Source organism: Ilumatobacter sp. (assembly GCF_046290335.1).
Lineage (GTDB): Bacteria > Actinomycetota > Acidimicrobiia > Acidimicrobiales > Ilumatobacteraceae > Ilumatobacter_A.
In genome coordinates, this window is sequence record NZ_JBKAGH010000001.1 from 1,554,620 (window position 1) to 1,609,856 (window position 55,237).

Sequence of the window (55,237 nt, forward strand, 5' to 3'; positions counted from 1 at the left end):
ACGTCGCGGACGGGGCGCTGGTGATCGACGCGCGACCTATGGCCGATTTCGGAGCCGGTCACATTCCGGGGTCGTTCGCGAACACGCTCCGCCCTGTGTTCGCGAGCTGGATCGGTTGGCTGATCGACCCGGGCCGCCCACTGATTTTCGTCCTCAACGACGACCACGACCGCGCCGACGTGGTGCGCCAATGTCTCGATGTCGGCCACGAGAACCTGCTCGGTGAACTCGACGGCGGCATCGACGCGTGGGCAACGGCTGGCCGACCGGTCGCGGCGATCGGCGTCGTTGACGCGCACGCCATGGCAGCGACCGTGGTCGACGTTCGTCAACGAAACGAGTACGTCAACGGTCACGTCCCGGCCGCGGACAATGTCGAACTCGGTGCCGTTGCAGATATGTCGTCGCCGACTGGGCAGGTCACGGTGATGTGCGGCCACGGCGAACGGGCCATGACCGCTGCCAGCATCCTCACCGCCGCTGGCGATCGTCAGAACGAGGTGTCGGTGTTCGACGGTGGACCTGACACCTGGAGCGATGCAACAGGTCTTGATCTCGAGGTCGGCGCGTGACCAACACGGACGCGACTCCGAACGTGATCCGGTTGGGGTTGCGCGAGAACCTCGCCCAGTTCTCTCTACTCGTTGGCGTCAACGCGCTCGTCGGGGGAATGATCGGCCAGGAACGCACCGTCTTGCCGTTGCTTGCAACCGATGTCTTCGGGCTCACCGCGTTCACCGCCACGCTCACCTTCATCGCCGCGTTCGGCATCGTCAAAGCAGCGACCAACTTCTTCGCCGGCACCCTGTCGGACCGCTACGGCCGCAAACCGGTCCTCGTCGCCGGTTGGATCATCGGCATCCCCGTGCCCCTGCTGCTGATGTGGGCACCGACATGGGGCTGGGTGATCTTCGCCAACGTGCTGCTCGGCATCAACCAGGGTCTCACGTGGTCGACCACCGTCATCATGAAAATCGACCTCGCCGGCCCCGACAAGCGCGGCCTTGCGATGGGCCTCAACGAAGCCGCCGGCTACGGCGCCGTTGCCGTCACCGCGCTCGCCACCGGCTGGATCGCCAACGAATGGGGCCTACGTCCCGAACCATTCTTCCTTGGCCTCGCCTACGCCGGCCTCGGCCTCAGCCTGTCGGTTCTCTTCGTCAAAGAAACCCACCACCACGTCCACCACGAAGCCGCCACCCACACCTCAACGAACGACGACGCACACCAAGCGCTCACCGATCGCGAGATCTTCACCCTCACCAGCTTCCGCGAAAAGGCTCTCTCATCCGCGTCGCAGGCCGGGCTCGTCAACAACCTCAATGACGGACTCGCCTGGGGACTGTTCCCGATCTTCTTCGCCGCCTCCGGACTCTCCGTCGGCCGCATCGGCATCCTCGCTGCGATCTACCCCGGCATCTGGGGACTCGGCCAGCTCTACACCGGTGCACTCTCGGACCGCATCGGCCGCAAACCCCTCATCGTCGCCGGCATGCTCACCCAAGCCGCCGCCATTGCCTGGATGGCCGCGATGAACAGCTTCTGGCCGTGGGCCCTCGGCGCAGCGACCCTCGGCGCCGGCACCGCAATGGTCTACCCCACACTCCTCGCGACCATCGGCGACGTCGCCCACCCCACCTGGCGAGCACGATCCGTCGGCATCTACCGGCTCTGGCGAGACGCCGGATTCGCCGTCGGCGCCCTCCTCGCCGGACTCCTCGCCGACCTCATCTCCATCCAAGCTGCCATCTACGCCGTCGCCGCGCTCACGGCCATCTCAGGCGTCGTCGTCATCGCGCGTATGTACGAGACACACCCTGCCGCCGACCGCTAGACAACAGCGGCATTCATGACCGCTCGAGGCCAAGGTGTTGAACCTGAGCGCAAGTCCAATCCAGCTCCAGCCCGAACAGCCGTCCGTGATCACGTCGAGCGCCGAGCAAGATGTGCGGCGCATCGCCATCGAGGTCTTCCACGCCCGACCGCCCGTCGGATCGCGCATCACTCCTCTCAATAGAAGGCCCGCAGGTCGTCTGCGATCGGCACCTACGCGCTCGGAAAGGCGCTCCAGAACGTGCGAAGCGACACTGCTCGCTCCTGCCCTCCGGTGGAGCGGTCGCGTGTGTCGGTCGCATCCGGAGGGGGCGCCGTCTGAAGCTGACCCGCTTCTGCTCCATCGCACGCGGGCCATATCGAGCCTTGTTGGGTCGTCAGGCGGTGTCTTGGCTCGCTGTGAGGGTGTTGGCGAGTTGGTTTCGGGCGCGTGCGACGCGTGAGCGGATGGTGCCGATGGGGCAGTCGCAGATTTCGGCGGCTTCGTCGTAGCGGTAACCGAGGAGCTGGGTGAGTACGAAGGCTTGGCGCTGGTCGGTTGGGAGGTCGTCGAGGAGGAGTTCGAGTTCGACGCTGTTGGTGTGGTCGTGGGTGGGGCGTCGGGTGAGTTCGGTTCGTCTGGAACGTTGGTGGTGGTGGACGGCGTCGGCGCACGCGCGTCGGGCGATGGTGAGGAGCCATCGGAGTGCGTCGGTGTCGGCGCGGTAGGTGTGCAGGCTGCGAAGGGCTCGCAGGTAGGTGTCTTGTACGAGGTCGTCGAGGTGGTCGCGGTCGCCGAGGTATTGGCAGTAGGGGGTGACGTCGTTGACGGTGAGTCGTACGAACCGGTCGAAGGCGGCGGGGTCGCCGTCTTGCGCGGCAAGCAGAGCGCTGGTGGGATCGGTCATGGGCGGGGGGTGTCGACAGGTCGCGACGGCGGTTCGTCGGGTTTCTTCGATGTCGATGGAACTTTATGGGGAGATGACGGGACTGATGAGTCATGTCCAGTATTCATCCCCCCGTTTCTTCCTCGTGTCGGCCTCCGGGACGCCGACCTCGGCTGCGCGCCGGAATTCTGGCTTCGGCAATCCTGGTCTTGGCTGCATGTGGTTCTGACTCCGACGCGACTGAATCGGCGGCGACCGAGTCCCAACAAGACGATGCTGCCCAAGCCGGCGTGGCCCAAGAGACGCGTTTCACTGTCGTTGTTTCGGATCCTCCGATTGCGGACTTGGTGTCGCAAGTGGCCGGTGACGCTGTGGAGGTCGTGAGCGTGGTGCCCATGGGTGCTGATGGCCACACGTATCAGCCGGTCCCAGACGACGCGAAAGCTCTCGCGAGGGCGGACATCTACATCGAGAACGGCATGGGTCTGAACTCTGTGGTGTCGTCATTCGCAGCGGTGAATTATCCAGATGGGACGTTGCACTTTGGGCTCGCTGACGTCATTCCGTCGTCGGAGCAAATTGCAACCGATAGCGCCGAAGACGTTGAGGCACATGGACACGCCCATTCGATCAACGCTCACTTCTGGCCGGACCCGAACTACGCAATGGTGTACGTCGACCGGATCGTCGACATTTTGTCCGTCCATGACGCCGACAATGCTGGCCTTTACGCCGAGCGGGGTGCCGCGCTGAATTCCCAGCTGATGCAGATGGACGAGGCGTTCGCTGCGGCGCTGGCAACGATTCCGTCTGAAAATCGCAAAATGGTCGTGTACCACGACAGCTGGTCATACTTCGGGCGCCGGTACGACGTTCCTGTGATCGGAGCAATCCAGCCGACTGACTTCTCCGAGCCGTCAGCAGCCGAGCTCCGCGAGACGATCGAGGAAGTCCGCGATGCAGGTGTGCCGGCGTTCTTCGGCAGCGAAGTGTTCCCGTCCGATGTGCTCGAAGTCATCGAAGAAGAGTCCGGAGCGACCTATGTGGCTGACCTGTCCGACGACGTGCTCCCCGGTGAGCCGGGCACACCGGAGCACTCCTATCAGGGCATGATGCTCGCGAATACCCGCACCATCGTGGAGGCCCTCGGCGGCGACCCGTCTGCGCTTGACGCCATTGTCCTGCCTGCGTCGTGACCACAACCATTTCGCTGCAAGGCGTCGGTGTCCGATTCGGGCGGACCCGACCACTGCAAGACATCGACCTAGACATCGACGCCGGCGAACTCGTCGGAATCGTCGGCCCGTCAGGCGCAGGCAAGACCACACTGCTGCGTTTGCTGCTCGGCGAGATCAAGGCGTCCGAGGGAACAGTGTCGTTCGCCGGCACCGCTGGTCGTGGTGGCCGTGCGACGGTTGGCTACGTGCCCCAGCTCGAAGCAAGCGAGCGAACGTTCCCGTTGACGGTGCAGGGCGCTGTCGAACTCGGTGCCGCCGCAACCAGCTCGCGGGTACCGTGGTTCTCCCGCCGTGAACGCGACGCTGCGCGTCGAGCCCTGGAACGCCTCGGTATCGGCGAGTTGCACGATCGTGGCCTGCATGAGCTGTCAGGTGGCCAGTTCCAACGGGTGCTGTTCGCTCGGGCGTTGGTGTCGGACCCGCAGCTGTTGTTGCTCGACGAACCAACGAGTGGCATCGACCTGCGTACTCGCGGTGAGATGCTCGGACTCGTCGATGATCTGCGTAGCGACGGCTTGACAATTCTGATGACGACTCACGACCTGAACTGGGTTGCGTCGCACCTTCCCCGGATCGTGTGCCTGAACCAGACGGTGCGCGCCGACGGGGCACCAATCGACGTGCTCCAACCCGACGTCCTCGCGAGCACATTCGGCGCGGAGATGAAGGTCATCGAATACCACGGCCGACCAGTGATCGTCGATGGCGAAGCCCTCGTGGGAGGTGCGTCGTGAGTTTGCTGTTCGATCCGTTCGAGTTCGCGTTCTTCGGCCGAGCGCTCCTCGCAGCGGTCCTGGTCGGCGCGATTGCTGGCGCGCTCGGTCCGTTCGTGGTCGTGCGCCGTATGGCCTACATCGGCCAAGGCCTGTCCCAAAGCGTGCTCGGCGGCGTCGGTGTTGCTCTCGTCTACGGCGCCGGGCTCTACTCCGGCGCCATCGCGGCAACGATCGTCGCGACCATTGCTATCTACGCAACGCGTCGCCGAGGTGTTCCCGTCGACACCGCGATCGGCATCGTGGCCTCCACGATGTTCGCGGCCGGTGTTGCGGTTATCTCAGCGAACCGTGACCGGAGCCTGAACATCAGCAACCTGCTGTTCGGCAACATCTTGGGCGTCGACCGCAGCGACCTCATCCTCGTCGGCGTCGTAGTCGCAATTGTGGCAGTGGTGCTGTTCACCAACTACAAACAGCTCCTCGCCGCAACCCACAACCCGGCAGTTGCTGCAGCCCACGGAGTCCGCACCGGGTGGATGGAAGTGCTGTTCAACGCACTTCTCGCCCTCGCTGTCGTCACCGCACTCCAGGTGCTCGGCGTGCTCCTCGTCGCAGCAACACTGCTGCTGCCAGCAGCGACGGCATCACTGGCGTTCGGATCATTCGGGCGGCTCCTGATGGTGTCGACCGCGCTCGGTGTGGTGACTGCCGTCATCGGGCTCTACGTGTCCTACTACCACGACATCGCCAGCGGCCCAGCCATCGTGCTCACCGGCGCCGCAGCTTTCGCCATCGTCGCCTTTGGGCTCCCGAACCGCTACCGGCACAGCCGAGCAGTGATCTGATGGACCAGCGCAACGGGTTGACACACCCCACACCAGGACTGAGAGACTGAACGCAATGAGCGACTGTGCGTGGTGGGAACAGGTGTCGGCAAGCGCCGACGGCGAACTCCCCGAAACCGAACGCGCCGCCGCCGACGCCCACACATCGACCTGTCCGGATTGCGCCGCATCACTCACAGCAACCGCACTCCTGCGTCCAGCGCCTCGCACAGCAACAACGCCAGCACCGTCGCACCCTGCCGGGATCAACGCCGACCAACTCACGAGTCAAGAGCGGCGATGGCTCAGCGGCCGCTGGGCCCGCCGACTTCTCCTCGTCGCAGCGGTCATCATCGTCATCGAAGCCATCCCCGCCTACATCCGCGGTGATGGCCCCACCGCCGAAACACACGCCGCCCGCCATCTCGCAGCCTGGCAAATCGGCTTCGGCGTCGGGTTGATCGTGGCCTCGTGGGTGTCCCGCATGTCCCACGCCATGCTCGCCTTCGCAGCAACGTTCGCCGCACTCACCGTCGTCGCAACGAGCATCGACGTCATCAGCGGACACAGCGGGCCACTCGCCGAACCAGTCCACCTCGTCGAACTCATCGGCGTCTTCCTCCTCTGGCGACTCACACCACCACACCTGCTGCCCTGGCACCGCACCAACCGCTCAACCAGCAGGCACGTCACACCCCCGACACGAAACGAACTCCGACTCGTCCACACCGACAGCACAAGACCAGAGACGCCCCGGCGGTAGCCGCTGACCCACCAACAAGAGCGGCACCGCATCGTCATCAAAGCACCGCTCGTCGACGCCATGAAACCGCCCGATATTCGCGGCTACGAACTCCTTGACGACCCACCCTCTAGCGGCACGTACGCGATCGGCGGAGTGCTCGAGAACGTGCAAGCGGCGGGCGTCCTCGTCGGGCGATCGTCGTGGTGGACCTGATTGTCCAGAACACCGCGTCCTCGCAGCGATTACCGAGCACGGCATAAGGTCCGCACTCGGTTACCTGAGGAAGCCACGCTGCAGTGATTGTTCGTTCCAATACCGAGCGGCCACTCGGCCGATTTCAATGCTTGCGCTTGCTGCATATGCCGGGCATTCGGTGCCGAGCGGTGTTGACCGTATGGTGAGTTGATGCCGGAGACGCTTCGATCGATCTTGCTGTTCAGTCTGGCCGCTGTTGCCGAGATCGGTGGTGCGTGGCTGATATGGCAGGGTGTGCGCGAGCACCGTGGCGTGGCGTGGGTGGGTGCTGGGATCGTGGCGCTCGCCGCGTATGGGTTCGTTGCGACCCTGCAGCCTGATGCGAACTTCGGTCGGGTCCTAGCCGCGTACGGCGGGATCTTCGTGGCCGGTTCGTTGGCCTGGGGCCGACTGGTCGATGGTTTCAGACCTGATCGCTTTGACCTGGTGGGCGCAGGTATCTGTCTCGTGGGCGTAGCGGTCATCATGTATTCGCCACGCTGATCACACTCGGTCTTGCGTGGCGCCGGTTGCGGTGTTCCCACCCGTCTCGACGGGGCCGGCACGGGTAGATGAACGATCGCGTCCGGGAGACGTGCATCGCGAGAGGCGTCGGGCCTGGGCGCGAGGGCGAGAGGTGGTCGAAGGGGTCTGAAGCTGCGAGGCTGGTATCTATGAGTGCTGGTTGCTGCGGTAGTGACGACGAGAGTCTCGTTGCGCTGCGCGAGCGCCAGCGGACGGTGCTGTGGGTGGTCCTCGGGATCAACGCCGTGCTCTTCGTCGTTGAGTTCGGAGTGGGTTGGTGGGCACGCTCGACGGCGTTGCTCGCCGATTCGCTCGACATGCTCGGCGATGCGTTCGTCTATGCGTTCAGCTTGTGGGTGCTGCATCGCGGGACCAGGTGGCGTGCGCGGGCAGCGCTTTCCAAGGGTGTCGTGCAGCTCATGTTCGGGCTCGTCGTGTTAAGCCAGGCTGCGTGGCGAGCCGTAGAGGGCACGCCACCGGTCGCCGACGCAATGGCGCTCATGGGACTCGTCGCGCTCGCCGGCAACACGTGGGCGTTTGCGCTCCTGTGGCGGCACCGCTCCGACGACATCAACATGACCTCGACGTGGCTGTGCTCACGCAACGACTTGATCGCCAACGCTGCCGTTCTCACAGCTGCAGTGGCGGTCTGGCAACTCGACAGCGTCTGGCCCGACGTGATCGTGGGCGTCGCGATCGCTGTGCTGTTCCTGCGCACCGCCCGCGACGTGATCCGCGACGCTCGCGTCGAACTGGCGAAAGACGACCAGGACCTGACGCACGTCACGGCCTGACATCGCGCCAGGGCTCCAGATCAGCGGCCCGACGGCGAAACCTCCAGAGAGCCACCGAGGTGTTGATTCCTCCCTCTTGAGATTCTGCCCGACGCGATTTAGTCGACGCCGATCGATTCGAGGCATGCCGCAAGCGCGTCGGCGGTCGACCGGACAGAGAGGCTTGAGATCGCCCGAAGCCTCTCGACGGAAGCGACGAGGGCGATGAGCACTGTTCCGAGGTCATCGACGCCTGCGCTCGGCTCGAATGGTCTGGAGTCGTTGTAGGTGGCGGAAGTGTCGGCGAGCCAGTCGTCGATCGCTTCGACGACGGCATCATCGAAGCTCCGCTCGCCGTCGGACCAAACACGTTGGGCGAAAGCGTCGAGGGCGGTCATCAGCGGGCTGGGATCGGCCGTGCTCATGTCAGCGACGGTTCCGAGATGGTTGGGTCGGCGGCGGGTTCGATGCCGTTCCACTCGTCGAGGATCGCTTGGGTTGATGCGTACTCGTCGACCTCCGCGACTGCAGGAGCAGTGGGCAGGTACTCGTCCCACCCGCCGGGCGGGTTCGGCCAGGCGTGTTTGAGTTCGGCTATCGCTGCATTGACGTCGCCGTGATGCATAGCGACCGCGATCTCAACGGACGCGGCTGGATCGGGTCGGGAGTGAGCACACACTCGGATGACGTCGGCGCACGGCACGCCGAGTCCGTAGGCAAGTGCGGCGACACGGTCTGGCTCTGCGGATCGATAGGTCTGTGCGATGAGCGTTGCGTTCGCTCGGGCATCACCAGGAGCCGCGACGTCGATGACGGGCTCGCTTGCGTCGGGCAACGCTGCGGCGACCTCGGTCTCCGACCAGAGCGTCGGCCGCTCGGCATCGTGTGACATCGGGGCAAGCAGCGCTTGACGGATCTCATTGGTGTCGCGTCCGAAGTGGTCGAGGACTCGGGCGGTCTGACCGGCTGAGAGGCCGGCTTCTGCGAGAAGAATCGCTGCTTCGGGTGCGCTGTTGGGTTCGAAGGCGATTTCCATGAGTCGGCGACCGGGTTCGGGTTCGAGATGATTCTTCACAGCGAGGACGAACTCGGCATCGGTGAGATCGAGCGAGTCGAGTCCCTGCTTCGGCATCGGCTTCGGCTTCGGTACACCTTCGATCGTGAGCTGCTCACCGTCATGCTCGACTTTGGGTGTCGTCGTCGACTCGCTTCTCTCGTTCGCCGTGGTTGGCGGATCGAGTTCGACGATGTCGGGGTCGATGGCGTGATCGAGCGCGTCGGGTGTCAGCTCGATACCGAGGTCCATCTCGAGTGTCTCGACCAGCCGCTTGGTCGTCGTGAGCACGGCTTGCGCTGCGGACTCGACGACGTCAAGGTCACCACGCGCCCAACCCGCTACGTACGGGACGGTGTACCGCTGGGAGTCGAGGCCGATGCTCTGCGACAGCAGATAGGCCACTGACTCGGCTTCGACCTCCTTGACGTCTCGTGTGATCTCCGTGCGGTGTTCGTGGTCGAGGTGGACGTGCGCCCACTCATGCAACAGCGTCTTGATTCGCTGTGGTGGTTCGAGGTCTCCTGCGACTTGGACGGTTCGGTCGACGTAGTTGGTGAGGCCGTTCCACTTCTCGATCGGCAATCGCTCGTGGAGTTGGACGTCGAAGCCTTCCGATTCGAGTTGACCGACGACGGCGGACCAGACGTGTTGCCACCGGTTCTCGCCGGTCAGGAGTTCGGGCATGTGCGGTTCGGGGATCGCTGGGGGTGCGACGAGCTGTCCCTCGTGGAAGACCTTGACCGTGCGAAAACCCCGGAGTCGTTTGCGGCTCGATTCCTCCCCGGTCGCTTCATCGACATCGACCACCTTGGCGACCATCGGAGCGAGGATCGTCAGTCCCTTCTGGCCTTTGGCGACCTGACAGGTGCCGCCGTCGGTGGACGGGATGCAGGTCCAGTTGCGGTATGAGGCGACGTAGCCAGAGGCGCCTTGGAGCGCGAGGAGCATCTGGTTCTGGGGCGAGTAGCGGTGGAACTTGCGGGCGGTTTCGAGATAGGCGAGCCAGTCGTCGCTGGTCGCCATCTCCCCGATCCGGACAGTGAGCTGGGCGTGGAGTTCGTCGATCAGCGCCGCATGGTCGACCCGTTGGCGCTTCATGACGCCACCGCCTCGACCTCACAACGCTCCTTCCGCGCTTCAACTTCGTCGCCATGAGTTGCTACGCCTTGCCGGCGACCCGGCCGCGAGGGCGTCGGTGTCCACGGCCCGCAGCCGGCGGGAACGGTTGGCTCCAAGGATGGGGGTGGTTCCATCTCGGCGAGTCGCTTGATCCGCCACCACTCGCGACCCTGGACGTGGGCGGGTGGGATGTTGGAGTGGATGAGCAAGGCGGAGCCATAGCGCGGCAGTCGCGACAAGAAGTACGGCACGAGCGGTTCGCGATTCTGTTGACCGGAGATCGATCGGCGTCCGCCGCCGAGGTCGTTGGACCAGGATCGGCGCTCGACCTCCTCGTCACCGACGATCTTTGAGACATAGCCGAGTGTCGAGTCGTCGGACGCTCCGGGGAAGAACAGCTTGGTGGCGTGATTCGTGAGGAGAATGTCGGCGCGCTTGCCGTACGCCTCGTGGATCTGGGCGAGCGACTGCCAGATCGTCACGAGCTGAATGCCGATCCCGGCGCATGTCGATGACACTTCGGGAAGCCACGACAGCGGGATGTTGCCGGCCTCGTCGATCAGCATCAGCAACGGTGCCGGAAACGCTCGGCCCTGCATGTCCCACTCATAGGCCTGTGACTTCAAGTCCGACAGCAGCCCGGCAAGCACTGGTGCGAGGCGTTTGTAGTCGTCGAGGCTGACGAGCAAGTACAGCGTGTTGGCGTCCTTGCCCTCGTCGCCGGTGTCCATCAGCCAGTCGAGGTCGACCCACTCGCCCTCTCCGTTCTTCAGGTCGGTGGCTGCGGCGACGTTCGGGTCGAGCCACGGATCGCACACCGTCTGAGCGGTTGCGTAGACCGAGGCGATGATCCGATCATCGGGCTTGTTCCAGATCGACCGGAGATGCCGAATGGCCGAGTCAGCCGCCGGCTTCTTTCGAGGATCCTTGAACGCGCGGTCGAGCACGTCGCGCGGTGCACAGGCCTTCTTCTTGTTCGTGGGGTCCGGACGCTCCATGTCGTAGACCCACTTCGCCACTTCCTTCATCGACGGGCTGCCCGACAGCGCCGCTGCGCCGAGGAGCCCGGTGAACAGCAACTTGCCCTGTGTTGTCCAGAAGTCCATACCCCCGTCGACGCCGGCCTTGGGAGTCCACGACGACAGTGCCTCGCCCGCCTTCTTCGCACCAGTGGCGGTGTGCGCCATGCGCAGCGGTGACCACCTGGCGATCTCGTGGTCCTCGATTGCGATCGCACCCTGGTTCGCCTGCAAGAACCCACCCGGGTCGAAGACGCGTACCTCGCCGACATCGCGGCGACGCTTGATCGTCGCGTCCATCAGATCGCGTTTGACGCTCAGCACGATCGCTGGTCCGGCCCAATCGAGCAGCCCGGGGATAGCGCACTGCGACGTCTTGCCGCACCGGGTCGGCCCGGCGATGGCGATCGAAGTGACATCGCCTTGCTGGCCCGATCGCATCTCTCCGGTGGCACGAGCGAGGAGGCGACGCAGACCGGTGTGCGTCGGCGGTGCCCATCGCCGGTTCTCCGTCGCGATCAGCCACCGTCCCCAGACCCCGAGCACGAACCGGCCCGGCACCGGTTCACGGATCAGCAGCGGACGAAGCTCACGTCGCTTTGCAAAGCGTGCGTGCGCGTCGACACCGAGCCGCCGCCGACCCGTCGTCGATTCCTTCCACAGCATCCGCGCAGCGACAAACAGACCGACGACCGCGACAACAGAGAGCACGGTGACGGTCCAGTAGACGAAGGGACCAGGAATCCGTTCGGCAACCTCGGGCGGCCACGCCCGCGATGGTTCGCCCGGGTTGCGAACGAGAGCGGGAATCGCTCTGAGGGCGTCACCGAGACCGACGGCGACGAGCCCGCCACCGGAGATCGCCGCCCCGCCGATAACTCCCGCCCACAGCGCAACTGCGAGCGAGAGCGCTGCAGCAAGCAGCGACAGCAAGACGATTTCGATGGGCGTCATCGAGCCGGAAGTAGCAGACGGGGCCGAGGTGGAGGACATGGCTGCCACGTGCCTTGACATTGATCACGGCAATACGCACTCCGTCAGAAATTTCCTGCTGAGCCGGGCGTTCAACGCTCACGTCAATACGCATTCCACCTGCTCAGCCTCGGTGCTCACGCCGATGCGAGGGGTCTAGAGCCGCGCCGTCGGCTGTGAGGGTTGCGGTGAGCATTGGGGCGCACCGTGGCAGTCGAATCATCCCGCAATCACCTCTCAGGAGTTCGACCCGTGACCATCCGCCATCCCGCCCAGCACCCCATCCACCAGATCCTCGACCACCAGTACCGCCGGTGCCTCGCTCCCACCCGCCACTCACGCATCCGCACCCGATGGGCCGACGACTCCGCCCTCGCCGGCCTCTCCATCCCGACCATCATCGACACCTGTGCCGACGCCACCGTCGACCAGAACCCGATCGTTCGCGCGCTACTCCGCTTGCACCAGCACGGCGACGCCGACGCGACGACGATGCTCATGGTCGCCCTCCGCCCGTCGGTCTGCCGCGTCGCCCAGAGCTTCAGCGCACACCGACACCAAGAAGACGCCTACTCCACCCTGTGGGCTGCCGCCGGGCACCTTCTCGCAACCACCGACCCCGAACTCGACCCTCGCGACGAATCCGGCGAACCACGCGTCTTGCTGTCGTATCTGGCCACTCGACTTCGAGCGAGCTACCGGCTCCTCGACACCGACGACCGCAACCAGAACCGCCGCTACCGCCGTGGACAACTCCCGACCATGGTTGCCCTCGATCCCGGCGTCCACGACACCGCCGGCGGCAACGTCGAGAACCAAGCGGTCGCAGTGTACGAACTCCACCGAGTCGCCGATGCGGTCACCAACGGCGTCATCGGACAAGCACGTTGGAAGCAACTCGTGCACCACCGCCTCTCAACCCGGCCCAGCACACCAGCGATCCGCGTCGGCGCCCACCGAGCCGCAAGCCAGCTCGCAGTCCTCGTCGGCCACGAGGCCGCCTGACATGGCGCGCCAGACCATTGTCGTGTGGGGAGCAAGCGGCGGCGTCGGCACCTCCGTTGTCGCAACCATGCTCGCCCACCAACACCCCGGGCGAGTCACGCTCATCGACCTCGCCGGAGACCTCAACCGGATCCTCGCACTACCGGACGCGCGACACGGTGTGCGCGACCTCAGCAGTCCTGGCGTGCTCGATGCGACTGAGACTCTGCACCTGACTTCGGTGGACATCTCGCCTCGCGTATCGCTCGTTCCGTTCGGCGATCGACACTGCCCCACGACACGCTCGATCATTCTCGCCGACGGGCCGCTGGCCGATCTGGCCGAGTGGATCAGAGCACACCCGCACGTCGTCATCGTCGATGCCGGCGTCGGTCCACCACCCGAGGCACTGCGCGAGGTAGCAACCGATTCGCTGGCCGTCACGCGTCTGACCCGAGTCAACGCCGAACGCCTGCAACGCTTGCGCGACGAGCTGACGGGGCTCATCGTCGTCGAACAGCCCGACGCCTCGCTGTCACGAACCGACGTTGCCACATTCGCCGCAACGCCGATCTACGCCACGCTTCCCTACTCGAAGGACATCCCACACGCCATCGACGCCGGCATGTTCCTTCACCGCCGCGACGACCTCGCTCGACTCACTGCACTCCCGGAGCTCGAAGAACAGGTCTACATCAACTGGTTCGACGAGGCACACGTCACGAACGTCGCTCACTACTGGTCGGACGCGTACGGCATCGCCGGATTCGAAACGTACGAAGGAGGCATCATCGTCGTCGGCTCCGAAATCTGGACGATGTCAGTCCTCGACCGACCGTGGTCCACGTTCGAGATGAGAATCCACGTCGAACCAAACCTCACCAAGCCCCGCGACCAAGAGATCGCCCACCTCGTTGGGCATCCGCGCCCACCCGATCGCGGAAGCGACCCGCTCGAAGAATGGATGCTCGGCATCTCCGACCGACTGGCGACCGACGTCGACTTCGGCCACGCCTGGCAATCCTCGCTCGGCGACGATCGCTGGCGACTCAGCTGGAACAGCGGAAGCGGCGAACTCCACACCGTCAACCAAGACACCGCCGTCGTCACCGTCCTCGGCACCTTCGCAAGCGAACAGGACGTCCACGCCGCGCTCGACGGCTGGGCCCGACACCACGACGACGAGAACGGCCTCGACTGGATCGACGCCGTCGTCCGCCTCGTGCTCGCCGAGAGGCGGGCAGGCCACCCACAATGCGTCGGCCGGTGATCGCCGAACTCGCCGCTCCCGTCTCCCAGCTTCTGTCACCATGCCCGAGAGATCCACTGTCGCACGTGCGCCATATGCGATCTCCGCATCGTGTCCGTCCGACTCGGCGTCAGGCTGCGGTGTGGGATCGGATGGTTGCGATGGTTCGGTTCATGAGGTGGCGGATGAGGTGTCGGTAGAGGAGCCGCTTGATTCCGGCGAGGTTGGTGCCGGCGGACTGGTAGTAGGTGTCGGGGTCGTTGTAGACGCCGAGGTCGCGTTCGACTCCGGTCATCTGGATCTCGGTGTGGTCGCCGGTCCATTCCACGCGTGGGTTGTCGATGTCATCGGTGCCGGCGGCGTAGCCGATGAGCCCGCCGCTGGGTCGACCGAGTTGACAGCGCAATCCCTCGAGGTAGTCGTCGTCGAGGATGACGCCTTCGAGTCGTTTCCAGTCGCCGTCGATGAAGACCTCGACCCACGAGTGCAGTATCTCTTCGGGTGCGAGGCGGTAGACGAGACCGGGGACGACCCCCTTCTGGAGGCGCTTGTGGATGGTGGCGGCGTGGAATCGGCAGGGGATGTCGACGGCGCGCAGGAGTGCCATGAGCAATGTCGCTTTGGTGTTGCATTGGCCGTAGCCGTCGGCAAGGACCTCTGATGCGGCGATGTCGTCGTCGGCGTTGTAGCCGAAGGCGATCTCGTTTCGGACGTGGTCGTAAACGGCGCCGATTCGTGCGAGTGGTTCGAGTTGCCGCCAACCTCGTCGGGTGACGAGTTGTTGGATCGCTTCGGATTGATGATCGAGCAGTGCGGTCGGAGCGACGAGGGCGTCGCGTTCGTGGTCGAGCGTTCTATCGTTTCGTGACGGCGTGTTCATGGTTCCATTGGACCTCGACACCGCATGGTGCCGCTTGTACGTAGGGGCCATCCGGTCACGTCCCGGGGAAGTCCGTCTCGGCGATCGTGATGAGAGGGAGCACGTCGGAGGGCGCGAGACCGAAGGTCTGTCGGAACGTTCGGCTGAAGTGAGCGGAGTCCGTGAACCCGGCTGTGGCTGCGGCCGTCGTCAGGTCAGTGCCGTCGTCGACGGCGAGGAGTGCTGCGCGGAGTCGTCGCCACAGCACGTACCGCTGGAACGGGATGCCGACCTCGGTGGTGAAGCTGCGGCGGAGTTGGCGCGGTGACAGCGCGACGTGGTTGGCCGCAGAGGTGAGCAGTGGTGCTCGGTCGAGGTGGGCGTCGATGAATCCGATGGCGTCGAGGACCTCGGGTCGTACCGGTGGCGGGCTGTGCTGAGTGTCAGGACCGATGAGTGCGGTGAGCAGATGGCGGCTCCATCTGATGACCGAGCCGCCGTCGTCAGAGGTCGGGAGTCGGATGCCGGCGAGCCGTGCTTCTACGTCGGAGGCGGAGAGGTCGTTGGCGAGTGCCGTGAGCTGTTGTCCGAGTGCGCCGGAGGGCTCGATGAGCAGGATTGCGACGTCGTCGCCGTTGGCGTCGAAGCCGTGTGATTGACGCGGTGGGATCAATACGGCGTGAGTCGTCGTCGACGTGTGTTCGGTGTGTACATGGATCGGTTGCGACGGGCTCCAGACGAGCTGGATCGCGTCGTGTCGGTGTGTCGTGGCGGACGATCCGGGTCCGACGTAGACAACCAGTCCACTGCCCAGTGCGAGCGTTCCGGACCATGTGGTGTGAGAGTTCGTCATCGCCGTCCCGGTCTCCGCTGCGACCGATGTCAGCTGTGTGGCGATTGGTCGGTGCCGATGTGGATTCCCGACGCGGCGGCTTGAGAGATGAGTTGGTCGGCGTCGATCACGTCCCACAGGTAGCGGTACCCGGCGGCGTTGCTGGTTGCGAGTTGATGGGCGGCGATTGCGGTGATCGTGGCGGTGCCGACCGATTGGCCGTCGCCAAGCGCCCAGGCCCGTTTCCCGGTGTCGGTCTCAATGACACCGGCCCACCATGCTGTGCCGTGCGCTGCTCGACGCGTGGCGCGGCCCACGCGTCGGATCAGCTCTGGTGCTCGGGGGATGGCGGACGCGACTGCGAGGGCGCGGCCGGCAAGACGTGAGTCGAAGCAGTACCGCGTGGTCACGGCCACGCCGAGCGGTCCCGGGAGAAGTGCTCGGTCGGCGAAGTCGAAACGCCACGCCGGTCGCCGTCCGAAGCCGCCGGGGAAGTCGATCGTCTTCGGGTCGGAGAAGTTGCGGAACGACGCCTGTCCCGGCTCGCTGATCGTGCGTCCGAGTTGTCCGAGCGTCCAGTCGCGCGATGCTTCGCCGTAGTCCTCGCCGAGGCCGATCAGACACGAGATCGACACCGCAGTTGCGTCCGGGTCGGCGGCGACGAGATCTCGTGCAAGGACACTGGTCAGCCCGGGAATGAGCCCGACGCCGACGAGGAGCGGTGGCCCGTCGAGTGGTTGGGCTGCGAGCTTCAGCGCGTATGAGCTCGATGCGGTGATGTCGATCATCGACCAGCCTGCGCTCCGCCATCTGCGGACGGCATCGAGGTCTTCAATTCCGGTGCAGTTGATCGCGATACCGGATTCGTCGACATCGAGGCTCGCCGGATCGGACAGCGTGCCACTGCGCCCGGTCACGGTCGCAAACGGCTCCGCCATTGCTGCGGCCCGTTCGGCGCTGCGTGATACGGCGACGACCCGTTGACCGTTGCGAGCGAGCTGGGCTACCACCTCGGTCCCGACCGCGCCGGTGGCCCCGAACACCGCGATGGTCGGTTCAGATTGCGTCATCGCAGGCACCGCACGTTCGTCCGCTTAGCATCGGCGGCGCCCTGTCGGCGGTGGTCAGGTGAGATCACCAGGTGACCTCGTGGCAGCCGTCGTGGGTGTCGGGCTCGACCTGGAAGGTGCCGTGGGTGATCCCGTAGGTCTCGGCGAGGACATCGCGGGCACGGTCGAGCACTGCGTGAGCGTCGGTGTCGGTGGTGGTCATCAGGTCGGCAGATGCTGCGTCCATCTCGGAGGTGAGCGTCCAGACGTGGAGGTCGTGGACGTTGACGACACCGTCGATGGCTTCGAGGTCGGCGCACAGTGCGTCGAGGTCGATGTCGTCGGGTGCTGCCTGCAGCAGGATGCGGACCGCTCGGCGACCAAGGCGCCACGTGCGCGGCAGGATCCACAGCCCGATCCCGGCGCCGATGACCGGATCGATCCACGCCCAGCCGAACACTTCCAGCAGCACGGCGGCGATGATGACGCCGACCGAGCCGATCGTGTCGGCGAGTACTTCGAGGTAGGCGCCTTCGACGTTGAGTGACTTCTTCGACCCTTCTCGGAGCAGGAGGAACGCGACGATGTTCGCGATCAGTCCGAGGGTGGCGACGATCAGCATCGGCACGCTGAGCACCTCGGGCTCGCCGAACAGGCGCCGGCCAGCCTCGACGAGCACCCAGATCGCGACGCCGAACAACAACAGGGCGTTGACGAACGCGGCGAGGATCTCGAGTCGGTACAGACCGAATGTGTGGTTCGAGCGCGATTGCGACGTGTTGCGTTCGAATCGTGTCGCCAACTGGATGGCGGCGAGTGCCATGCCGAGTCCGATCACGTCGGTCAACATGTGCCCGGCGTCGGAGAGCAATGCGAGTGAGTTCGTTGCGAACCCGGCGATCGCCTCGACGACGAAGAACGTGAAGATGATCCCGAACGCGATGAGCAGGCGTCCCCGGTGGCGTTCGCCAGCGCGGGCGAGGCTCGTGCCGTGGTCGTGGTCTGCACCCATCAGTGTTCGTCTCGGCTGTGGGCGACGTGCTCGCGGGACAGGTCGAGGAGCATGCGGACGTGGGCATCGTCGAGCCGGTAGAAGATGTTGCGCCCGTCGCGACGATTCCGTACCACACCGGCGCTGCGCAGTAGACGCATTGCCTGGGACACCTTCGTGTCGGTCGTGTCGACCGTCTCGGCGATGTCGCACACGCACAACTCGCCCGCCTCCAACAGGGCGAACAGGATCCGGACCCGGGTCGGGTCGCCGAGCAGGCGGAACATCTCTGCCAGGTCGGATGCCTCGTCGACGTCGATCAACGAACGCGACACCGACTCGACCCGGCCCGCATCGACGCTCTTCACGACGCACCCATCCAACGAACTCACCTCTGACACCTGCATAGATGCGAAGATATGCGAATGGTGCGGGAAATGCAACAGCCCGACAGAATCTTGAGAGTGACAGGACCGACCCGACGGCTCAACAGGCAGAACCCGTGAGCCTTGTTGCGCACGGCGGAGCCGACCTGATCAACACCTGGGGATTCGCGTACGTCGGAGGCATCATCGGACTGTTCAGCCTCTCCCTGCTCTACGTCAAAGCGAAGGTCGACCAACGCACCGACCAACCGGGCGCAACCACACTCCCACGGGCGGTTGCCTCACTCGGCCCGGCAGTGATCGTGGTCGGAGGAGTGTGTGGCGTATCGCTCGGTCTAGGCATCGCCGGCCTGCTCGACTCGGCTTTCGAGAGTGCCGAGGTGGACGACGTCGTCGCCGAACTCTGCGATCTCCGCACCTCGGGCCCGACCGAACTTCCGCCGGAACTCCACGACGAGATCCTCCACGTCATCGACGACAACGATCTCGCAGCAGCCGAACCCCGACACAGCGCATTCGACGCAGTCGCAGCGTCACCCGAGGCGACGCCACAGGAGTGGGCCACGACCATCGACCGGCTCGCAGCCGTCCTCGCGGGCGACGATGAAGGCCCGGTTCCGGTGTGTCGTCGGGGTGGAAGCTGAGCACCGATATCGTCTCGGCTGCTCGCCGCGACTCAACCGAGACCGAGGCGTTCCCAGGCCGCCTGATACTCGACGATCTCGATGGTCTGATTCCGTGACACGGATGCTGCGAACTCGATGATGCGCTTGCGTTGGCCGTTCGCGCTCGCGAAGTCACCCATATGGATACCGCCCCGGTGGTGTTCGGCCATGATCCGGAAGAACAGCCGGTCAGCGTCGATGCCGGTCGCCGCGTCGAGTTCGGCCAGTCGCTCGGGCGACTGCATGCCGGGCATCTCGCCGACCGGCATGGACATGCCCATCCATGTCATGGCCATCCGATCGGGTTCGCCGATCTCGTAACCCTCCTCAGCGAGCCAACCCTTCATCCACTCGATCTCACGCTCCTGGAACGGGAGAACCTCTCGGGCGTACGGCGCGACGCCACTGTCGGGGCGTTCGTCGAGGTAGATGTTCGAGATCAGCAGCGCCTGTTCGTGGTGGTCGATCATGTCCTGCAAGAAGCCGACATCGACAGCGTTCATCGGCTGGTCAACCGGATCCTCGCTGAACGCCCACACCGCAACACCGGCCACTCCTGCAACGACGACCGTCCCCGCCAGCACGACCAACATGATCTTCACGATGCGGTTGAACATCGCGTCGGACACGACCTCACCGACGTCAGCACCCGATGCATCGGGTGCGCCACGGGCACGGCTGCGCTCGGCGCTGGGTTCGGTTGCGCTGTCGAGGGCATCCATCACAGCTCACGACTCTATTGCGCAACGACGGTCGTAGCTGTCGTGAGCTGAAGGCCTTACCGACCGATGCCCAAGCCCAGGCCGAACCCCATCAAGTGGCCCGAAGAATCTGGCTCGGACGGCCGAGTGCCGATGGACGGCGGATGCACATGCGTTGTGAGGCGATCGGTCCAGGTCGAGTCCTGAAGTGCCCAGTCGGTGAGGTCGTAGCCAGCGGGCGGCTCGATCCGGATCACACTGTCGACGTCTCGTTCGGCGAGGTGATGTTCGAGGCGGTCCGCTCCGCGCTTGCCGGCCTCATCACCGTCGAAGCAGATCAGCACGGCGCTCTTCGTATCGGCGAGTGCGTCGGCGACACGTTGGTCCGGATGTTGGGAACCGAGAACCGCAACGCTCACGAACCCGGCTTGGGCCGCGACCAGCCCGTCCGGCACACCTTCGGTCACCACCACCACTCCAGCACGAGCGACGGCTGAGGCGGGCGGCGTCAGCCACGCCATTCGGGGATTCGCCGCCCATCTGCGTGCAGGATTGTCGTACTTGTCGCGCCCGACAGGCGGGTCGATGAATCGGGCTTGAAAGTAAGCCACCTGGCCGGCACGGTCGAGGGCCGGGTAGACCGCTGCTGGCCAGCCGGCGGGGAACCCCCGCGGGCGTGGGAGGTAGCGCCGTCCGAGGTCGGCGCCGATGCGGTTCGCTTTGAGTACGTCGTCGCCGAGCCCCCGCTCGTGAAGGTGTTGGCGGATGTTGGCGGCGGGTGCGGTCCAGAGCAGTCGTTGTGCTCGTTCGACGTAGCGGCGGACTTCGATGTGTGGTTTCCCCAATGGTCGCGGCGGGGGTGGCGGGGTTCGCTCGACCGGTTGAAGGTGGGCGTGGTTGTCGTTGAGCCAGCGGATGGCGTCGCCGACGGTCAATGATTTGGCGAGGATCACGGCGTCGATGGCGGTGCCACCGTGACCGCCGGACCAGCATCGCCAGCGTTGCACTCCGCGAGAGTCGGTGGAGATCTTGACCGAGGGGTGCTCGTCGGGGTGGTCGGGATCGACGCATCGCCAGGCGCGCCGGCCCGACTGTCCAACGCATTGTGAGAGGGCGTCGAGGACGTCGGCGAGCTCGACTCTTGCGAGCAGTTCGTCCCGGTCGATCCGGTACGCCACGGTGACGGCGTCCGTCTACGCGACCATCGCTGAATCGATCGTGATAACTGCGCCGAGCAGCGAAGGGCCCGGGGCTCGATCTTCCATGTCCTCAAAGACGCCAAGCTCACCTTCTTCAACCCGACCACGCATCTCCGCGACGCGCCGGTCAAGTACTCGATCCCCAACACAGTCCACATTGACGCGCTCTGCGGCACGTTCAACTCGCCGAATCAAGCGTGTGCGCTCACCGCAGCACTGCTCGGCTTCCACGCCGTCAGCGAACTCTTCGTCGCCCAAACCAGTATCTACGCCAACCCCGCCGCTCGCAGCGACGACGCCCGACACCCCAACCGTCCAACAACGCATCGGCCGATACCGATACATCGGCACAAGCCGATACGATCTGACGCCATGAGCGCCACGATCCAAAGCGCAGCACCCAGCGCCACCGCCGCGAAACTGTTCTGCGGATTCAGCGACCCGACACGCCTCACGATCATCACCACACTCGCCGACGGCGAACAACGCGTGAGCGACATCGTGACAGCGCTGAACGGCTCCCAAGGCAACATCTCCGGTCACCTCAAATGCCTTAGAGAATGCGGACTCGTGACGGATCGGCGCGCCGGACGCGAGGTCTACTACCGCATTGCCCACGACGAAGTCATCGACGTTGTCCGCTCGGCCGAGCGGCTCCTCGCACTCACCGGTGAAAACATCGATCTCTGTCCGAACTACACCACCAACGCCAACGCGTGAGCAGCCAATGACCGTCAGCCGTTTCCACGTCGCCGGCATGGACTGTGCCGCCGAAGAACAACTCGTGCGCATGGCACTGTCCGACATCGACCAGATCGACCGCATCGAAGTCGACCTCGAGCAACGTGACGTGCTGATCGACCACACGACCGACACCGCCACCATCGACACGGCACTACAAACCCTCAACCTTGGCGCCGACTTCGTCGACGACACCAGCGAGATCGGCCCCGCCCCCGACACCCGACGAGAACGCAACGCGCTGATCGTCGCGTTCGTGATCAACGCCGGCTTCTTCGTCGGCGAACTCACCGTCGGCTTGATCAGCCGCTCCATGGGACTCATCGCCGACGCACTCGACATGGGTGCTGACGCCAGCGTGTACGCCCTCAGCCTCGCCGCAGTCGGGACCGCCGCCGCGCGCAAGAAGCGACTCGCACGCACCAGCGGATACCTCCAGATCGGCCTCGCCGCGCTCGGCCTCGCCGAGGTCCTACGAAGATTCTTCGCCGACAACGAACTCCCGGACCCGACCTCGATGATCGTGATGTCCGTTCTCGCGCTCGCCGGTAACATCATCACACTGCTCGTACTGCAACGAGTCCGGTCCGGCGAAGCACACCTACAAGCCAGCTGGATCTTCACCGCCAACGACATCAAGGTCAACGGACTCGTCATCGCCGCAGCAATCGGCGTCGCACTCACCGACTCCGGCATCCCCGACCTCATCGCGGGCGCCGTGATCTTCGCCGTCGTCGCCAACGGCGCCCGACGCATCCTCAAGATCAGCCGATGAACTCCGCCCGACGTCGCACAATGGTCGCCTGGATCGCAGCGCTCACCACAATCGATCTCGCCACCAAAATCTGGGCCACCGCCACACTCGACGACAAACCAATCACGCTCCCCGGACCCATCGACCTTCAACTCGGCTACAACAACGGCACCGCATTCGGACTGTTCACGAACATCCCACCCCTGCTGATCACCGCCGCAACCCTCACCATCGCGCTCGCACTCCTCACAGCCGCCTGGAACGGCCGGACACCCACCGGGCCCGCCGCGCTCATCATCGCCGGAGCGCTCGCGAACACCATCGATCGGCTCGAAGCCGGCTCCGTCGTCGACATGCTGCACACCGGCTGGTGGCCCACCTTCAACGTCGCCGACATCTTCATCACGACCGGCGTCGCCTGGTGGGCAATCACCGCCACGAACACCGACCACTCGACCTCGCCGACCATCGAACCATCCAGCACCACACACCAACACCAGACCTGACACGACGCATCCATCCGCTCCGGTGACCGCCAGTTCACCAACCCCGGACCGTCCAGCCCGACGAGCACCCCGGAGTTCGACCCCTTCGACCCCGGTCATGGCTTCATCCCCTGGTCTGTGTCGACGATCGCTGCTTCGTGGGCGCCGATCACGTGGTGCACAACGGCTGCTCGCCCGGCAACTGTCCACACCGATCTGCCACGCGTCAGACGCGGCAGCAGATCGACCATGCGTTGATTCATCCGCAACAGCTCACCGGTGGCTGCGAGTTGGTCGGTCGCCTGACGGAAAACGACGCGCGTCTGGACGTCGGCGAGAAGCCCCTCGGCGACTTTAAATGCTGCGGTGCCCGAATCGGCTTGGGCTTGCAGGTCCGAGAGCCGGTGGGTGATGAGGATGTTCCAGAAGCCCCAGAGCCGGCACAGCTTCAAGCGTTCCTGCAGCGTCTTGGCGGCGCGTTCGGACGCCATCGTCGCCCACACCTCGTCGTCGACGAGGATCCCCCGCCGACCCTGATCTTTGAGAGTGGCCATCTGGCCGGCGAGCGATGCAGCAGTCGCCATCTGCACCAGCGGCAGTGCATCGATGTTCGAGAACACTGCGGAGAGATCGACCACCACGCCCTGCCCGGACAACTGGTCCACCGACACCGTCGACTGTCCGTCGAACATGCCGCGCAGCGACTTCTGGAGCAGCTTCGACAGTGCGAGGCGCACGGCGGTGACGGCATGGGCGATGTCGGACTCGTCGAGCAACTTGAGCTCATCCATCCGCCTGATCGGTTCAGGAAGCTCACCGAGAAGCGTTGCGAGATCGACGAGGGTCGCCGGCATCAGCGACGCCTCGTGGGTGTCGTCGAGTACATCGATGGCGGTCGTGAGGATCGCTTCCTCGACCGGGTCGAGGTCGCGTTTCATCACGGTCGACAGCAATCCGGTGACGAGGATCTGACGGTTCATCAGCGATCGCTGCCGATCGCCGGGGCCAGGGTCGAGCGGGTTCAACCGGTCCGTGCCACCGGGGAACAACTTGACGACCGGCATCCCCAACGCCGCAGCGAGTGGCCCGTACTCGCCCTTCGGATCCGAGATCGACAAGAACCGCCTGTGCCCGTAGAAGGCGGCTTGGCGGTAGAGCATGGTCTTGACGGCGGATGACTTGCCGTTGCCGGGTTCGCCGAGCACCAACATGTTCGAGTTCGTCAGCACGGTGCCACCGCCGAGGTCTCGCCCGTACAGCTCGAAGGGGTCGTACGACCAGGCGCTGTTGCCGTCGGTGACATTGATTCCGACGTAGGGCGAACGGACCTCTCGCAGTGCCCGTCCTCCGTGGAACGGATAGATCGAGGCGACATGCGCGGTGGTTGCCCGATGTCGCGGCAGGCGGATTCCTCCGCCCGCACCTCCCATCGGTGAGCAGCCGGCGACAACCGGCATCGCTCCCCCGTCGATGGGCACCTCTCCTCCGTTGCGCTGCCGGATCATGATCGGTCTCCGATGCGCCGGGCGAGCGTTCGGCCCAGCGGCAGCGACGACACCCATCCGTCGCCTTGGCGACCCCACAGTGGTTGCAGTTCGATCCCGACGTTCGCGGCGGCTTGCTCCAGGTCGGCGGCTTGCACATCGAGGTCCGACGCCGAGCGCGCCGACAACGTCAGCAGCCCGGTGTAGAGACACTCGACGTAGCCGGCAGCGAGTTCGGCTTCACGCGACTCGACTTCGACGACCGCTTTCTGATCGGCGCGTCGCACGATGAATCCCTTGCGACGTCGAGTCTCGATGTTCGCCTCGCGTTGCGTGCGCTCGCGGTCGACATCGGAATCGGACCGCGACGGTGCGAGCGGCTCGAACACCGTCGTCAACGAGCGGGTGCAGCCGGACTCGAACATCAGCGAGTCGAGCCACGAAGCCGCGACCTCACGACGCGGCCACCGGGCGAACCACCACGACCGATGAAACGCGCCGTCGACCACGACCGCGCCCAGCTGGTCGTCGACGTGCATCGGACCGAATCTCGGCGCCGCCACACCGGTCGCCGATGCCAACGATCGACGCAGGGTCGCCAACTGCTCAACGACCGATGGGTCTGACCGGACCCGCATCGCCGTCACCAGATCCGCCGCAGACAACACGCTCTCGACACGCAACGAGGCAGCGTTGAGCCGCCCAGCGAACAGACGCGTCTGCTCGCCCACGGTACGAAGCGCAGCCGACAACGCGTCCTCACCACGCGCCTTTGGGACACGCTCGATATCGACAGAGACCTCGACGAGCACCTCGTGATCGACGACGGTGGCCGAGGTATCGCGCAGCAGTTGCAGGTAGCCGGCGCGGGCCGGGTGTTCGGCCTCGTCAGCCCAGGCGGATTCGAGTTGGGCCACCGTGTCACGGATCGGGACCGGCGACGTCCAGTCATGGAACGTCACCCGACTCACCGGTGAGTTCTCGCGAGCGAACCCTGCAATCGCTGAACCCCACTCGTCGATGCGGGCGTCCTGAGAGGCCGCGTCCACCAGTCCGAATTGGCCGTCGCCGCACACCTTCACGACCGCGGTGACCATTCCGCCTTGTCGATCACGGACCACGCCGATCGCGACGTCGACCCCGGGTGTCACCCACGGAACCTCGACCTCGAACAGATCAAGCCCCGACAGCACCGGTGGCAGTGCGACCGGTTGGTCGCCGTCGGCGATCAGCTCGACGGGCCGGTACCAACGATTCCGAGAACGAGCCCTGCGCCACCACCACACCACGAGCGCAGGAAGGATCTCGTGAGCCGGGCGGTCATGGAGCTTGCCGAACCACAACCAACCGCACACCGCCAACACGCCAAGCGAAACCGGGAACGGCACATACCCCGCGATAGCGATCCACCCAGCTGCCAGCGCGACGGCGCCCACGACGACCAAAGTCGGCGGAAGGGTTCCGAACATGCCCGACCGACGTCGTTCACCGAACCGGTAGCCCCGAAGCTGTCCATCACCGCTCACGATTCGCCTCCGACATTCCGAGTCGAGCCCGAAATTGGCGACGTCGTCCCGGCCGAGTCGCCTGGTGGAGACGATGCTCCCTCCGCTGCCGAGCGAGCAGCCGAAGTAGCGGTCGATGCCCCAGCCTTCGCTGCAGCTGCCCCGGCAACAATCGGAGCAGCTGGCCCGGCTGCAGGCGCAGCCGCAGCGGTTGCTCCCGCGCCGCCTGCGGCCCCAGCACTCCCAGTTGCCGCCGCGCTGCCACCGAGACCGGCGCCAGCCGGACCGGCCGGACCCGCACCACCAACGAGTCCGACCGGTCCTCCGCCCGACGCGGGAGCTCCTCCGCTGGGACGTCCACCGCTTCCCGACAGGCGTGCCATGGTCGATTGGCCGTAGTACTGCAACTGCATTGCTTGCGTACCGCCTCGAAGCGGCGCCGAGGCAATGCCCTGCGCCACGACGGCTGCTGCGACGATCGGCATCAGTTTCCAGACCAGGAACGGCATGAACGCCGCCAACCCAAAGGTGACGACACCGGTGATCAACGTCCCGAGTTCACGAGCGGCGTTGTCGCCGACCCCGTCGCCCGGCTCGCCAGTCGCCCCGACTCCGCCGAGCGCCGAGATCCCGACCGACAGCGCCAAGATCATCACCGGCTTCGCGATGATCAGGGCCACCAGAAGCTCCAACACCTTCTTCGCGGTGTCGCGCAACGGCGGGAACAGCATGGCGGGGAGACCGAACGACACCGCGTAGATCACGACGAGGTAGATCAACGACTCACGCACGAACAGCGTGACCCACATGAACAACATTGCTGCCAACATCACGAGCGCCACGACAATCCCGAGGAAGTGCATGCCCGGCAACTTGGCCATCAGCGTCTGGCCGAGGCCATTGAGTGCCGTGAGCGCGTCGTCTCGGGTCTGGTCCCAGATGAAGTCAGACAGTCCGTCGGCGATGTCGATCGCCGCTGCCGAGATCGCGACCAAGGAGACCATCGCGAAGATCGCGATCGGCAGGTCGTGGCCGACAGCGCGCATGATCGCACCTGGCGACCCGGCTGCGACGGCGCGGATGATCGCCAACGTGACGAGCAGCGAGACCATCGCGATTCCGATCCCGAACGCAATCCGGAACGGCGATGACCCCGACGTGTAGAACCACTCGGACTGCAGTCGCGGTGACGAAGCGGTGTCCATGAAGTTCCACACCGCCATCAACAGCGACAAGACGCCCTTCATGATCCAGTCGGTGATACCGCCCACGACGGTGTCCCACGCCCACCCCGCAGCCGCTGTGAATGGCGTCGTGACCCATCCAATGATGTCGCCGAAGACCCCCACTCAGCTCTCCCCAATCGTCGTGTCGGCGAACACCGCCGGCGTCCACGAGTCGACCGACTCGAATTCCGATGGCGGTGACGGAAGGGCCGCCTCGACCGGGACCGGTGTCGGCCCCTCCTGAACGGCGACCGCCTCGACCCGCCAGTCCTCGCGTTCCCAACGGAGCGAGATCCGATGCGTTCGCCACAACACCTCCACCGGCCCGGATGCCGGATCGCCAGTGATCAGCGCCGCCCACACCGACACCTCGGCCGCATCGGCCGTGAACTCGGTCGTAGCGGTCCGCAGCGGGGCTTCGATCCAGATGCGCTCGCCGAAGTCACCACCGAACTCGTCGAGGAACGTCAGATAATCGGCGACCGCCTCGTCCACGCCCGCAGCCGCACCCGATTCGGTCATCAGACGCTGCAGCGAGTCGCTCAAACGCAGCGGCCCCATCCGCACGAGCGTCGAGAACGACGCCACCCAGTTCACCGCCGCCGTGGTCGCACCGGCCTCGCTCGGCGGATAGCCCACCGGCACCCCCTCGACATCGGCGGACGCGACCACCACAGCTCCGTCACGCTCCTCAGCGACAGCCGAGTCTGCTGCAGCATTCGCTGTGGCCGGCGACGGCGTTGCGGACTCGTCATCACCGATCGCCAACGACCGGATCGCCCACACCGTCAACATCACGAGCAGAAGGGCGACGCCGGCCTGCTGTGGTCGCGACATGGCCGGTCAGCCCGCCTGGCCAGCGTCGAACAGGACGCTGACGATCGTCGGCGCCAACCCGATGACCATCGCACCGATCGCCCCGGCAGCGACATACATCTTCCCTTCGACGCCACGGCCCGAGTTGCCGTTCATTCCCCGCCACGTCGCCGCGCCGTACAGAATCACGAGCCCGCACACGCCGAGTGCGAGCCAGAAGCCCCACGAAAGAATCTGGGTGAACAGGACAGCGCCCGGCAGACCGTCAGAAGACGGCGACACGTCATCGAGCGGCGATGCATCGGCAGTACCCGACGGAGCGACAAGCACCGCGCCCGTCAGCACAGGAAGCGTCGTCCAGACGCCGAAAGCAAGGCGGCGGCGGCGCCGACCTCGCCGCCGATCGACAGTCATCGGACTCGGCGAGAGGGCGGTCGAATGGGACATGGGCGAACCTCCAGGCGTCGTGCGGCTCCCCGGATGCGAAGCCGCTTGACACCAACAGCCCCCAGGACCGACGAATCGTTACAACAGCGTTCGTGATGCAACGAACGACCGCTCGTGGGGGCTGTTGTTCATGTGAAGACTCTCTCCGTCGCGCTCGCCACAACGACCTGCTTCGTCCTGTCCATCCCACTCGTGTTCGCCAACGGCGGCGACGCAGCTGGTGTGTACGCGTGCGGACGCCTCGGCGTCATCCTCGACACCATCCGCACCCTCGAATCGGGCGGCAACTATCAGGCTCACGCAGCCGGCGCGTCAGCGTCGGGCGCCTACCAGTACATCGACAGCACCTGGCGCCACTGGGCTGGAGAAGCCGACATATCAACCGACCTCTACCCCACCGCCGACTCCGCACCAGCACACATCCAAGACCAGGTCGCCGGCGTCAACGTGTCATCCATCCTCGCCGACTACGACAACTCCGTCGACGTCGTCCCCATCATCTGGTACTACCCCATCGCCCTCGGCAACGACGAGATCATGGACCGAGTCCCGTCGCCATCGTCTGGTAACACGCTCACCGTTCGCGAGTACCAAACCCGATGGCTCGACACCTACCGAATCAAGCTCGACGCCGAAGACGACGGCAGTTCGTTCACCTGCGGCCCCACGGCCGTGACCGGCGACTGGGCACTTCCCGCCCCACGAGAAGTCATCGGCGCGAACTCGCTCGACGATCCGCACCACGACTATCCCGCCTGGGATTTCCTCATCCCCGCCGGAACCCCGATCTACGCAGTCACCGGCGGCACCGTCGCACGCACCACCAACTGGACCGGCAACTGGTGGGCCGCCGGATGCGGCGGCAACAACCCACCCGACGCCTGCACCTCATGCGGCGTCGGCATCACCATCCAACACCCCGACGGCCTCCGCCACACCTACTGCCACAACAGCCGCAACCACGTCACCGTGGGCGACGACATCGCGCCCGGTCAACACATCGCCGACTCCGGCAACAGCGGCCGATCCGGCACCGCCCACCTCCACCTCGAGTTCCGAACCAACGGCATCCGCCGCTGCCCACAACCACTCCTCGCCGCACTGTTCAACCAGACGCCCATCCCGGTGGCGACGGACCTCCCGACCAGCGGCTGCTCGTTCTAACAGGGTGCTGAAATTCGGGGTCTGAGGGCGGGACGCCCGGATCGAGGGCGGCCCGCCTCGTTGTCATTGCGCTGGCTTGGTCTTCGATGTCAGTTTTCGGGGATCTCCGTTGTCGGTTTCGGGTGATCGCTCACTGATCCCCGACTCCGGAGGCGGCCGGTGGCGACCTTGCCGAGGTGATCTTCATCCGGTTGCGGCGTCGAGGGCCGTGATCCGGATCAGGTTGTAGACGGCGGCTTCCATCTTGAACCAGGCCCGGTTCCGGTCGTTGCCGATGTAGCGGACCTTGCGGCCCTGGCCGACTGTCTTGATCCAGCCGAACGGTTCCTCCACCCGCTTTCGGATCCGCTGCGACACGGTGTAGCCGGCGTGGCGGGTCGTTCTGGCGTCGATCGCCGATCTTCGGTTGGTGTTGTTCTGCGCGACGTGCGGCGTGAACCCGGCGGCGCGAACGTCTTTCACGAAGTTCTTCGTGTCGTAGTTCTTGTCGCCCGCCACCGTTCTTCGCCGACCACTCTTCGGCAGTCGTTTCAACATGTCGATCGCGCAGTCACGTTCTGCGAACCCGGTCGCCGCTGTCACCTCGGCATCGGCGATCAACGCCGAGCGGTGCTCGATCAAGAGGTGACCGGCGTAGCAGAGCTGGGCGGCGGTGTTGTTCGACTTGCGATACAAGCGTGCGTCCGGATCGGTCGTCGACGCGTGCGTGTCGTTCGAGCGTTTCTGGCCGTGCCACTGCACCTCGGAGTTGCGGCCCTTTGGGCCCTCGTTGTTGTCGCTGCCCGAGTCGTCTTTGGGCTTGAACGACTTGTGCGACGCCCACGCCTGCAACAAGGTGCCGTCGACGGAGAAATGATCCGACGACATGTACCGGCGCAGCTTCGCCTGGCGGACCACGGCGGCGAAGAACTCGTCGGCGATGTCAGCGTCGAGGAGGCGTTGGCGGTTCTTGGAGAACGTCGAAGCGTCGAACGAAGCTGCATCGATCGGGAGGTCGAGGAACCACTTGAACAACATGTCGTAGTTGAGGCGTTCGCAGAACGCCCGCTCGGAACGCATCGAGTACATCGCCATCAACACCGACGCCTTCAACAACTGCTCCGGCGGCACCGACGGACGTCCCGACGTCGCATACATCGCCTCGAACGAAGTGTCCATCGAGGCAAGCACGGTGTCGACCACCACACGGATCCTCCGGATCGGGTGCTCGGCCGGGATCAGGTCCTCGGTGCTCAACGACGACAACAGAGCAAGCTGACGATCAGGCGTTCCACGCATGACCCCATTCTTTTCCATCCAGACACAGAACGCGAGCACCAATCCGGGTTTTTCAGCACCCTGCTAACCATCGAACCGATGCCGACGTCACCCACACCCACCACCACCGAGATCCGACAAGCGGTCAGCATCATCCACGAAGCCGTCCGCGACCCCGACCGCCACCACGACCCCGTCGAGGTCGCCACCGCGCACACCACACTCGTGCGGGCACGCCGCTCTGCCGCTCCGCCCGTCGACCAGTGGCTCGCCAACTACCTCGACCCAGACACCTGGCACCACGGCCCACGCCACCTCGTCGACCAGATCGACACCCTCGCCATCAACTTCAAACTCCCACCACCGATCCGCACCGGCCCACCAGACGGCAACCAAGGCACCCTGTTCTGACGGTGAACTGGGCTGAGCGAACCCTCGATCGACCGGCGTTTTCACTTTCGTTTATACATTCGGCACGACGAACCACCGACCGCCTTCTTACATTGGTTTATACTTTTCGCATGGCCTCTCGCCCCCGAAACCCATTCACACCGGGATTCGGCAGGCACCCGACGATCGTCGTCGGACGCGATGAAATCCTGGCCGACGCCCGCGAGGCATTCGGCGATGATTGGCACCCGACTCGCAAGATGCTGCTCCAAGCACATCGAGGCAGCGGCAAGACCGTGCTTCTCGACGAAATCCAAGACATCGCCACCGCCGCCGGCTGGCTCGTCGTCCAGGAAGACGCCGGCACTCGAGACACCTCGATCTCGGCGCGACTGACGACCCGCCTGCTGAGCTATCTCGACGAGCACGACCCCGACGCTCGACGACGAATCACCGGCGGCTCCGTCTCCGTCCTCGGAATCGGTGCCAGCGTGAGCACCGAGCTGTCCGATGACCACGACTCACCCGGTGGCCTGCGTGAGACACTCGAAGCGGTGCTCGATCTCGACGACGGCCGACCAACCGGCGTGCTCCTTTCCATCGACGAGATCCACGAGGCGTCCCGAGACGACGTCCACGCCATCGGCAACGCCATCCAACACCTCGACCGATCGAGCCAACCCATCGGTGTGCTGCTCGCTGGACTCCCACCCGATGCGGACGTCGAAAAGGAGCCGACCTTTCTCTCGCGATGCCATGCACCCAAGATCGAGATTCTGCGCGATGACGAGATCGAGCAAGGTCTGATCGAAACTGCCGCCACCGCGGGTTGGGTCTTCGACAGCGACGCGCTCGAACTCGCCGTGAACACAACAGCCGGGTTCCCATACATGATGCAACTCGTCGGATGGGAAGCAACCAAAGTCACCCGCCGCCGGCGCGAAGGCACCGCCATCACCTACGGCGACGTCGCACTCGCTGTCCCCGAAGCTCGCCGCACGCTCGCCCGCTCGGTGTTGTTCCACATCGACAAGCGGCTGACGCCGACCGAGAAGGAGTTCTTGGTGGCAATGGCCCACGACTCCGGCCCATCGAAAATGAAAGACATCCGCGAACGGATGGGGCAAACCGCGCAGTACGTCAACGTCTACCGCAACCGCCTCCTCGACGCCAGCCTCATCCAACAGATCAAACACGGCCACGTCGACTTCGCCGTCCCCGGACACCGAGCCGAACTCCGAGCCGACGTCGGCTACGCCGCCGCCCAAGCATCACACGCTCGACGGAACGACTAGGCGGGTTCGAATCGTCCGACGGACACTCGAGCGCGAGTCATTGCGACGTAGAGCCGCCTGTGCTCTGGATCTGCTCGATCAAGGCCCGCACCGAGCGCCGTGACGTCTTCGTCGGTCATCACGATGCCCACATGGTCCCACTCGTCTCCTTTGGCCTGATGAACCGTCAGTCCCGGTATGTGCGGCCCTCCATGTCGAAGTCGTGCAGCCAGGGCGTCAAGGCGCGGATTGAACTTGGCGTACTGCTTCTCACCTACGGAGGCTTTGCGACCCTCGAACACCTCTCTTGGAACGGCGGAGAGCCTGTCCAGCGCAGAGCCAGCATCACCGGACTTGACGAGTGCGAGTACTGCACCGAACTCAGCAACAGCCTCTGGAGTTGCAAGCAACGCAGCGTCGACGCCGAGGAGACTGCATGCGGAGCCCACCAATCGAGCACTCGTCAACCCACAGTTCCTGGCGTAGAAGTCGAGCAACAACACCACGAGAGCATCGAGTTGCGTACCCATCCGTCCAAAGGACAACGGCAGAACGGATGGCGAAGCGTCCCACAGCATCTTCCACTCGGCTGCAAGCACGACCGACGCCTCGGTGACCGTGGCTGGCGGGCATGGAAGCCCGTCACGTAGCTCCGCCATCACCTTTTGGTGATCAACACCAGCGAACCTGAAGCACTCAGTGAGCGAAACCGAGTCGAACTGGACCACTCGGAGCAGGTCGACGTCAAGGTCGGCCGGCACCTCGTCTCTAAAGCCATACAGCGCTTGCCACGGATCTCCGACCAGCGAGAGGGTGCAGCCGGCTGAGTCCAGTAGGTGAAGGAGCGCAATATCTGTCGAGTTGGCATCGAACGCCTCATCGACGAGCACCGAGCTGGCCATGCGGGCGAGGTGTTCAAGTATGTGAGGCAAAAGGTCGGGATGTTGTGATGCGGCACAAACGATGCCTCGGATGTCGCCATGCGAGCATTCTCCAGCCTCAAGCTGCTTGCGTAAGGCCGCCCCGGAGGTCACGACGCTGTCCCCGCGTGTGGCAGTTCGGCGCACGGGGACCACAGATCGATCGTCAAGACCCGCGAACCAGTCGATCGTGTTCTCTTCGTTCGCTCGGCGAGCACCTCTCCGTTCGTCGAGGGGATCAATCTCAAGATGACCACCTGGCCATGCAACCAGCCTCTTTCGGAGAAGGAAGTTGAGAACCGATCGGAACACGGAATCAATTGTCCGGACTCTGTTCGGCCAGGCGAGCGCGCTCCCACCCCAACGCCTCGCGATCGCCCTCCGAATGACTTGAGTGGCGCCGACTGTGAAGCTCAAGACGAGTACGCCAGCGATCCGGTCCGGTTGCCCGTCGTACGCCAGGTAGCCGAACCGTTCGGCAGCGGTGAAGGTCTTACCAGTTCCTGGTCCTGCTTCGATCAGGAGTCGTCGACTCCTGTGCACCGCAGCATCAAGCTGGGTTGGTCTCGGGGCCGGAAGGGCCTTCATTCTCACCTGCTTCAGAGGGATGCGAATCGAGGTCGCCTGATGCCGTGACGAACTCGAGAAGGTCGGCGATGGGGCCCGGGACTACGACCGGGCTACCGGCGATCAGCGCGTCCCGAATCATCCCTCCAAGCTCGTATGCAAACTCCGACTTGCGTTTGGATTTGCTCGGCGGATACCCCGCCTCCCTCTCCGCCTTTGTTCGCAGCCGGAACAGCCGATCAATGGACTCCGCGTCAATCGTGTCGGGGCGATCAATTCCGAGCTCATCGAGCGTTCTACCGACGAGCTCTTCGTTGCCAGTCGTGATCGAGGGCTCAAGCGTTGGGTGGGAGGCGAACCACTTCACCCGAGTCTCATCAAAACTGTCCAGCCATGACGGGTCACCTGGAATCGTGTCGTCCGACCCGCGATGGTCGGTGTCACCGAGCACAGCAAGTCGCTGAACCAACTCAAACTCGTTCGTCGCAAGCAATCGCACAGGCCACTCACCGACCTTATTTCCGATTGGCACAATCGTAAGTGCCTCGATCCGATCGAGTCTCCGGTCATCACCAAGCGCCCAAGCCCGAGCAAATTGCCTCAGAAGCACGACGTCTGTCACGCCCTCAACCAGCACCACGCGTTCGGCCATCAACGACGTCGATCTGCTGGCATCGAGGTGAAGAGCAGCCATGCGGTGGACACGGCTCAGCTGGTCCGGCGGCAACGGCAGATGCGCAATTGCTCGACTGACTCGGCTTCCATCCCTTTCGCGTCTGATCACCACGATTTCGGACGGTTCACAAGCGCTCAGAATTTCCGTCGAGTGTGTACTGAGAATGATCTGCACCTCCGGCCGATTCCGAACCGTCCTTCGGAGATAGGACACCAAGCTCCTGTGGAGCTGCGGATGCAAGTGTGCCTCCGGTTCCTCAATGACAACGGTCGCGTGCAGATGATCCTTCGGGAAGAAGGAGTCGTCGATCGCCTCAGCTTCCGCATCAATGTCCGTCTCGTCATCGTGTTCGTCCGGTGCCTCCGTATCCTCCGCGCCGTCGAGATCCGTTGCGGGCATGTCCGCTGCCGCAACGTCGTCATCAGACTGGCCATCAGTCTCCCGTCCGAGCGGATCATCGCCCGGAATCGCAGCCAGGGTGACGGCGATATGGAGGAGGTTGACGTACCCCAGACCGGACAACTCAAGACGCTGGGCTGATTCTCGGGTGTCGAGCACAGTCATGAGCAGTTCCAACACCCGTGCGAGGAAGGCATCATCCACTGTCTGCCGGCCCACATAAGCGTGGTGGTGTTCGACGCCAGCCGTCAGAAAGTCGAGATGGGCCCCAATCCTTGTTTCCAGTGCATCGAGCAGGTCGTGCTTCACCAGTGCGTCGAGAGCACGCTCGGCGGTACGCCTCAGGTCGACGAGGTTTCGTCGGTTCGTGCGACGCTGCTGTTCGGCACGAAGAAGTTCGATGAGGCTGCGGGCCTCGCGGCGAGCGAGCTCATCGATCGGGTTGCGCGTAGCGGGCAGGGCGAGCACGAGCAAGTTGTCGGCATAGTCGAGCTGCGACTCGAACCTGCTCCTCACCGATCCCAAGTCACTGCGAAGGCTTCGAATCCAGCTTGGCGGCTGCTGGCCTTCAGCGAGAAGCTGCTGACCCAGATCGCCCTCGGTCGATGGGTCAAAGCTGAACTCGACTTCAATCTCGCGAGGCCGAATCCCAAGCGCCTCCGATCTCGGTGCCTGAAGCTGCGGGAACCGCTTGGCATGCGCGAGGTAGATCGCATCGCACAGCGTTGTCTTGCCTCCGCCGTTTGGGCCCACCATCACCGCAAATCTGCCCGGCAACGTGCACACCATTGGCGCTTCGGCACTCGCTCTGTAACCACAAACCTTCAACGAAGAGAGGAACATCGACTGCCTTTCCAGAAGTTCCGACTGAGGCGGTGCTGTGCACGCCCACCATGACCGTAGGCATGCCCTCCAGGTACTGCTGGCGATGGTCGCGTCCTGCGGAGTAGCTAGCTCTGGACCGCCTTCTCGACAAATGCGACCAGTTCCGAGAGGCTCGACAGAACCTCAGACCGAAACCGGCTCGTGCATTTCTGCATGCGCAAGTCGTTCGCTCGGTGGCGTTCCGTTGCTATTGCGTCGCAGTAGGGCACCGCCACCGCCAACGCATCGAGATCGAAGAAGTCATTGCGCTTCCACACCGATTCCGCATTTCGGTGCATCGCGACCTGGATGCTGACGTGTACATCGGCGCTCGGCATAGCATCGATCAAGCCGCGGATTCCTTCGCGACTGTTCGGCAGCGCTTCCGCGGACACTCCTCGTTCAGCCAGGCCAAGTACTACTGCCTGTCCTGCCTCAAACTTCATGTACCGCGCTGCAACGAGGTCACGGAGCCTTCCCCGGCGCCACCGAGCATCGGGCCCAGACTTCATGTAGTCGGTGAGCCACTGTTCCTGCTCGGCACGCTTCTCTTGTCCGCGTTGTGCCGTGTACTGCACGTAGCCGTGCTGTTGAAGATCTGCGAGTTCGTCGTCCGAGGCCGGTCCAGCCAGCATCGTCAGTTCCGCCCAATCGTCAGCGCTAGCGACCTCGATGTCGAACTCTTGGTCGGGCATCGGGCGCAACACGCGTAGCGGCTGCAGCACGTCGCGCGTCGACTTCGCCAACGGTTCCGACGGATCGACGCCAAACGCATGACGCCAACCACGGCCGATAAGAGGTATTGGCTGCAAGGACTCCTCGCGTGGTCCGACTAACGAATCAAGCAGCGCCTCGACTTCAAGTTGGATCACGGCTGGGCGCGCCGGCAGCACAGCAAAGCTGGAGAGATCTGCCATAACCGCAGCGACTTCGCTGCGTTGGCGGTGAGACGCGATCCCACCCAGCTCCATGTAGTTCGCCGATGAAAGCGGAACCACCAGCGCCTCAGACGTAGTCGCAGCGTGAAGTAGCGCCAGCAGGCTGCGATACGTAGCAGTACCATTCCCTGCGGCTGCCTTTGCCAGCCCGACCCAATGGAACTGATCTAGATACAACAGCGGCGGGTTTGGATCGCGCGCGAGGGACGCCGGCCAGACGTGTTCCACGCCTGAGTGTCGAACGCCCTCTTCCATGGCGCCGACCGTATCGAGCAGACAACCGATCGACGGACCAGCTTCTACGCACTTGGGCCATCGCTGTCAGAGCCCCGAGGATGAGATCTGGCTTCGCCACTGCGGCGAAAACGAGTTCAGCTCTCGGCGAGTGCGTCGTGAGTGTTGACGTAATCCATGAAGCGCTTCTTGGCGGCCATGACGGATTCGGCGAGTTCGGGGCTACCTGTGGCGTCGGCGTAGTGCTGTTCGACGCTGCGCATGGGGAGTTCGACCATGGGGTCGTCGATGACGCCAGCCGCAACGCTGGTGGCCTCGAGGACGAGAGCGATGTCGTCGGCTTCCATGGCGAGTTCCATGACTCGTCCGGCGTACTCGACGACGCCGCTCTGCATCCGGCTGGTGACGCCTTCGGGGCCGGGCCAGCGGAACCCGGTTCGGACCCGGAATAGTGGTCCGCGCATGAGGGCGAGGCCGTCGCGGAGAACGGTGAGTGCGTCGCCTGAACCGAGATCGAGTGACGCCTCGTAGCGGTGGCGGAGGAGGTCGTAGTCCGTGAGCACGAGCGGGCTGAGGGTCATGCAGCCGTTGGAGTAGCGACCCGGGGATGCTTTGGAAAGCAAGTCGGTGCCGTCGGGTCCGACGCCGAGCGCTCGCCGCAGCCCCGACACTCGATTGCCGGCGGTGCGGTCGCTGATGTCGTCGCCGATGTTCGTCTGGACGAGATCTTTGGTGATCGTCGACCGGTCTCGCAGGCAGGTGAACAACGCCAGCATCTCGGTGTCTTGGGAGCTGAATGTTCGATCGCCGGCTTCGACTTCGACGGTGCCCATCACCTTGACGAGCACTTCGTACGGTGGCGGCTCGTACACGTCGATCTCGACGTCGTCAGCACCTTCGTCGACGATCCACGAATCATCCGTGTCGTCGTGGCTACCACCTCCAGCGGGCTCGCTCTTCGTCTCATCCTTCGAAACCTCGGCGGTTGTCGAGTTGACGGGGATGGGTTCGGTCTCCGCATGAGCTGCGTGATCGAGAGTCACGGCGACTTGCGCTGCGGCTTCGAGCGAAACGTTCGGCGGGCGAAGCGCCACCTTTCCCCAGCGGCCGCGTTCGCCGTCGAGATCGATTCGTTCGATCGCTTCGGGGTGGTCGCCAACCAGCACGGCGACGTTGCCGGTTGACGGTTGGCAGAGCGGCATGAGGTCGTCGAGAAGCTCTCGTTCGTCAAGGCTGAGCGACGCGATGTCGATGACAAAGACCTGCGGATCGTGTTCACCGTCGTCATCGTCGAGTGCCGCTCGTGATGAGGTCATCGAGGTCGCTCCTGCTCCGCTGTGGAGTTCGAGCATTTGGCGGGCAACGCTGACGGCTCGTTGGATAGTGGTGTTCGTCCAGACGCGGTCGCACAGCTCGGAGCCGTCGACGTGGAGGCCGACGAGGCAGACGTCCATCGGGACGCCGAGTCCGTGGGCGGCAAGTTCGAGAGTGATGGATCGCGCCAGTCCGAGGGCAGCATCGCGATCCCCGACGAGAGCGATGCGGGCCGCTGTTTCGAGATCGAGCAGCACCTCGTCGCCGTCCTCGTCGTCGCGCACCCCGATCGTGGCGAGTGCGGGTGTGACGAGTTGGCGTGAAGTTTCGACGGGCGGATCGTCGTCAAGAGCGTGAGTCCAGGATTGACCGCCGTCGACCGTGGTCCATCCCGCGGGCGGCATTGGGGCGGCACGGGTGAAGAGAATCTCGAGCCGGTTGTCGCCGAGTTGGACGGCGCGGACGGGTGGTGGTTCGACGAACTCGCGTGCGTAGGGCGTGAACTGTCGAAGGAGATGGCGAAGTGTGGAGAGTCGGTTGCCATGCTCGCGCTGGTTCAGGGCGAGTTCGGTTCCGGCCGCTACGGCAGGTGGCGCGACGATTCGTTCGCCCATCGGAACGTTGGCCATTCGTCGGCGTCGATGGCGTCGGATGGTTTCGGCGAGACCGGCGGTGAGCAGGACACCAGCAGCGATGTGCGGCCAGATCGATCGTGCTTCGTTCGAGAACGGGCTCGCCTCGTCGGCGTCGATTCGGTCCGCCGGTTCGCGGGTGTCCATCGGGACGGAGGTGACGCTCGGCGTTGCGGCAGCGTCCGCCAGCTCGGGACGATCTGCTTCGCCGCCGTCGGCCACCGTGGTTGACGGCGGCTGAGGGCCCAGAGTTGTCGCCGGTGTTGGAGAGGTCTCGGCGTTGACTCCCGGCGTGTCTCGCGGTGTGTGGTCAGCCGATGGAGACGTCGATTCGGTTTCGTCGGCGGCCGACGGTGGCGTGGGCGGAGGCAGTGGAGCGTCCGGAGCGGTGCCCGTGTCGGATGCGGCCGGAATCGTCAGGCTCCAGCCAGGGAGGATGAGGTTGGGGTCGTCGAAGGCGAGGCCGTCGGACATGGTGCGGTGTGCGTTGGCCGCCCAGATCTCTGGCCAACGGTCCTTGTCGCCGAGCCTGCTCTCAGCGATCGAGGAGAGCGACTCGCCTTGTAGGACGGTGTGGCCCGTTGCCGGGGCAGCGACGTTCGCGTCGTTGTCGAGTGCGAAGACCCATCCTGGGTGGATCACGTAGGTGTCGTTGTCGAAGAGAACGCCGGGTGCGACTTCTTGGCCGATGAGTCGTTGGCGGAGTTCGTGGTGGAGTGATCCGTCGCCGAGAAGTGCTTCTGCGACGTTCCACATGCCGTCGTTCGGTTGAACGACGTATTCAACGACGCCCTCGACCTGGGATGCCTGGGATTCGGACGCGTGGGTGATCGGGACGGTGATGAGCATTCCGTCCGGGAAGACACCGCCGCTCCACTCCGATGATCGGTTCATGGCGACGATGTCGTCGCGGAGGCTCTCGTCGCCGAGGTCGTATGCGACCGACAGAGGGGTGAGGCGTCCGTTGGACACAATCGTGGTGGTCGATGGTTCGCTCGGAACGGACTGCGTCGGGTCCACTGGGGCGGAGGCGGGTGGGGTAAGCGGTGTGGCAAGACTGGAGAGCGTGGGTGATGTTGCAACCGCTGCACTCGACCAGGTCGACACGGTCGCTGCGGTAGTGACCGAGCCCAGGAGCGCGAATCGGATGAGCCGGTCGAGTCGTCCGGATCCGCTGGTCTCGATCGGGACCCGCGATGTCTTTGGTTGGAGCCGACGGCTGCGGAGGATCGCGAGGACTTGGGTGGCGATGGATGCGACCAGCCAGATCCAGACCAGAACGAACAGCGCTGCGGCCAGTCGCATCACGGAGTCGTTCGAGAATTGTCCGTTGCGACTCTCGGCACGCAGCACATCCCATGCCGGCCACGGTCGACCGATCAATCGGGCGACGAGTGCCGGTGGAACCGCGACCATGACAAGCAGCGCGACGATCGCTCCTGCACGCAGCAGTGTGTGGCGGAGTGTGTTCATGAGTACTCCAGTCGGGCGCGTCCCTCGGCGGTCGCGATGATCGTGGACGCGCCGCCGAATCGGATGAAGGTGGTGGGTCGTCGTTCAGTGATCGTGACGACCACGGTGTCGCGCGATGGGAACGACACTGCGACGTCGGATGCCGACACACCCGCGGATTCCGCCCGGCTGATCGCTGCTTGGCGCGCCTCGGCTTCTCTGAGCCCTTCGCTCGGTGAGCCTGTTTCCACCGCGGCCCTCGCAGCAGCCTCGGCCGTGTTCGAGGCGTGGCGCTCGGCGGCGAGATAGCGGGATCCGTCGAAGATCAGGCCGCCGCCTGCGATGGCGATCACGACCAACAGCATGAGCCCGACCGACGCCGACCCTCGATCGCGACGTTGAACTTGATCGTTCATCGTCGGAACCTTTCGATGACTTGGCTGTCGCTGACGGTCACGGTGCGCACTCCGGGCGACCAGACACCCGTCAGCGTCTGATTCGAGACGGTGCACGAAACGGTGACGGTGACCGTTCCGCCTTGCCAGGTGCCCAGTTCGGATGGTGCCCAGGTCGTCGCTGCCGAGGGGTCGCCGAGGCAACGCTCGGGGAGCCCCGACCGGCGGACGGCTTCCGACGCGGCGACGCTCGCTTCGGTCGCATTCGGTGCAAGCGACGCGGCTCGTGCAGCGTCCTGCGCTGAGTTGGTGACTTGGAGTCCGGCAGCTGAGAGACGGCCCAGGTAGCCGAGGAAGGTGATCGCTACCAGCGCGGCGATGCCGAGGTAGACGACTTCGACCGCGGAGACGAAGCCTGCATCGCGGTGGCGGGGCGGGTGGGTCGTGGTCATCGTTCCCTCGGGGCCGACTCGGTGACGGTTGCTCGGAATCCGGCGTTGTCGAAGAGGACGCCGGGCGTCGTTCCGGAGATCGTGACGGTGATGATCCCGCCCGCTTCTGAGCACGTCACTGCCACGCCCGATGCCCAGCTGCCGGCACGCCGCTCCAGCAGTCCCTGTGCCGTCGAGGTACCGGCGGCGCAGGTTCCGTCGAACGCCGCGGCAACCCGCGCTCCTTCGGATGCGGCTTCGTCGAAGATGTTGCGCGAGTGCCAGAAGCTGACCGTCTCGACGATCAGCAGCACGAGTGCAATCATCGCAACGGCGCCAAACATGATCTCGAGGCCCCCGTCGATCGCCCCTCGGTCGCCACGGCAACGGCGCGCGCGAACGGCGACCGGCCCGCCGTTCGTTTGATCGCTCCGCATCGCCGTTCCGATCAGGGGGCGGGGGCGACCGGGTCGGGGACGCCGCTCTGTGCGTCGTTGAAGACCCCGATGATGAACACGCCCGCGGCGATCGCGACTGCGACTGCAACAGCGAGATAGATCAACTTCGAGGGCGAGTCCTCGACGCCGGACTCGTCGCGACAGTGCGCCCACAGTCGTCGGACGACGTCGTCTCCCGCCAAGTAGATGGAGGTCAGCCAGACGGAGGTCGCCGTGGTCGTGACACTGGGTCGGGTGGTACTCATTGTTGGTGCTCCTTCTGTATTGGTTGTCAGGGTCAGGTGAAGGCCTGCGAGATCTGTTGCATGATCGGGAACGCGAGGAACAGCACCATCCCGAAGACCATGCCCATGGTCGGGATGGAGAGGTTCGAGTTGGCCTTGTCGGCCCGGTCCTTGAGGTCGGCGAGTTGCTTGTCCCGCAGCGATTTGGCCTCCGTACGGATCGTCGTGGCGACCGAGACACCGACATTGGCCTGTCGCTGGAGTGAGGTGGTCAGTCCGCGCAACTCGGGCAAGTCGTAGGTGTCAGCCATTCCGTTGAGAGCGTCCCAGACCGAGATCCCCATTGGCTGCGCGGTCGAGATCGTCTCGCGCAGCAACTCGAACCCGTCGCCTTCCCCGGCGTCGGCGGCGAACGCGATCGCGTCCTCGACGGAGCGGTTGGTGGTCAGTGCGACAGCGAGCAGCTGAACGAAGTCGTTGACGACACGGCGCAGGCCTCGTTGACGACGTGTCGCCCGCGTCCGGACATCGGCGACGACGCGCCAGCCGAACATCACCGACGCGCACACGACGAGCAGCCAGAGCAGCGGCGATGAGCCGACGACTCCGGCGGACATCAGCGCGAGGGCGACCATGCCGGTTGCGAACAGTGCGACCAGCGTTGAGGTGACGACCTGCCCAACGACGAACGGCACCGTGAAGCCGGCAAGGCGGAGTGACTTGCCGAGCCGTTCCTCGATGAGACGACCGAGCGGACCACCGGCGAGCGCGACGCCGATACGTCGAACGAGGCCAGGCTGCTGGTCGACGCGTTCGCTGGCGAGTCGGGCGGTCGGATTCATGCGCGCTTGCATCGACCGCAGCGTCAGGCGCGGCCCGAGGAACGCTCGACGTAGCGCGTAGACCGCAGCAATGCCGAGCAGCCCACACACGAGGGCGGTGGTCCACGGGCTCACGACGCGACTCCGTCTGGGATGCGAAGCCGATAGCGGGTCCCGAGGTCGTAGCGAGTGAGTCGACGGAGCCAGACCAGACACGTCCCCCACAACCCGCACGGAATGAGCAACCAGATCTGTCCCGCCACCGTCCGGTACGGCGACATCAGGTCCGAGGCGAAGATCGTGAGACCGGCGACGAACAGAATCGTGAGCGTGACGAGTCGACGCATCGCTCGTTGGAACACGCGTCGCGTGCGGTCGATCTCATCGCGTGCTCGCATCTCGTCCCGCGCCGCGGAGGCGAGTTCGTCGAGCGTGTCGTACAGGCGGCCGCCACCCGCCGCGCCGCCAACCACGAGCACGATCGCAGCCACCGCGGCATCACAGGTCGGGTGTTCCACGTCGTCGGCGAACGCTGCCAACGCCTCAGGCAGCCGGACGCCCTGCCGCCGTCGCAGGACGAAATGCTCCATCGGCGAGCGCAGCACTCCAGTCGTGTCCTCGGCAACCAACTCCACCGCCTTCTCGATCGCGACGCTGGAGCGCCGGACGATGTCGCGCAGATCTTCGAGCCACTGAGCAATCGCTTCGATCTTTTCCCGTTCGGCTTTCGCGTCGTCGGCGACGAACAGCCAGCGCCACGACATCACGAAGACCCCGATCGCAAGAGAACCGGTCGGCCACCTCGTCAGCAGCATCACGACGGACCCGGCAGCGATCGCACCGACGAGGTCGCGCTGAGCTGCGTGCGAGAGAGCCGGCCGAGTCGGCCGCGTTCGTTTCGGGGTGTCGTTGAACGCCAGGTACAAGGCGCCGACGCCCGCCATGCTCAGCAAACCCGCAAGCAATGCGACGAGGAGCGGGTTCATCGTCCGCTCCCGGTGTCGAGAGGCTTGTAGGTGTCGTCGGGCCGGGTCCACCAGTCCCGCGTGAAGCCAGGCCGGCGCCGCTGCAACTGGCGCAGCATCGCCGCTTGCGGTTCGTTCAACGCCCGGGCCCGGGGGTCTGGTGCACCGTCGACCTCACCGAAGATTCGATGCAAAACGTAGCGCTCCCCGGCGTTCTCGACCGAGGGCGCCACGATCTCAGAGACGTAGCGGCCTTCGTCGTTGGACCCATCGAGGGAGACGACGATGTCGACCGCCCGGTACACCTGCGTCTTCACGTCACGGGCATGCTGACCCGAGTCCGAAGCGATGAGGTTGACGAGGTTGTCGAGCGCGTCCTCGGCGTCCCCGCCGTGGACGGTTCCCATGGCTCCCTGCCCGGTCTGCATCGCTCGTATCAGCGGGGCGCCTTCGCCGCCGCGGACCTCGCCGACGATGATCCAATGGGCCCGTGTCCGCATCGCCGGTCGCATCGCCTCGGCGGGCGTGTACCCCTTGGAGTCGATCGTCGTCGGCAAGCGCTCCTGGTATGCGATGACATAAGGGTGCTTGCCCATCTGCAGGAGGTTCAGCTCGAAGTCGGACTCGATCGTCGTGATCACGTTCGACGGATCGATCTCCCATGCCGCAGCGCGCAGCCACGTCGTCTTCCCCGACCCCATCGGCCCCACGAACAGAATCCCCAAACCGGCCGCAACTCCGGCGCGCAGAAATTCGACGATCGCAGCATCGCCCGCACCGCGGTCGTAGAGCACGTCAAATGACGCGCCGAAGATCGCTGCTCGTCGGATGGCGATGTAGGGCCGCTGCACCGGATCGAACCCGCCAGCGTGGAATCGCACGCCGGGCTCGAGTTCGAAGTCGACTTCGTGGTTCTCGATGTTGAACGGTCGGCCGTGCTGAACGGCAACGTCGTACACGATGCGCTCCAAGTCGCGGTCACGACTCACCAGGGGCGCTGACTCGGTGATCGTCCCGTCGAGTTCCTCCACCCTCACGTTCGCGGAGCCGAACACCAAGATGTCGGTGACGTTCGGGTTCCGCAGCGAGCTCATCAGCTTCGGGATCGTGAACAGTCCTGCGATGATCCGCTCGATGATGTCGGTCTCCTCGCGCTCGCTCAGCGGGGCGAGTCGGGCCTCGCGGCGCTCCGCCGCCACTTCGGCAAGCACCTCGCGTTCCAACACCAGCCGCGAGCGTTCCTCACGCAACTGCGTCTCCTCGGTGGTCTCGTCACGCGACTTGATCGGGAGCCGATGCCCGTGGTCGCGACGAATCTGCTGCGCCAGCAATTCCAGCTCCTCGTTCAACAACGACGCACTCACGACGACACTCCGACCGCTCCGTGCCGATCGACCGTCAACGACGAGAACGTCGCAGTGACGGCTCGCGGAAGTGCGAATCGTCGAATGGCTCGGTGGTCGAGACTTCCGCCCCGATGGAGGTGATCGATCACCTTCGGTTCCCACGGCCACCAACCAGCAAAACGGCCACCCAACTCAGCAGCAACGTCCGACGTGAACCGAGCGCCGGTCGCCACAGGTGCATCAACGACCAAGAGCCGAGACGTGTCGAGCGACAGCCCTTGAACGCCCGGCGCTGACTGTCCCTTCGCATCCATCCACGCAACGGTCGAGGTGAGCGATCCCGGCTCCGGTGAGGTCACCATCATCAACACGTCGGCCATCTCAACGATCGGCCAGGTCGGCACTCCCCCGCCACGCAGCGAACCGACATCCACCACGACGACCCCGTCGAGGCGACGGAGTCCCTCGACCCATGGCTGACGCGGCGACGCAACGGTCGCCCATGCCTGGAACGAATCCCACGCCCCGGTCACCACGCTCACGTCCCCGAGTCGCCGAGCAGCACCCTCCAACTCGCGACGCAGTGGTTCGCCGGACGAATGAAACGCGACCCGCTCCAACCCAGCCAACCCGCCCGCAAGTTCATCGGCTCGGCTCGCGAGCACTGCCCCCGCTGGATCGGCTTCGATGAGCCAAGCTTGCTCACCCGTTGCAGCAGCGCCCGCCGCTAGGAGTAGCGCAGAGGTCGACGCCCCGATCCCGCGCCACGATCCGACAGCGATCAACGTCGTCATTCGCCGACTCCCAACGGGGTCACAACCATCACCAGCTCGTCCAAGCCGGCCCACGTACCGACACGTGCCGCGTCCGCGTCCGCCACTGCAAGCGTCACGGATGCTTCGAGCGTCTCCGAGATCGACACCGACACGACACGCACCGGAACCGACGCCGGATCACCTGCGCCGCGTTCCAAGGTCGACACCGCGAAACCTCCGTCACCGCGCTCGATCTCCGACGGATACCGCCCCGCTCGCAAGACGACTCCCACGAGTTGCTCACCCTCGATCACCTCTGGCTCGCCCGTCACCATTGACGGCCCGAGGATGTCTCCCGGCACCAGATCAGCGACTGCCACAGCACCAACGAGCAGGTCCCGCTGCGACTCCAGATAGATACGCCCGAACCCCGCGTCCGACGAGATCGACACACTCCCGATCGCCGAGTCCGGAATCTCCTCACCGGCCGCTACCGGCTCAGTCACAGCGAGTACTTGCGTGCGATCCGATGCGTTCGACACTGCCCACATCACGAGCAGAACCACGACGAGAAACATCGCAAGCGCCGCCAACAACCACGACGTCTTCACTTTCGGTCGCGGCGGCGACGGTCGTCGGGGCTGCTGCGCTCGTGGAGTCGTCAGCGTGCTGGTCATGATCGGCATGTCCTTTCAGTCATTGACGTTCACCGCCACCAACTCGCCCACCCGGAACGTCGTCGGTTCGGATTCCCACACGTAGTCCGGCTGCGGCTCCACAGCCCCCGACGCCCAGAACGTCACGGCGAACGTCTGGCGAGCAGTGATCGTCACCTCACCCGGGCCAGGCGGCGTCCACTCACAGGGCTGCCCACTCCCCGGCTCGGCGAAGTCCGCCAAACCAGCCGGCCGATACGGGAACTCCAAGCCAGCGTCCCTCGGCAGATCGTCCTCGGAATCGACGCACGGGATCGTGCCCGAGAACGGGTCTGTCGGGCGTTCCGGGTCAGGAACGAACTCGACGACGAAGTCGAGCGATGTCGGCACCGTGATCAGGTACAGCTCCCACCCGCGGTAGTACTGCACGTTCGAACGCTGCGTCCGCCATGCCGATCCGTTGACCGCCAGCCACGCCGGCGAGCGAACCACGAGACCGCCCCACTCGCCGACCACCTTGTTCTCGTACACGACGAGCGGATCGAGCTGCAGACCGTTGTAGAGATCGGTGATCTGACCACGAGGATCGAGCATCGGATCCGTCGCTGCGACCTCGATGAACCCCTTGAAGTTCGCCGAATAGAACGTGTCGACGCAATACACCGAGAACGTGCGCGTCACCTCGTCCAGCGACGGCCCCGTCGGATCGAACGCCTCCAGATCGATCGGCAGATCGATCACCACAGCGATGCCCTCGATGAAGATCCACTTGGTTGACCGGACGGGGCGCTGATCCTCGACGATGTCCAGCGTCGCGGGATCATCCCCTTCAGCGACCCCCTCGCACTCCGCTGCAGCGCCGCCGCCGTGCGAGCGGAACGTCGACCCACTCGGAATCGACGTGTACACCCCGATCCCACCCGACGAATTGCGAATGTGCACCTGCCTCGACCCGGGAATCAGGGGCGGGCCTCCGCCGCCATCGTCCGGCCCGGCGAGCGCGAGCGATCCAGTGAGCATCCCGGCCATCAGACCGACGACGACCGAGAGCGCTACGCGCACGCCCGCTCATCTCTAGTGAGCCGGTCGACGATCCATCGCCCGTCAACTCTGACGAGGGAAGCGATCTGCGGGAACTCCTTGACGCCCGGCTCCTGTCCATCTGCCAGCGCACCATCTGCGTCGACGAACACAGTCCCGTCGAACTGACAGTCAAAGATGAATGCCTCGGTGTCGGAGCGAGGGTCGGCGATGACCACCGGGCGAAGCACGATGCCGTCGCTCAGGTCCAGATGACGACCCGCTTCGCTCTGAGGCCGCAAGATGTTCTCGGCGAGGAGCTGGCCACCGTCGAGAACCGCCGCTTCAAGTCGCGCGCTCGGCTCTGGTTCGAGCGGTTCCTGAGATGCCTGTTCGTGGTAGGCCGCCTGTGCTTCGGCATATGCAGCGAGGATCTCCGCGTCCTCGGCGAGTGGCGGAACGACGTTCGGATCGTCTGGATCGGCTTCGGACGGGATGAACACCCAGACGCCATCGAGTAGTTCGACAATCTCACCAGGACCGTCGACACCCGGCACCGAGTCGACTCTCGGTCCATCGATTGCGGACGCCACACCGTCGGTCGTCTGGGGCTGCGTATCGACGACCTCGGTGGTCGTTGTCTCGACTGCTGTGGAGGTCGTCGACGTCGGTTCCGGAGTCGGTTCGTCATCGGTCGAGGAGGGCGTTGAGACCTCTCCGGACGTCACCGCGCCAGAAGTCGCCGGAGGCGGAGCGGTGATCTCAGGCTCAGACGACGAGCTTCCGGTGCACGCTGCTGCGGCGACCGTCAAGACGGCGAGGATGATCGAGTGCTTCTTCACGTCGAGATGACTCCTTGATCAATCGCCCAGCTCGCTGCGATCAGTGCAGCAACGGTTCCGACCATCAGGCACGGAGCGAAGGGGCGAGGTCTGGGATGGATGATGCGGACGATGAGCGCCATGGCCAGCGCTACGAGACAGGACAGCAAGGCGGCCGGCCACCACACGACGCCCACCAGCGCGCCGGACGCAGCGGCGAACTTCACGTCGCCGAACCCGAGCGATCGTGGATCGGTCAGGTGGATGAGTAGGAATGGACTTGCTCCGATCGCGGCTCCCAGCCACACGCCGCGAATCTCGCCATGTGCTGCGCCTGCGATCGCAGCCGCAACCCATCCGGCGACAACGCACCAGTTCGGAATGCGAAGGGTCCGCAAATCGATGACCGCGGCGTAGACGAGCACAGCCAGTCCCACTCCAAGACCAACGACTGCCGGCGCCCCGACGCCAGCAGCTGAAGCCTGTGCTAGCCCGAGCAGCGTTGCCACCGACGCGCCAGCGACGAACGTCGGAACCGAGTGGGATGCAATCGATGCCGATGTGCTTGCTGACCGCGATAGGCGGCGCATGGCGATCAGCGAATTGGTGCTGTTGCCGTTGATCTCAACAAAGCCTCTCGATCGGTACAGCGCCAACGCAAGCGTGTTGGCTCGGTCGACCCTGACCACCAAGTCCACCTCTTCCGCAGCGACCGTCCGGACAATGTCGTCGATCAGTCGACCGCCGGCTCCCTGGCCGCCCGGCCACGATGAGACGTTCGTCAGCTCAATCGACGGGCACGCAAGTCGTCGCCATCGGAGTCCGAGCATCAGCTTCCGAACGCACTCAACCCCGACCACCAGAGCGGCAACAGTCGCCGCACCCACCACAACCGTACGAACCGCAGGCGAGGCTGCACTGTTCGAGACGAGCGAGTTCAGTAGCCCGGGAAGCAACACAGCGACCACGCTCACAAGGGCGTTAGCAGCCGATCCGAGCCGGCCGGGCACTGTCGACATCGAGGCCACAGCGCCGTCCCCGACGACCAGTCGATCCGAGCAGCACAACGATGCGACCGAGCGTCGCCGAGATTGCCCAAACGCCTGCGCGTGAATCACCGACGCCACCCGCACTGCATCGAGCCGCCACCGAGTCACACTCGGCGCGAAGTCCGCCGTCCGTGGCTGGCGGACCAGCGGAGCGATTCCCACGTCCATCCCGAAGGCGCCGTCGGGCCGTACGGCACCAGATCCCCCGGTCTCATCCGACCGAGTTCCCAACAGGTGCCCGCGACCTCCAAGAGTCGCCATATGTGAAAGGTATAACGAAGGAACATAGAACGCAAGGGGGATAAGTCCCCGCGCTGGCTCTTGGGCGTGCTGCACATCTACAACAGCCCCCAGCGCCCGAGAATCGTTACAACAAACCCGTCAACGACTTCGCCGTCGCAGCAGGATCAACTGGCGTGAGCTGGCTTCAGCAACCGGACCGGCCGCGCTCGGCCGTCACGCTCAGTCGTGATCAACTTCGCATCGATCAGGACGGTCCGATACGTGTTCCACGACGCTCGGTTCAGCTCGAACACCGGGATGAACTCCTTTGCCAACATCGGCACCAGACCGTCCGGTTCTGCCATGCGCGCCAATCCGGCGTACACGTAGAAGGCGCGCGCCCGTACCGTCGCCGGGGTCTCGGCGAGCGCATCGATCTGCTCCCAAGCCCTCGCAAGGTCGATCGAATCGACAATTGATGTGCGGTCGGAGGGACCGCTGGCTGCCTTCATTCCGCTCGCGACCGTAGTCCCGCGGCCCGCCGTGGCCAAGAGCCTCAGCCCATGGTCGTTGTAACGAACGAGCCGTCCTGGGGGCTGTTGAAGCTACAAGGCCGTCCGGCCCCGACGAACGGAGCACCACGTGAGGAAGCAAGTCCGAGTCCCTCGACCAGCTGCGACAACGCGCCACCAGATTGCGCCGAAGCCCAAATCAAGAACTCTCACCGTGACCGAGGCCGCCACGATCCTCGGCATCTCGAGGACCACCGCCTACGAGTGCGTGAACAACGGCTCGATCCCCTCGATCCGACTCGGCGGCCGCATCGTGATCCCCCGCGCCACCTTTGACGAGTTGCTACAAGGTTCCACGTGATTATATAATTTGCTGATGGAACGGGAAGCACGGGAACGCCTTGGCATGCGTTTGACCTCGGTGAACTGGCTTGAGAGCGTCGACCGTTACCTCGACCATCTCGTCGAAACCGTGCCCAGCGAGCACAGGCGCACGAGTCGAACGCGTTTGTTGGCCGCTCTCGTCACTACGACTCCGGCAGATGCAGGCCACCTCAGCCAGCTGCTCGAACAATTCGAAGCGACCAATCTCACCGAGCTTCCAACGAGCCAGCGTCCCCACCCGCGGCTGGGCCGTCCGTCCGTGAGCGGACGATGACTACTCGGGATCGACGGCCCCATTGGGACGCGACGACCGATTCGAGTAAGGATCGTCGTGATGCTTCCCAGGACAAGGACATGACGCTCGTCGATGCGGGGCCTCGTCTGGACCCTGCTCATGCGTGGCTCGCACAACGGTCCGCATCGCCGGTGGTTCGCATCTCGATCGATGGTCAGCCGCTGCTCGCAGTCGTCGACGTCCAGGCCGAGGAACACGCTCGCCGACAGGAGGCGCGCATCGGCGCGGTCACATCAAAAGGCCTCCTCTGCGGCCTGTGGCTCTTGCCCACGGGAGCACCGGTCAGCAGCGATCAACTCCCAGCCAGCAAGATCGACCGGTTTCAGCAAAGCCGTGGGGTCGTCGAAGAATCGCTCGGCGGATGGACTCGCCGCTACTCCCCTGCCGGCGTCGTGCGGGCGCTCGCAGTAGTTCAACGATCGGCGAAGCCGGCCCTCCGAGTGGCTGCCGGCTTGCCTCCCATCTTCGAGCGATGGGTATTCGCCGACGACGGGTTGAAACGTCCGTCGGCGGACCTGTTGGCGCAGGCGGCGATGTCGGGAGTTGGGCTCACCCGAACAAGTCTCGGCCCTACGAAATCCATCATCGAGGCGTCACCTGCGGTGATCGGCTCTCCTGGTGTGTACCGATGGTGGATCGGTGAGGTCGCTTACGCCGCGTGGCTCGCTCAGACCCCGAGCACCCAATTGTCGAGCTGACTGCCGCGCTTCGGACCGCGCATTCCGGGCAGGTCATAGCGATCCGAAGCCTTCTCGCATCGTTCGATGAACTCCAGCATCCGATCTGTTGGATCGGCGTCGAGCACTCCGTTGGCCACACTCGCGAGTGCATGCAGGTTGTGCGGTGTCACCTCGTGCTTGAGGTCCGGGTCAAAGAGCCGGCCAAGTGCTCGTCCGCCGCAGCACGGTAGGTCGCAGACGAGCCAGGACGGGTCGACGAGCGACCAACCTGCGATCGTGTTGATCGTGAACCAATCTAGGAATTCCGGCAGGAAGACTCTCGGCGAGTAGTCGTTGCGCTTGCCTCCGCCCGAGCCGCCGCCGATCGGCACCAGATGCCGATGGGAGCTGATCAGTCCGATGGACGCATGACGAGCGCCGTTTGCGGCCAGCCCGACACCGCCGTGGTCTGTTCGCAGGAACGACACGTCGGTCGTTGCTGCAATGAGATGGCGCAGCGCTTCGAGAACTGCGAGGTCTGCAAGCGGATCTGCACGATGCGCGACCAACAGCGTGAGAGGCCGGCCGACACTGGCGAGCACGTCTACGACCATGGCTGGCTCGTTCTTGAACCAACGATGATCAATTGCTAGAAGCGGGTCGACATCGACCTCGTTTGCGAGACACGATTCTGCGGCTACTGCGCGGGTCAAGGTCGAAGAGTCGTCCTTGTCAAAGGGAATCCATCGTCCTGGCGTGAGCAGGCTCGACGCTCCGGCTTCCAGCTGGTCCTTTCGCCACGAGGTTGGGTCGATATCGCCCGGAGTGTGGCGGTAGCCCTCTCGGTCGAAGAGGGCGGCCACGTCCATCCCCTTCGATCTCCATGATCGCACCTTCGCCGGCCCATCGGGTCCGCGAAGGGTGAGCCCGTGAGCGAGGTCGTTTGCCAGTGAGGCGACTCCGAAGTCTCCGGGTGTCAGGTAGAACGAGAAACTCTCGGAATCGAATCTCGGCGGGGGTGAAGAGAAGGTCATTTCGGCCACTTCGTTTCCGCGTCGATGTACGGCCGCACTTTCCGAAGGTGATTCCGAAACTGCGTGGGACGCAATTTGCCATCCCGCATCAGCCGTCCGATCACCATGGAGACCGGAACGTCAACCGTTCTTGCGTAGCGCGAAATGTTCGCCGAGGTAGCCGGGGCCGGTGCGACAAAACCGCCCGGGAAAATCCACTCCCCTGCCAGCTCGTTGGCCTGAACCTCGTTGCTATCGGTACCAGCGTTGTCTAGGTCGTCGATCATGTACGGGTTCTCGGTCGTGACGTGGCCGAGGACGAGGTGTGCAATCTCGTGCAGGATGGTGAACACCAGGATGTCAAAACGGTTGTAGCGGCCGGTCACTCCGATGACCGGCGTTCCATTGGTCGACAGCATTGCGACCCCGTCGAACTTCCCACCCTTCAGCCCGGGCTCCACGACGAGTACCACACCACATTCCGCCAGCCAGTCCCGAAGCTGCCCAAGCTCGTTGGGACCCGGCAGCAGTCGACGGCACAGCGATGCGCCGAGCGCTCGCAGCTTCTCGATATCGAGCACAGCAACCTGGGCACATCGTCGGTCTGCGACGTGTCGGACGAACATTAGCCATGCGAGCTGTTGGGCACTGAGCGCCTCCGTTGCGTTGACTCGTCGAGCGGCGAAGGCAAGACCTGGGTTGAGATCGTCGCCATAGAGCGATTTCATGTCGGCCTCCAAGACATCCAGGTCATCTGTGTCAGAGATCCATTGACGCCGGCGCATTTCGGCGACCGGTCCCACCGAGCGGAGTCGGGAGCGTCTTTCAACTGGCGTCAGATCTGGTGCCCCTTCCCGCGCCTGGGCCAGGCTGTAGTTCGCCTGCAGATTGAGCCACAGCTCCGCGGACGTGTCGAGTGCGGCGCCGATCGCCATTGCAGTGTCGGCAGTGACTGCCTTCTTTGCGTTGAGGATCTCGGACACTGCCTGGAGTGGCCGGTCGATGATCTGGGCGAACTCGGTTTCCGTCCAGCCGCGCTCTTCGAGTTCGTCACGCAGGATCTCGCCCGGGGAGAATGCCTCGGCCGGCGTGTAGGTGGTTGCCATATCGATGTCTCCTTCCTTGCTCAGTGGTAGTCGTCGATTTTGAGGACTGCGGTTACAGGTTGACCTGCGGACTCTCGGAACTCGAGGATGAGCCTCCACTGCTTGTTCAGTCTGATCGAGTGCTTTCCCTTGAGGTCTCCGCTCAGCTTTTCCAAGTGCAGAGACTTCATCATGCGGAGGTCACGTTGGTCCTGTGCGTTGAGGATGATGGTGACCTTCTTGCGGTACGAACGGACCAGGTCTCTGCCGTAGCGCGGATGCACAAAAAGGGGGTCGACGAAGAGCTTCTCAAGATCGTCATCGTCGAACTCCATCCTCATGATTCAGTACCTTCACCTTAAGTGTGAAGACTAGCCAACACAAGCGCGAATTCCACTGGCGTGATTTCAGTCGAACATCATCGACTCGACGGTTGCCGCAGCGTCGCGGGAGATGCCGGGCGTGACGTGGGAGTAGAGGTCGAGGGTGATGGCGATGGTTGAGTGTCCGAGGCGTTCGGAGACGACCTTCGGGTGGACGCCGGCTTTGAGTGAGAGCGTGGCGTTCGTGTGGCGGAGGTCGTGGAGTCGGATCCGGGGCACGTCGGCTTTCTCGACGAGCTTGTCGAAGTGGCGTGAGAACCAGTCAGGGTTCACCGGGCCGCCGGTGAGGTTGCGGAACACGAGGTCGTTGTCGGTGTCCCATGCCGGGCCAGCGGCGAGCCGCTCCTCTGCTTGGAGTTGTCGCTGCTGACGAAGCGCCCGAATCGTGGCGTCGTGCACGTACACCGTTCGTCGGCTGCCGGCTGTCTTCGGTTGACCGACCACAACCTTGCTGTCGACGGTTGAGACGGTCTGGACGATGGCGATCTGCGCTGAGTCGAAGTCGATGTCGCCCCACCGCAAACCGAGCGCCTCACCACGACGCATCCCCGTCGTTGCGAGGATCGTGAAAGCGTTGCGCATCCTCGACTCCTTGGCGACCTGGGAGAATGTCTTGAGCTGATCGGACGACCACGTTGACATCTCAGGCCGCTGGACGGTTGGCCCTCGGGCTGCCGCTGCTGCGTTCCGATGAACGAGGCCAAGCCGTTCCGCGTCGGCGAGTGCCTTGCGCAACACGACGTGTGTGTTCTTGACCGTCTTCGGCGACAGGCCCTTCCCGTTGCGCTGACCGTGGTCGAGGAGTTCGGCGTAGAACTTCTCGATCTGCAACGGGGTGAGCGCCTGGAGCTTGTACTTGCCGAGGTGTCGCTTCAGTCGCTTGCCGGCCATCACGTAGCTGTGGTGGCTCGACGGCCGAAGTCGCGCTTCCTGCCCGATGAGCCATTCGTCGAGGAAGTCGTCGAGTCGCATGTTCGAGTTCGCGACGACCGTTCCGTCGAGCACGGTCTTCTGTGCCTCGGCGAGCGCCGCTTCTGCCTCGCGTTTGGTTCGGAATCCTTGTTTGAGCGACTGCCGTCGTTTGCCGGTCTCGGGGTGGAAACCGGTGTCGACCTTGAACGCCCAGCCACCGCTGCGCTTGAAGACAGAACCACGTGCCATGGGCCGACTCTAGACCAGTCTGTGCACATTCTGTGAACATCGAGCCTGTTTGCTTGCAGTATCAATCAAATAGAAATCACATAACACCAGTGTGTGAGTGCCCGGGGCGGGATTTGAACCCGCACAGATCCAAGGATCTAGGGGGGTTTAAGCCCCCCGCGTCTGCCAGTTTCGCCACCCGGGCGGTGACGTTGCAGGTTACGCCTC

Annotated in this window: 59 protein-coding genes and 1 tRNA gene (1 of these 60 only partly in view); 21 read left to right on the forward strand and 39 right to left on the reverse strand. The window is 64.5% G+C overall.

The window, feature by feature from the left end:
- Both ACE37B_RS07000 and ACE37B_RS07005 read left to right on the forward strand, forming a co-directional pair.
- On the forward strand, nucleotides 1-572 hold the 3' end of the coding sequence (locus tag ACE37B_RS07000) for an MBL fold metallo-hydrolase (protein ID WP_409922557.1). It extends 772 nt beyond the left edge of the window; 572 of the gene's 1,344 nt are visible here — the last part of the coding sequence; the start codon falls outside the window, past its left edge; it ends in the stop codon at nucleotides 570-572.
- Nucleotides 569-1,834, forward strand: a complete 1,266-nt coding sequence (locus tag ACE37B_RS07005) for an MFS transporter (protein WP_409922558.1) — start codon at nucleotides 569-571, stop codon at nucleotides 1,832-1,834. Before ACE37B_RS07000 ends, ACE37B_RS07005 begins: the two co-directional genes overlap by 4 nt.
- A 376-nt stretch (nucleotides 1,835-2,210) precedes the next feature.
- Here the strand turns inward: ACE37B_RS07005 and ACE37B_RS07010 are convergent, their stop codons facing one another.
- Entirely contained in the window at nucleotides 2,211-2,720 is a 510-nt protein-coding gene (locus ACE37B_RS07010; protein WP_409922559.1) for a sigma-70 family RNA polymerase sigma factor, read from the reverse strand.
- 92 nt (nucleotides 2,721-2,812) lie between these two features.
- On the opposite strand from ACE37B_RS07010, the gene ACE37B_RS07015 reads away from it, so the two are divergent.
- From ACE37B_RS07015 to ACE37B_RS07045, 7 genes are all read left to right on the forward strand, one after another.
- Entirely contained in the window at nucleotides 2,813-3,895 is a 1,083-nt protein-coding gene (locus tag ACE37B_RS07015; RefSeq protein ID WP_409922560.1) for a metal ABC transporter substrate-binding protein, read from the forward strand.
- A complete protein-coding gene (locus ACE37B_RS07020; RefSeq protein WP_409922561.1) occupies nucleotides 3,892-4,671 on the forward strand; it encodes a metal ABC transporter ATP-binding protein in 780 nt (259 codons plus the stop codon). The genes ACE37B_RS07015 and ACE37B_RS07020 overlap by 4 nt, the downstream gene beginning before the upstream one ends.
- On the forward strand, nucleotides 4,668-5,498 hold the full coding sequence (locus ACE37B_RS07025; protein WP_409922562.1) for a metal ABC transporter permease: 831 nt from the start codon (nucleotides 4,668-4,670) through the stop codon (nucleotides 5,496-5,498). The genes ACE37B_RS07020 and ACE37B_RS07025 overlap by 4 nt, the downstream gene beginning before the upstream one ends.
- A gap of 55 nt (nucleotides 5,499-5,553) precedes the next feature.
- Nucleotides 5,554-6,240: a zf-HC2 domain-containing protein gene (locus ACE37B_RS07030; RefSeq protein ID WP_409922563.1), complete on the forward strand. Its 687-nt coding sequence runs from the start codon at nucleotides 5,554-5,556 to the stop codon at nucleotides 6,238-6,240.
- Nucleotides 6,241-6,300: 60 nt separating this feature from the next.
- Nucleotides 6,301-6,435, forward strand: a complete 135-nt coding sequence (locus ACE37B_RS07035) for a hypothetical protein (RefSeq protein ID WP_409922564.1) — start codon at nucleotides 6,301-6,303, stop codon at nucleotides 6,433-6,435.
- A gap of 192 nt (nucleotides 6,436-6,627) precedes the next feature.
- Nucleotides 6,628-6,960, forward strand: coding sequence for a YnfA family protein (locus ACE37B_RS07040; RefSeq protein ID WP_409922565.1), 333 nt, complete (start codon nucleotides 6,628-6,630; stop codon nucleotides 6,958-6,960).
- Between the two features lie 170 nt (nucleotides 6,961-7,130).
- Nucleotides 7,131-7,775 (forward strand): cation diffusion facilitator family transporter, encoded by a 645-nt coding sequence (locus tag ACE37B_RS07045; protein ID WP_409922566.1) that lies wholly within the window; start codon nucleotides 7,131-7,133, stop codon nucleotides 7,773-7,775.
- Nucleotides 7,776-7,873: 98 nt separating this feature from the next.
- Here ACE37B_RS07045 and ACE37B_RS07050 read toward each other — a convergent pair whose 3' ends face one another.
- Genes ACE37B_RS07050 through ACE37B_RS07060 form a run of 3 tightly spaced genes read right to left on the reverse strand, consistent with a single transcriptional unit; the run spans nucleotide 7,874 to nucleotide 11,903 of the window.
- Nucleotides 7,874-8,179: a hypothetical protein gene (locus ACE37B_RS07050; RefSeq protein ID WP_409922567.1), complete on the reverse strand. Its 306-nt coding sequence runs from the start codon at nucleotides 8,177-8,179 to the stop codon at nucleotides 7,874-7,876.
- Nucleotides 8,176-9,909 carry an ArdC-like ssDNA-binding domain-containing protein gene (locus ACE37B_RS07055; RefSeq protein ID WP_409922568.1) on the reverse strand — a complete coding sequence of 578 codons (1,734 nt, stop codon included), beginning with the start codon at nucleotides 9,907-9,909 and terminating at the stop codon, nucleotides 8,176-8,178. Before ACE37B_RS07055 ends, ACE37B_RS07050 begins: the two co-directional genes overlap by 4 nt.
- Nucleotides 9,906-11,903, reverse strand: a complete 1,998-nt coding sequence (locus ACE37B_RS07060) for a type IV secretory system conjugative DNA transfer family protein (RefSeq protein ID WP_409922569.1) — start codon at nucleotides 11,901-11,903, stop codon at nucleotides 9,906-9,908. Before ACE37B_RS07060 ends, ACE37B_RS07055 begins: the two co-directional genes overlap by 4 nt.
- A 270-nt stretch (nucleotides 11,904-12,173) precedes the next feature.
- Here ACE37B_RS07060 and ACE37B_RS07065 point away from each other — a divergent pair, with 270 nt between their 5' ends.
- Together ACE37B_RS07065 and ACE37B_RS07070 are read left to right on the forward strand one after the other, a co-directional pair.
- A complete protein-coding gene (locus ACE37B_RS07065; RefSeq protein ID WP_409922570.1) occupies nucleotides 12,174-12,926 on the forward strand; it encodes a hypothetical protein in 753 nt (250 codons plus the stop codon).
- Between the two features lies 1 nt (nucleotide 12,927).
- Nucleotides 12,928-14,175, forward strand: coding sequence for a hypothetical protein (locus tag ACE37B_RS07070; RefSeq protein ID WP_409922571.1), 1,248 nt, complete (start codon nucleotides 12,928-12,930; stop codon nucleotides 14,173-14,175).
- 109 nt (nucleotides 14,176-14,284) lie between these two features.
- Here the strand turns inward: ACE37B_RS07070 and ACE37B_RS07075 are convergent, their stop codons facing one another.
- The 5 genes from ACE37B_RS07075 to ACE37B_RS07095 form a co-directional block, all read right to left on the reverse strand.
- Nucleotides 14,285-15,034 (reverse strand): transglutaminase-like domain-containing protein, encoded by a 750-nt coding sequence (locus tag ACE37B_RS07075; protein ID WP_409922572.1) that lies wholly within the window; start codon nucleotides 15,032-15,034, stop codon nucleotides 14,285-14,287.
- 55 nt (nucleotides 15,035-15,089) lie between these two features.
- Nucleotides 15,090-15,866 (reverse strand): helix-turn-helix domain-containing protein, encoded by a 777-nt coding sequence (locus ACE37B_RS07080; protein ID WP_409922573.1) that lies wholly within the window; start codon nucleotides 15,864-15,866, stop codon nucleotides 15,090-15,092.
- 29 nt (nucleotides 15,867-15,895) lie between these two features.
- On the reverse strand, nucleotides 15,896-16,915 hold the full coding sequence (locus ACE37B_RS07085) for a hypothetical protein (protein ID WP_409922574.1): 1,020 nt from the start codon (nucleotides 16,913-16,915) through the stop codon (nucleotides 15,896-15,898).
- Between the two features lie 64 nt (nucleotides 16,916-16,979).
- Nucleotides 16,980-17,906 (reverse strand): cation diffusion facilitator family transporter, encoded by a 927-nt coding sequence (locus ACE37B_RS07090; RefSeq protein WP_409922575.1) that lies wholly within the window; start codon nucleotides 17,904-17,906, stop codon nucleotides 16,980-16,982.
- Nucleotides 17,906-18,286 (reverse strand): ArsR/SmtB family transcription factor, encoded by a 381-nt coding sequence (locus ACE37B_RS07095; RefSeq protein ID WP_409922904.1) that lies wholly within the window; start codon nucleotides 18,284-18,286, stop codon nucleotides 17,906-17,908. Before ACE37B_RS07095 ends, ACE37B_RS07090 begins: the two co-directional genes overlap by 1 nt.
- A gap of 101 nt (nucleotides 18,287-18,387) precedes the next feature.
- Here ACE37B_RS07095 and ACE37B_RS07100 point away from each other — a divergent pair, with 101 nt between their 5' ends.
- The gene (locus tag ACE37B_RS07100) at nucleotides 18,388-18,915 is read left to right on the forward strand and encodes a hypothetical protein (protein ID WP_409922576.1); all 528 of its coding nucleotides are present in this window, start codon (nucleotides 18,388-18,390) and stop codon (nucleotides 18,913-18,915) included.
- A 32-nt stretch (nucleotides 18,916-18,947) separates the two neighbouring features.
- Here ACE37B_RS07100 and ACE37B_RS07105 read toward each other — a convergent pair whose 3' ends face one another.
- The gene (locus ACE37B_RS07105) at nucleotides 18,948-19,658 is read right to left on the reverse strand and encodes a DUF305 domain-containing protein (protein ID WP_409922577.1); all 711 of its coding nucleotides are present in this window, start codon (nucleotides 19,656-19,658) and stop codon (nucleotides 18,948-18,950) included.
- A 56-nt stretch (nucleotides 19,659-19,714) separates the two neighbouring features.
- The gene (locus ACE37B_RS07110) at nucleotides 19,715-20,815 is read right to left on the reverse strand and encodes a toprim domain-containing protein (RefSeq protein WP_409922578.1); all 1,101 of its coding nucleotides are present in this window, start codon (nucleotides 20,813-20,815) and stop codon (nucleotides 19,715-19,717) included.
- A 393-nt stretch (nucleotides 20,816-21,208) separates the two neighbouring features.
- Here ACE37B_RS07110 and ACE37B_RS07115 point away from each other — a divergent pair, with 393 nt between their 5' ends.
- The 3 genes from ACE37B_RS07115 to ACE37B_RS07125 are packed head-to-tail and all read left to right on the forward strand — an operon-like array spanning nucleotide 21,209 to nucleotide 22,837.
- Complete coding sequence (locus tag ACE37B_RS07115; protein WP_409922579.1) at nucleotides 21,209-21,556, forward strand: ArsR/SmtB family transcription factor; 348 nt, start codon at nucleotides 21,209-21,211, stop codon at nucleotides 21,554-21,556.
- A 7-nt stretch (nucleotides 21,557-21,563) separates the two neighbouring features.
- Nucleotides 21,564-22,352: a cation transporter gene (locus ACE37B_RS07120; RefSeq protein WP_409922580.1), complete on the forward strand. Its 789-nt coding sequence runs from the start codon at nucleotides 21,564-21,566 to the stop codon at nucleotides 22,350-22,352.
- Entirely contained in the window at nucleotides 22,349-22,837 is a 489-nt protein-coding gene (locus ACE37B_RS07125; protein ID WP_409922581.1) for a signal peptidase II, read from the forward strand. Before ACE37B_RS07120 ends, ACE37B_RS07125 begins: the two co-directional genes overlap by 4 nt.
- 95 nt (nucleotides 22,838-22,932) lie before the next feature.
- On the opposite strand, the gene ACE37B_RS07130 is transcribed toward ACE37B_RS07125, so the two are convergent.
- From ACE37B_RS07130 to ACE37B_RS07150, 5 genes are read right to left on the reverse strand one after another with little or no spacing between them, the layout of a single operon-like run.
- Nucleotides 22,933-24,294 carry a hypothetical protein gene (locus tag ACE37B_RS07130; RefSeq protein ID WP_409922582.1) on the reverse strand — a complete coding sequence of 454 codons (1,362 nt, stop codon included), beginning with the start codon at nucleotides 24,292-24,294 and terminating at the stop codon, nucleotides 22,933-22,935.
- Between the two features lie 23 nt (nucleotides 24,295-24,317).
- Entirely contained in the window at nucleotides 24,318-25,826 is a 1,509-nt protein-coding gene (locus tag ACE37B_RS07135) for an SCO6880 family protein (RefSeq protein WP_409922583.1), read from the reverse strand.
- Nucleotides 25,823-27,154 carry a hypothetical protein gene (locus ACE37B_RS07140; protein ID WP_409922584.1) on the reverse strand — a complete coding sequence of 444 codons (1,332 nt, stop codon included), beginning with the start codon at nucleotides 27,152-27,154 and terminating at the stop codon, nucleotides 25,823-25,825. The genes ACE37B_RS07135 and ACE37B_RS07140 overlap by 4 nt, the downstream gene beginning before the upstream one ends.
- Entirely contained in the window at nucleotides 27,155-27,868 is a 714-nt protein-coding gene (locus tag ACE37B_RS07145) for a hypothetical protein (protein WP_409922585.1), read from the reverse strand. It abuts the gene before it with no gap.
- Nucleotides 27,869-27,874: 6 nt separating this feature from the next.
- Nucleotides 27,875-28,294, reverse strand: coding sequence for a hypothetical protein (locus ACE37B_RS07150; protein WP_409922586.1), 420 nt, complete (start codon nucleotides 28,292-28,294; stop codon nucleotides 27,875-27,877).
- Nucleotides 28,295-28,426: 132 nt separating this feature from the next.
- Here ACE37B_RS07150 and ACE37B_RS07155 point away from each other — a divergent pair, with 132 nt between their 5' ends.
- On the forward strand, nucleotides 28,427-29,458 hold the full coding sequence (locus tag ACE37B_RS07155) for a M23 family metallopeptidase (RefSeq protein WP_409922587.1): 1,032 nt from the start codon (nucleotides 28,427-28,429) through the stop codon (nucleotides 29,456-29,458).
- 183 nt (nucleotides 29,459-29,641) lie between these two features.
- Here the strand turns inward: ACE37B_RS07155 and ACE37B_RS07160 are convergent, their stop codons facing one another.
- Nucleotides 29,642-30,736 (reverse strand): IS5 family transposase, encoded by a 1,095-nt coding sequence (locus ACE37B_RS07160; RefSeq protein ID WP_409922866.1) that lies wholly within the window; start codon nucleotides 30,734-30,736, stop codon nucleotides 29,642-29,644.
- A gap of 78 nt (nucleotides 30,737-30,814) precedes the next feature.
- Between ACE37B_RS07160 and ACE37B_RS07165 the strand changes: the two genes are divergently transcribed.
- Nucleotides 30,815-31,126, forward strand: a complete 312-nt coding sequence (locus tag ACE37B_RS07165) for a hypothetical protein (protein ID WP_409922588.1) — start codon at nucleotides 30,815-30,817, stop codon at nucleotides 31,124-31,126.
- A 110-nt stretch (nucleotides 31,127-31,236) separates the two neighbouring features.
- Complete coding sequence (locus ACE37B_RS07170) at nucleotides 31,237-32,400, forward strand: ATP-binding protein (protein WP_409922589.1); 1,164 nt, start codon at nucleotides 31,237-31,239, stop codon at nucleotides 32,398-32,400.
- Here the strand turns inward: ACE37B_RS07170 and ACE37B_RS07175 are convergent.
- The 17 genes from ACE37B_RS07175 to ACE37B_RS07255 all read right to left on the reverse strand — a co-directional run bounded on the left by ACE37B_RS07175 (nucleotide 32,397) and on the right by ACE37B_RS07255 (nucleotide 50,050).
- Nucleotides 32,397-33,887, reverse strand: coding sequence for a UvrD-helicase domain-containing protein (locus ACE37B_RS07175; RefSeq protein WP_409922590.1), 1,491 nt, complete (start codon nucleotides 33,885-33,887; stop codon nucleotides 32,397-32,399). The genes ACE37B_RS07170 and ACE37B_RS07175 overlap by 4 nt on opposite strands.
- A complete protein-coding gene (locus ACE37B_RS07180; RefSeq protein ID WP_409922591.1) occupies nucleotides 33,850-35,784 on the reverse strand; it encodes an ATP-dependent nuclease in 1,935 nt (644 codons plus the stop codon). The genes ACE37B_RS07175 and ACE37B_RS07180 overlap by 38 nt, the downstream gene beginning before the upstream one ends.
- Nucleotides 35,785-35,891: 107 nt before the next feature.
- Nucleotides 35,892-36,998 carry a hypothetical protein gene (locus tag ACE37B_RS07185; protein ID WP_409922592.1) on the reverse strand — a complete coding sequence of 369 codons (1,107 nt, stop codon included), beginning with the start codon at nucleotides 36,996-36,998 and terminating at the stop codon, nucleotides 35,892-35,894.
- A 116-nt stretch (nucleotides 36,999-37,114) separates the two neighbouring features.
- Nucleotides 37,115-40,396: a hypothetical protein gene (locus ACE37B_RS07190; RefSeq protein ID WP_409922593.1), complete on the reverse strand. Its 3,282-nt coding sequence runs from the start codon at nucleotides 40,394-40,396 to the stop codon at nucleotides 37,115-37,117.
- Entirely contained in the window at nucleotides 40,393-40,791 is a 399-nt protein-coding gene (locus tag ACE37B_RS07195; RefSeq protein WP_409922594.1) for a pilus assembly protein TadG-related protein, read from the reverse strand. Before ACE37B_RS07195 ends, ACE37B_RS07190 begins: the two co-directional genes overlap by 4 nt.
- Complete coding sequence (locus tag ACE37B_RS07200; RefSeq protein WP_409922595.1) at nucleotides 40,788-41,222, reverse strand: hypothetical protein; 435 nt, start codon at nucleotides 41,220-41,222, stop codon at nucleotides 40,788-40,790. Before ACE37B_RS07200 ends, ACE37B_RS07195 begins: the two co-directional genes overlap by 4 nt.
- The gene (locus ACE37B_RS07205) at nucleotides 41,219-41,545 is read right to left on the reverse strand and encodes a TadE/TadG family type IV pilus assembly protein (protein WP_409922596.1); all 327 of its coding nucleotides are present in this window, start codon (nucleotides 41,543-41,545) and stop codon (nucleotides 41,219-41,221) included. The genes ACE37B_RS07200 and ACE37B_RS07205 overlap by 4 nt, the downstream gene beginning before the upstream one ends.
- 104 nt (nucleotides 41,546-41,649) lie before the next feature.
- The gene (locus ACE37B_RS07210; protein WP_409922597.1) at nucleotides 41,650-41,904 is read right to left on the reverse strand and encodes a hypothetical protein; all 255 of its coding nucleotides are present in this window, start codon (nucleotides 41,902-41,904) and stop codon (nucleotides 41,650-41,652) included.
- Between the two features lie 32 nt (nucleotides 41,905-41,936).
- Nucleotides 41,937-42,839 carry a type II secretion system F family protein gene (locus tag ACE37B_RS07215; RefSeq protein ID WP_409922598.1) on the reverse strand — a complete coding sequence of 301 codons (903 nt, stop codon included), beginning with the start codon at nucleotides 42,837-42,839 and terminating at the stop codon, nucleotides 41,937-41,939.
- The gene (locus ACE37B_RS07220) at nucleotides 42,836-43,690 is read right to left on the reverse strand and encodes a type II secretion system F family protein (protein WP_409922599.1); all 855 of its coding nucleotides are present in this window, start codon (nucleotides 43,688-43,690) and stop codon (nucleotides 42,836-42,838) included. Before ACE37B_RS07220 ends, ACE37B_RS07215 begins: the two co-directional genes overlap by 4 nt.
- Complete coding sequence (locus tag ACE37B_RS07225; protein WP_409922600.1) at nucleotides 43,687-45,033, reverse strand: ATPase, T2SS/T4P/T4SS family; 1,347 nt, start codon at nucleotides 45,031-45,033, stop codon at nucleotides 43,687-43,689. The genes ACE37B_RS07220 and ACE37B_RS07225 overlap by 4 nt, the downstream gene beginning before the upstream one ends.
- Nucleotides 45,030-45,809, reverse strand: coding sequence for a hypothetical protein (locus ACE37B_RS07230; RefSeq protein WP_409922601.1), 780 nt, complete (start codon nucleotides 45,807-45,809; stop codon nucleotides 45,030-45,032). Before ACE37B_RS07230 ends, ACE37B_RS07225 begins: the two co-directional genes overlap by 4 nt.
- Entirely contained in the window at nucleotides 45,806-46,447 is a 642-nt protein-coding gene (locus tag ACE37B_RS07235; RefSeq protein WP_409922602.1) for a hypothetical protein, read from the reverse strand. The genes ACE37B_RS07230 and ACE37B_RS07235 overlap by 4 nt, the downstream gene beginning before the upstream one ends.
- Nucleotides 46,448-46,462: 15 nt before the next feature.
- On the reverse strand, nucleotides 46,463-47,488 hold the full coding sequence (locus ACE37B_RS07240) for a hypothetical protein (protein ID WP_409922603.1): 1,026 nt from the start codon (nucleotides 47,486-47,488) through the stop codon (nucleotides 46,463-46,465).
- Complete coding sequence (locus tag ACE37B_RS07245; RefSeq protein WP_409922604.1) at nucleotides 47,479-48,288, reverse strand: hypothetical protein; 810 nt, start codon at nucleotides 48,286-48,288, stop codon at nucleotides 47,479-47,481. The genes ACE37B_RS07240 and ACE37B_RS07245 overlap by 10 nt, the downstream gene beginning before the upstream one ends.
- Nucleotides 48,285-48,704, reverse strand: a complete 420-nt coding sequence (locus ACE37B_RS07250; RefSeq protein WP_409922605.1) for a prepilin peptidase — start codon at nucleotides 48,702-48,704, stop codon at nucleotides 48,285-48,287. The genes ACE37B_RS07245 and ACE37B_RS07250 overlap by 4 nt, the downstream gene beginning before the upstream one ends.
- Before the next feature lie 1,019 nt (nucleotides 48,705-49,723).
- Entirely contained in the window at nucleotides 49,724-50,050 is a 327-nt protein-coding gene (locus ACE37B_RS07255; protein ID WP_409922606.1) for a hypothetical protein, read from the reverse strand.
- Between the two features lie 214 nt (nucleotides 50,051-50,264).
- Between ACE37B_RS07255 and ACE37B_RS07260 the strand changes: the two genes are divergently transcribed.
- The 3 genes from ACE37B_RS07260 to ACE37B_RS07270 all read left to right on the forward strand — a co-directional run bounded on the left by ACE37B_RS07260 (nucleotide 50,265) and on the right by ACE37B_RS07270 (nucleotide 51,427).
- Nucleotides 50,265-50,411 (forward strand): helix-turn-helix domain-containing protein, encoded by a 147-nt coding sequence (locus ACE37B_RS07260; RefSeq protein ID WP_409922607.1) that lies wholly within the window; start codon nucleotides 50,265-50,267, stop codon nucleotides 50,409-50,411.
- A 15-nt stretch (nucleotides 50,412-50,426) separates the two neighbouring features.
- Nucleotides 50,427-50,708, forward strand: coding sequence for a hypothetical protein (locus ACE37B_RS07265; protein ID WP_409922608.1), 282 nt, complete (start codon nucleotides 50,427-50,429; stop codon nucleotides 50,706-50,708).
- 80 nt (nucleotides 50,709-50,788) lie between these two features.
- The gene (locus tag ACE37B_RS07270) at nucleotides 50,789-51,427 is read left to right on the forward strand and encodes a hypothetical protein (protein WP_409922609.1); all 639 of its coding nucleotides are present in this window, start codon (nucleotides 50,789-50,791) and stop codon (nucleotides 51,425-51,427) included.
- Here the strand turns inward: ACE37B_RS07270 and ACE37B_RS07275 are convergent.
- From ACE37B_RS07275 to ACE37B_RS07295, 5 genes are all read right to left on the reverse strand, one after another.
- Entirely contained in the window at nucleotides 51,397-52,002 is a 606-nt protein-coding gene (locus ACE37B_RS07275) for a hypothetical protein (RefSeq protein ID WP_409922610.1), read from the reverse strand. The two genes, ACE37B_RS07270 and ACE37B_RS07275, sit on opposite strands and share 31 nt — an antisense overlap.
- A gap of 416 nt (nucleotides 52,003-52,418) precedes the next feature.
- Nucleotides 52,419-53,507 (reverse strand): HigA family addiction module antitoxin, encoded by a 1,089-nt coding sequence (locus ACE37B_RS07280; RefSeq protein WP_409922611.1) that lies wholly within the window; start codon nucleotides 53,505-53,507, stop codon nucleotides 52,419-52,421.
- Nucleotides 53,508-53,527: 20 nt separating this feature from the next.
- The gene (locus ACE37B_RS07285; RefSeq protein ID WP_409922612.1) at nucleotides 53,528-53,827 is read right to left on the reverse strand and encodes a type II toxin-antitoxin system RelE/ParE family toxin; all 300 of its coding nucleotides are present in this window, start codon (nucleotides 53,825-53,827) and stop codon (nucleotides 53,528-53,530) included.
- 66 nt (nucleotides 53,828-53,893) lie between these two features.
- On the reverse strand, nucleotides 53,894-55,030 hold the full coding sequence (locus ACE37B_RS07290) for a tyrosine-type recombinase/integrase (protein WP_409922613.1): 1,137 nt from the start codon (nucleotides 55,028-55,030) through the stop codon (nucleotides 53,894-53,896).
- A 98-nt stretch (nucleotides 55,031-55,128) separates the two neighbouring features.
- A tRNA-Leu gene (locus tag ACE37B_RS07295) sits at nucleotides 55,129-55,214 on the reverse strand.
- Between the last annotated feature and the right edge of the window lie 23 nt (nucleotides 55,215-55,237).

What these genes read in the sequence shown, in the direction of transcription:
- ACE37B_RS07230 (WP_409922601.1), bottom strand. Translation starts at nt 45,809, where the DNA reads ATGACGACGTTGATCGCTGTCGGATCGTGGCGCGGGATCGGGGCGTCG.
- ACE37B_RS07195 (WP_409922594.1), bottom strand. Translation starts at nt 40,791, where the DNA reads ATGAACGATCAAGTTCAACGTCGCGATCGAGGGTCGGCGTCGGTCGGG.
- ACE37B_RS07055 (WP_409922568.1), bottom strand. Translation starts at nt 9,909, where the DNA reads ATGAAGCGCCAACGGGTCGACCATGCGGCGCTGATCGACGAACTCCAC.
- ACE37B_RS07185 (WP_409922592.1), bottom strand. Translation starts at nt 36,998, where the DNA reads ATGGAAGAGGGCGTTCGACACTCAGGCGTGGAACACGTCTGGCCGGCG.
- ACE37B_RS07080 (WP_409922573.1), bottom strand. Translation starts at nt 15,866, where the DNA reads ATGACGAACTCTCACACCACATGGTCCGGAACGCTCGCACTGGGCAGT.
- ACE37B_RS07160 (WP_409922866.1), bottom strand. Translation starts at nt 30,736, where the DNA reads ATGCGTGGAACGCCTGATCGTCAGCTTGCTCTGTTGTCGTCGTTGAGC.
- ACE37B_RS07040 (WP_409922565.1), top strand. Translation starts at nt 6,628, where the DNA reads ATGCCGGAGACGCTTCGATCGATCTTGCTGTTCAGTCTGGCCGCTGTT.
- ACE37B_RS07145 (WP_409922585.1), bottom strand. Translation starts at nt 27,868, where the DNA reads ATGTCGCGACCACAGCAGGCCGGCGTCGCCCTTCTGCTCGTGATGTTG.
- ACE37B_RS07105 (WP_409922577.1), bottom strand. Translation starts at nt 19,658, where the DNA reads ATGGATGCCCTCGACAGCGCAACCGAACCCAGCGCCGAGCGCAGCCGT.
- ACE37B_RS07045 (WP_409922566.1), top strand. Translation starts at nt 7,131, where the DNA reads ATGAGTGCTGGTTGCTGCGGTAGTGACGACGAGAGTCTCGTTGCGCTG.
- ACE37B_RS07070 (WP_409922571.1), top strand. Translation starts at nt 12,928, where the DNA reads ATGGCGCGCCAGACCATTGTCGTGTGGGGAGCAAGCGGCGGCGTCGGC.
- ACE37B_RS07235 (WP_409922602.1), bottom strand. Translation starts at nt 46,447, where the DNA reads ATGACCAGCACGCTGACGACTCCACGAGCGCAGCAGCCCCGACGACCG.
- ACE37B_RS07180 (WP_409922591.1), bottom strand. Translation starts at nt 35,784, where the DNA reads ATGTTCCTCTCTTCGTTGAAGGTTTGTGGTTACAGAGCGAGTGCCGAA.
- ACE37B_RS07075 (WP_409922572.1), bottom strand. Translation starts at nt 15,034, where the DNA reads ATGAACACGCCGTCACGAAACGATAGAACGCTCGACCACGAACGCGAC.
- ACE37B_RS07150 (WP_409922586.1), bottom strand. Translation starts at nt 28,294, where the DNA reads ATGTCCCATTCGACCGCCCTCTCGCCGAGTCCGATGACTGTCGATCGG.
- ACE37B_RS07010 (WP_409922559.1), bottom strand. Translation starts at nt 2,720, where the DNA reads ATGACCGATCCCACCAGCGCTCTGCTTGCCGCGCAAGACGGCGACCCC.
- ACE37B_RS07125 (WP_409922581.1), top strand. Translation starts at nt 22,349, where the DNA reads ATGAACTCCGCCCGACGTCGCACAATGGTCGCCTGGATCGCAGCGCTC.
- ACE37B_RS07210 (WP_409922597.1), bottom strand. Translation starts at nt 41,904, where the DNA reads ATGAGTACCACCCGACCCAGTGTCACGACCACGGCGACCTCCGTCTGG.
- ACE37B_RS07270 (WP_409922609.1), top strand. Translation starts at nt 50,789, where the DNA reads ATGACGCTCGTCGATGCGGGGCCTCGTCTGGACCCTGCTCATGCGTGG.
- ACE37B_RS07265 (WP_409922608.1), top strand. Translation starts at nt 50,427, where the DNA reads ATGGAACGGGAAGCACGGGAACGCCTTGGCATGCGTTTGACCTCGGTG.
- ACE37B_RS07060 (WP_409922569.1), bottom strand. Translation starts at nt 11,903, where the DNA reads ATGACGCCCATCGAAATCGTCTTGCTGTCGCTGCTTGCTGCAGCGCTC.
- ACE37B_RS07255 (WP_409922606.1), bottom strand. Translation starts at nt 50,050, where the DNA reads ATGAAGGCAGCCAGCGGTCCCTCCGACCGCACATCAATTGTCGATTCG.
- ACE37B_RS07115 (WP_409922579.1), top strand. Translation starts at nt 21,209, where the DNA reads ATGAGCGCCACGATCCAAAGCGCAGCACCCAGCGCCACCGCCGCGAAA.
- ACE37B_RS07015 (WP_409922560.1), top strand. Translation starts at nt 2,813, where the DNA reads ATGTCCAGTATTCATCCCCCCGTTTCTTCCTCGTGTCGGCCTCCGGGA.
- ACE37B_RS07050 (WP_409922567.1), bottom strand. Translation starts at nt 8,179, where the DNA reads ATGAGCACGGCCGATCCCAGCCCGCTGATGACCGCCCTCGACGCTTTC.
- ACE37B_RS07170 (WP_409922589.1), top strand. Translation starts at nt 31,237, where the DNA reads ATGGCCTCTCGCCCCCGAAACCCATTCACACCGGGATTCGGCAGGCAC.
- ACE37B_RS07200 (WP_409922595.1), bottom strand. Translation starts at nt 41,222, where the DNA reads ATGACCACGACCCACCCGCCCCGCCACCGCGATGCAGGCTTCGTCTCC.
- ACE37B_RS07205 (WP_409922596.1), bottom strand. Translation starts at nt 41,545, where the DNA reads ATGTTTGGCGCCGTTGCGATGATTGCACTCGTGCTGCTGATCGTCGAG.
- ACE37B_RS07190 (WP_409922593.1), bottom strand. Translation starts at nt 40,396, where the DNA reads ATGAACACACTCCGCCACACACTGCTGCGTGCAGGAGCGATCGTCGCG.
- ACE37B_RS07035 (WP_409922564.1), top strand. Translation starts at nt 6,301, where the DNA reads ATGAAACCGCCCGATATTCGCGGCTACGAACTCCTTGACGACCCACCC.
- ACE37B_RS07120 (WP_409922580.1), top strand. Translation starts at nt 21,564, where the DNA reads ATGACCGTCAGCCGTTTCCACGTCGCCGGCATGGACTGTGCCGCCGAA.
- ACE37B_RS07030 (WP_409922563.1), top strand. Translation starts at nt 5,554, where the DNA reads ATGAGCGACTGTGCGTGGTGGGAACAGGTGTCGGCAAGCGCCGACGGC.
- ACE37B_RS07220 (WP_409922599.1), bottom strand. Translation starts at nt 43,690, where the DNA reads ATGAACCCGCTCCTCGTCGCATTGCTTGCGGGTTTGCTGAGCATGGCG.
- ACE37B_RS07285 (WP_409922612.1), bottom strand. Translation starts at nt 53,827, where the DNA reads ATGAGGATGGAGTTCGACGATGACGATCTTGAGAAGCTCTTCGTCGAC.
- ACE37B_RS07175 (WP_409922590.1), bottom strand. Translation starts at nt 33,887, where the DNA reads ATGAAGGCCCTTCCGGCCCCGAGACCAACCCAGCTTGATGCTGCGGTG.
- ACE37B_RS07090 (WP_409922575.1), bottom strand. Translation starts at nt 17,906, where the DNA reads ATGGGTGCAGACCACGACCACGGCACGAGCCTCGCCCGCGCTGGCGAA.
- ACE37B_RS07280 (WP_409922611.1), bottom strand. Translation starts at nt 53,507, where the DNA reads ATGGCAACCACCTACACGCCGGCCGAGGCATTCTCCCCGGGCGAGATC.
- ACE37B_RS07165 (WP_409922588.1), top strand. Translation starts at nt 30,815, where the DNA reads ATGCCGACGTCACCCACACCCACCACCACCGAGATCCGACAAGCGGTC.
- ACE37B_RS07275 (WP_409922610.1), bottom strand. Translation starts at nt 52,002, where the DNA reads ATGGTCGTAGACGTGCTCGCCAGTGTCGGCCGGCCTCTCACGCTGTTG.
- ACE37B_RS07290 (WP_409922613.1), bottom strand. Translation starts at nt 55,030, where the DNA reads ATGGCACGTGGTTCTGTCTTCAAGCGCAGCGGTGGCTGGGCGTTCAAG.
- ACE37B_RS07085 (WP_409922574.1), bottom strand. Translation starts at nt 16,915, where the DNA reads ATGACGCAATCTGAACCGACCATCGCGGTGTTCGGGGCCACCGGCGCG.